We start from the raw sequence: 57,671 nt of genomic DNA on the forward strand, positions 1-57,671 counted from the left end.
AGGACGTCGCTAGGCAACAGAGAGGACCAGCCATGATGGCTGGTCTTTTTTCGTGTGGTCATGTGATGAAACAATACACTGTGTAGTGGAACAAAACAGGGAGAAATGGAACAATTATAACCATCAAATTCCCGGCATTGGAACAAAAAAGTCAAAAAGTGAGACAATTCCTGAGAGGAACCTGTCCAGCCCGCGCAATGTACCCTGTAAATAAGGAAAATATCCATAATAGACGGGCTTCCCGGAAACGGCATAAGCGATAAATCACCACTGAACATAAAAAGCAAAAGGAGTTGTCTGTTGTGACAACTCCTTTTGCGTAAGGTGCGATGCTTAGAAATCTTCTTCTGTCCCCTGGCATTGCATGTCTTGGGTGCCCTGAGACTGCATGCCTTGCGTACCTTGGGATTGCATGCCTTGCATGGCTTGCATACCTCCTTGTATGGCCTGCATACCTCCCTGTATAGCCTGCATACCTTGCATAGCCTGCATGCCTTGAGCCTGCTGGAGCTGCTGTTGCGTAGCCTGGATGATCTGCTGGGACTGCTGAATTTGCTGCAGCTTCGCTTCTGTTTGCACTCTTTCCTGCTCCAGCCGCATGCTTTCAGATTGCAGGTACTGTTGTGCCTGCTGAATGGTTTGCTGTGCTTGCTGCAGCATTTGATTCATTTGCGGATTTGTTTGCTGTACACTTTGCAGCTGCAACTCTGCTTGTTGAAGCTCTTGCGTAATTTTCGCGAGCTGTTGTTGTTCATTGGATTGTGTCATGAAATTAACCTCCAGCTTGTAATAATTTTTTTGGGTTCTGCCTTATCTTGCGCATAAAGCTTCTTTATATACCGGAATTTTACTTATATAAAGCCAAGTGAAGCCTGTTTTGTTCAGCGTCGCAAAGCATGAAATATAAAAGCGGGATCTTGCCGTTGGAAGTAGTAGAAAAAAGCGAATATGTAAACACTAATGACCGGGAGTGTAAATCCCGACATATTTCATATGGGAGGTTACCTTGATGATGCAACAGAATCAACAACAAAGCCAACACCAGCAGCTGCAGCAGGCGATTCAAAGTGTTCGCGCAGCGGAGCAGCAATTGCAAAGCATGAAGAATGCAACTTCTCAGCAAAGCCAACGGCTCCAGCAGGCACAAATGGCTGTGCAGCAAGCCCACCAGCAGCTGCAGCTGGAAAGCCAGGAGCTGCTGCAGGCTGAGCAGATGATGCAGGTGGAGACACACCAGCTGCTGCAGGCGCAGGAGAAGGTACGTAAAGAACAAGCAGATGTTCGGGCGGCCCAACAGAATGTACAGCAGGCGCAGATGGATGCTGCCGCCGCTATGAAGTCCATCGATGACCCGCTATCATAAATCTGCACAGAAAGTCTGTTACAATCTATGGGGTCTAACCTGCAAAGCATAAAGCATCATCGGCATGTCAAGGGGAGCAGCACGAGTGCTCCTGCAGCCAGGCGCAAGGTAAGCCGGATGGCTTCCTTTGCGCCCTATATCCTGGCTGCCCGGGGCATCATCTTCTCTGCTTGCATGACTGCATTTCCGTTCCTTCACTCTACACTACATATTGAATGCTCCTATATTTCCCCCTATAAAGATTTCGGCTAGGCCGTCAATTATTTCATATTATGAAGGATTTACTTACTTGATAAAGAATTAAGAAAATGCATATCAAAATATGCGGGGCTCAATCAGCAGCAAACCTTGCCGCGGGGTGTGTAAAAGGGGATTTGTATATTGTATCAGCTTTACGTATACATGATTTGCTGATTCCTGAACTACGAAAGATAGAATGGGAGAGATAGAATGGAAATGCAAGGGGAAGAGAAAACAAGAGGCAAGAAATCAGAGAAAGGATTAAATATCATCATCACGCTGGTTATTCTGGCTGTGCTGGCTGCATTTGGCTGGTTATTTTACCTGTTCACTTTCGCCCCAAAGTGACAAGGAGGGGAGAGGCCTCTGAAGCTAGCAGAGGCCTTTCGATTGCAAATACATGAATCCCTGATCTGCGGCCGTTTCTATATAGCCTATGATTTGCTCCAGCGTGAACACACGCAGCGGCTTCCTCAAGTCCTCCTCATCAAATTCCATATCCTTCTGTACATAAGGAAGCAAGCGTCCTACATCCTCAGCTGTCACTTCCTCCAGCTCCACCATTTCACCGGCACAGCGCAGGTCTTTCATCAATTCCTTCTTGCAGCCATAGTGCTGCAGCAGTTTTGCATTCAGCAGCCGGAAATCAGCATGGTAGCGTTCAAATATGCCGGGGTCGGCCTCCATCCGGTTTTTCAGCCAGGGCAAATAGAAGCCCTTCAGCCAAATGTCATCGGCAATGAGATGGGTGCAGTAGCCTAAAATAAACGGATGGTTCCGGTAATGGCTGTACTTGCGGGCAAATTGTCCATAGGCAATGCTTCGTGAATAGTCTGTTTCAGCACCGCTGTAGAAGTGGGACAGATTCTTCGGGGACACGGCATCCGGTGCAATTCCTCCCAGCAAGAATGCATTTCTGTCCGCTGTCGGGAAGCGGTTGGCAATGTGCCTGGCGATAATCAGATGCATGATTCGGGAGCCCATCTTGTTTCTCTCCTTTAGTATGTATGGCTGTTTTTGTGCGTAAAATCGGCGGAAAAGCCTGATTATTTCTCTTACTATTCAATCGGTAAGGAAGCTCAGTTATAAGATTCATAGTTATATATTAACTCTTATGTAATTGATTCGCTATACAGATTGCTTTGGAGCAATTCCCTCATTGGAATTCCCGAAATCACCCAAGCAGGCTTATTTTCAACAAATCTTCAGTTTTTCTTCAGCACGATTTAAGCAAAGTGGTGCATAATGAGACAGAGATGAAGGAATCGGAGGGATGGGCATGCAGCTGCATGGCTTTCGAATATTGGTGGTGGATGATGAGCCGCATATTGTGCAATTTTTGGAGTTTGGCCTGGAGAATGAAGGCTTTGAGGTGCGGACGGCAGCTGACGGCATGTCGGCGATGGCAGCCGCCAAGGAGTTTCAGCCGCATGTGGCCATTTTGGATGTGATGATGCCGGGAATGGACGGCTTTGAGGTATGCCGGATGCTGAAGAAAACAGAAAATGTTGCCGTCATTATGCTGACAGCGAAGGATGAGGTGGAGGACCGGGTGAAGGGGCTGACGCTGGGCGCTGATGATTACGTCATTAAGCCGTTCAGCTTCGAGGAGCTGCTGGCCCGCATCTATGCCCGCATCCGCAATCAGTTTCCCAATCTGTTCGGCGAAGTGGTTATGGGCCCATTCCAGGTGGATGACCGGCGGAAGGAAATTAAGTTTCAGGGCCGGATGCTGGAGCTGTCGCCGACGGAATACAGCCTGCTTCACTTCCTGCTGCTGAATCATGGCATGGTGCTGAGCAAGGCCGTCATTTTGGATAAGGTATGGGGCTATGATTTCGGCGGCGATGAAAATATTGTGGAGGTGTATATCCGGTCGCTGCGCGATAAAATCGGCGATAAAGAACGGCAATATATTAAAACAGTGCGCGGTGCCGGCTATCGGGTAGAGGCATGATGAAGCGCTGGAAAGAGCGGCTGGCCGACGGTTCGCTCCGGGTGAAGCTATTGTCGCGCACGCTGCTTGTACTCGCCGCATTGCTGTTGCTTGTCGGCGTCCTGCAGTATGTGCTCATGAAGGATGTTGTATATAAAAGCAAAGCCGCCAGCCTGCAAAGCCAGGCGATGGCGCTGCCGCCGGATATTTGGGAGCGGGGCGGCAGGGACAGGCCGCCGCTGTTTCTGGCACCGGATGACGGCTTTGCTTTCATTGATTGGGATGGAACGTTCACTGCGCTGTCCTCCGGTCAGGGAGCAAAGCCGCCGCAGCTTTCCAAGGAGCAGTACATGCAGGCGCTGCAGCAGCGGCCAAGCCTGCATTACCAGGTGGTCGAGGATAAAGATGGCACCTCGCAAATGGTTGTCCTGCAGCCGGTGATGGGAAGAGAGGGCAAGCTGCAGGGGCTCATACAAATCAGCACCCCTACAGCGCCGCTTCAGGATTTGCTGCTGGGCCAGCTGGCGATTTTTGTCGGGCTTGCTGTGCTGGCCATGCTGGTCGGCTTGCTGTGCTATTTGCCGGTGCTGCGCCGGACGCTGGTGCCGCTCTCGACAATGGTGGAAACGGCTGAGCAAATTGATGCCGGCAATTTGGATACCCGCTTCCCTGTGCGGCAGGGGCAGAAGGAGATCGACAGGCTGGCGGCTTCCTTTAACGGGATGCTGGAGCGCCTGGAGACTTCGTTTAGGATAGAACAGGAAACGAAGGAGCAGATGCGGCGATTTGTGGCAGATGCTTCGCATGAGCTGCGGACACCGCTCACATCCATCAATGGATTTCTGGACATTTTGCTGCGCGGCGCCGCCCGCAAGCCCGAGCAGCTCGAACGCGCGTTGACGAGTATGAAAAGCGAGTCCGCCCGCCTCAATAAGCTCGTGAATGATTTGCTGCTGCTGGCGAGACTGGAGCAAACGCCGGAAATCCAGCTGTCGGATGGAAAGCTGGATGAGCTGCTCCGCGCCATGGAGCCGCAGCTTCGGATATTGGCCGGGGACCGGCAGCTGGAGCCGCAGCTGCAGCCGGTCAGCTGCCGGTACGATGCAGATAAGCTGAAGCAGGTTGTGCTCAACCTGTTCTACAACGCGGTGCAGCATACAGATCCCGTGGAAGGACATATCCGGGTGCAGCTTCAGCAGAAGGCAGGGCAGGTGGAGCTCGCAGTGGAGGATAACGGAGCGGGCATCAGCAAGGAGCATGCCGGGCATATTTTTGACCGCTTTTACAGAAGCGATTCCTCCCGTACACGCACGTACGGGGGAGCGGGTCTTGGTTTGTCGATTACAAAAGCAATCGTTGCTGCACACGGCGGAACGATCCACGTGGAAAGTGAAGAAGGAAGAGGCAGCCGTTTTTTCATCCGGCTGCCGGCTGAAGGAGATGGCGCGGAGGCTCTATAGGGCATTCGCGCCATCTGTTTATTTTGGGCTGCTTCTGCTTTTTTTGGTGTCCAGCTGCTGCAGCCAGCCATCTGCCAGGGAAGAACCTGGCCCGACAAAGGCAGAGACCGCCTTTGCGTGCCAGAACTGTTCCCTTCGGATGGCTAATCGGGCTGCTTCCGCTTTTCTTTTCAGCAAACGTTCAGCAATCCCTCAAGAACTCCTCAGTTTCCCTTAAGGTTGGCCTCAGCTTTGCTGTGTATGATGCAGGTATGAATAAAAAATGAAACGAACTCATACAACGAGGGGGAGAACGAGATGGAGACGAAGCAAGGCAGACGGTTTGACGGTGTGCTGGCGGGCATTACGGTGCTGGCGGCATTCCTGAACCTATTTCATATCTGGAACAGCGGCAGCGCCAACTCTTATTACACAGCAGCAGTCACAAGCATGCTGCAGAATTTCCACAGCTTCTTTTATGCATCATTGGACCCGGTGGGCTTTATTACAGTGGATAAGCCGCCGGTGGCATTCTGGATTCAGACCGTATTTGCGACAGTCCTTGGGGTGCATGGCTGGAGTGTCATTCTGCCGCAGGCATTGGCCGGCGTTGGCTCAGTCCTGCTTGTATACGCGATGGTCAAACCAACCTTCGGACAAACGGCGGCCCGGCTTGCGAGCCTTGGGGTTGCACTGACGCCGATTGCGGTTGCGGTCAGCCGGACCAACAACATTGATGCGATGCTTGTGTTCACGCTGCTGCTTGGCGCGTGGATGCTGTTTCGTGGCGCAAAGCAGCAGAAGCTTGGCTGGGTGCTGGGCGCTTTTGCGATGATTGGGGTCGGCTTCAATATGAAAATGCTGCAGGCCTTCATGGTGGCGCCGGCATTTTACCTGTTCTATCTGCTTGCTTTCCAAACAGGCTTGAAAAAGAAAGTGATGGGTCTGGTTGCATCCACTGTGTTGATGTTTGGTGTGGCCTTATCCTGGGCGGTGGTTGTGGACAGCATCCCGGCCAGCGAGCGTCCGTATATCGGAAGCAGCTCAACCAACTCCGTGCTGGAGCTGGCATTTGGCTATAACGGCTTGTCCCGCCTGACCGGGCAAAACACAGTCGGCGGCCAAAGCAGCGCAACCAAGTCCCAAGCATCTCCGCCAAGCGGTGGCACACCTGATGGGCAACAGCCTGGGGGCAATCCGCCGAATGGAGCTCCAGGCGGCGGTCAAAGCGCAAGCGGTATGTTCGGCACAGGAACTCCCGGCCCGCTCCGCTTGTTCCAAACAGAATTATCCGGACAGGCAAGCTGGCTGCTTCCGTTCGTTGCTTTCGGAAGTGTCATCCTGTTGGCTGGTGTCCGCTTCCGTAAAACGTTGACAAGCAAAGAAGTGGAAACGGTGTTCTGGCTGGCCTGGCTGCTGCCGATCGCGGCATTCTTCAGCGTGGCGGGCTTCTTCCACCATTATTATCTAGTGATGCTTGCGCCGGCATTGGGAGCGCTGTTCGGCGCAGGCGCAACCGAGCTTTGGAATGCGCACCGGGCGCAAGAGGGCTGGAAGTCTTATCTGCTGCCGGCAGCAGTGCTGGTTACAACAGCATTTCAGCTGTACATCATACAGCCATACAACAGCACAATCGGCATGGGCTGGCTGGTTGCAGTCGGCGTTGCCGGAATCGGCACAGCACTGGCGCTGTTCTTTACCCGTGCCAAGTACAAGTGGCTGCCGCTTGCAGGCATACTCACTTTGTTGATTGGGCCCGCATACTGGTCCTTCACGCCAATTGTTTACGGGGACAATACATCCATTCCACAGGCAGGACCAGGCGGCTCGCATGGCATGGGCGGACCCGGCGGCAACATGCCGCAGGGCGGGCCTCCTTCCTTTGGTGAAAATGGACCGGGCGGCATGCCGAATATGCCGGAAAATACCCAAGGCAGCATGAAAATGGGCAATATGGATCAGGGTGTCAACCAAGCCTTGCTTTCCTATGTAACCAAAAATAATACAGGCGAGAAGTATTTGTTTGCGACAACAAGAGCAAATGATGCGGCCTCTTATATCATTGAAACAGGCAAAGCGGTCATGGCGATGGGCGGCTTCTCCGGCTCGGACCCTGCGCTGACAGTTGATAAGCTGCAGCAACTGGTGAAAAACAAGGAGATTAAGTACTTCCTCATTCCATCCAGCGGAAGCAGCGGCATGGGCGGCTCCGGCAATTCCGAGGTATATGAGTGGATCCGCAAGCACAGCAAGGAGATTCCGACGTCCGAATGGCAGGGAAGCTCCGCGGATACAAATGCCGGTAATCCGGGCATGGGCGGCTCTAGCGCATTGTACGAAATCAACCAATAAGCAGCATGCAAGGGGGACCCACAGAATCGGGTCCTCTTTTTTTGCGGCATGCAATTGCAGGAAGAAGGCGGCGGATTGCAGGAAACACAGAATGAATTGTAGGAAACACAAGATGAATTGTAGGAAGCACACTTTGATTTGTGGGAAAAGCAGCGTGACTGCCGGAGACTGCATGGAATTGCAAGAAAATAGGCCGGACTATGCCGGCCGGGCGAGTCCCCTCCGCTTTTCTTTTCAGCAAACGTTCAGCGATTCCTCAAGAACTCCTCAGTTTCCCTTAAGGTGCAGTTCAGCTTGATTGGATATGATGAGTTCATCAGAAACGGACAGGAAATCAAACCAGTCGGTCAGGAGGATAGAAACATGAGTCAATCCATTCAATATTCCATCATCATACCGGTTTACAACGAGGAGGCGGTTGTGAGGGAGACGTACCGCCGCCTTACCGAAGTCATGGAGCAGCTTGGAGAAGCATATGAACTGCTATTTGTGAACGATGGCAGCCGGGACCGCACCGGGGAGCTTGTAGAAGGAATGGCAAAGCGCGATCATCGTGTGAAGCTGCTGGACTTCTCCCGTAATTTCGGCCATCAAATTGCGATTACAGCAGGCATGGATTATGCGCGCGGTGATGCGGTCATTATCATTGATGCGGATTTGCAGGATCCGCCGGAGCTGATTCCGGACATGATTGCGAAGTGGCGGGAGGGCTATGAGGTTGTATACGCCAAGCGCGCCAAGCGCAAAGGGGAGACGCTGTTTAAGAAATGGAGCGCGGCCTTGTTCTATCGCACGCTGCACGCTATTACAGAAATTGATATTCCCATGGACACAGGAGATTTCCGCTTAATGGACCGCCGCGTTTGCGAGGCAATGCGCAGCATCCGCGAGAAGAACCGCTTTGTGCGCGGCCTTGTCAGCTGGGTGGGCTTCCGGCAGACAGCGATTGAGTATGTGCGCGATGAACGGTTTGCCGGAGAGACGAAGTATCCGCTGAAGAAAATGCTGCGCTTCTCCATGGACGGCATCACCTCGTTTTCCTATAAGCCATTGAAGCTGGCATCGTACTTGGGCTTTTTCATTTCCTTCTCCAGCTTCCTCTATTTGCTCGTATCGCTGTTTCAGCGCTTATTTACATCACACAGCGTTGTGGCAGGCTGGACGTCGCTCATTGCCTGCGTGCTGCTGTTGAACGGCGTCATTCTGATTCTGCTTGGCGTCATCGGCGAGTATATCGGCAGAATTTATGATGAGACAAAGGACCGGCCGCTGTATCTGCTTCGAAATGATCCGCAAGCGGTGCAGCAAGAGCTGAAAGTGGTTTCCCGGCAGGCGGAATGAGGATGTGACAATTGGCTCCCGAGAAGCTGGTGAAATCGTCTCCTAAATTCTGTAAAAAAGCTGTGTGCGGCAAAGTCTGCATGCTATACTCTCCTTACACCTGATTGACAGGTGAACCACAGGGAGAGAGAGACATGAGCATAACCATGAACGAGAAGCTGGAGCTGTTCAAGAGCCGTCTGGGCCGGGAGCATAAGGACATCGTGAAGTATGTGGAGCACGTGTTCACGGCCTTGGATGTGAAGCTGGAGCTGCATCAAAGAGAGAATGCGCAGCTGGCGCTGCATGGCGCCAAAATTGATGGGAAAGCCGAACGAGAATATGAAGCAAATATCCGCGAGACAAAGCGGCTGCTGCTGGCAGTGCTGGAGCAGACAGCGCAGGATTATGAGCATTTGGGCGATAAGCATTGGGCCAAGTATTTCCGTGACGGAATCGACGGATAAATGATACAGTGAAAAAAGGGGCGGATGCTCCTTTTTTCCATTTCAGGAGGTGTTGGCATGAGGGAGTTTGGCTGCGAAGCCACTGATGTGCCGCGGCGCAATCGGCAGGCGGCATACGGCATTATTGTGAATGACAAGGGAGAACTCGCCATTGTGCATGCAAAGCGCGGCTGGTTCCTGCCCGGCGGCGGGATTGAAGCGGGCGAGACGGCAGAGGAATGCTTGCACCGCGAGCTGCTGGAGGAGCTGGGCTGGGAAATCAGAATTCAAGGATACATAGGAGCGGCCCGGCAGTATTTCTATACGCAGGCCCGGGACGTCCATATCGCCAACGACGGACACTTTTTTACTGCGGATTTTATGCGTAAAGTGCAGGAGCCGGTGGAGGATGACCATGTCCTGCGCTGGGTGCCGATCCTGCAGGCCATCGAAATGCTGGCGCATGAGAATCAGGCATGGGCTGTGCGGCAGGCAGTGGAGCAGGGTTAATCCTGCTCTCTTTTTTTGAACCTGTTGCCCGTATTGGCATACACAATGGCAAACAGAACGAGTCCAAGGAGCAGCCCCACGCCTGCAAACAACAGGATCGGCTGCCCCAGCAGCTCGCTGGTCCCCATCAGCAGGATGCAGAAGCTGATGCCATACATGATTTTCCCCATGAATTTGCACAAGGCTGCTTCATCATACTGCGCCTTTTCCTTGTCAGACATCGTGTTATAGCCTGCCAGCAAGGCAGCGCCTTTTCCCTTTGACAGGACAATCGCCAAAATCAAGAACGGTACTGCGACAAGCAGACCGGCTGCTTCCATCCCCATCAATCCTTTCATAGACTACAGCTGCTTTTCATAGCACCCATACCAGTTATACGGCACCGGCTTGCTGTCGAAGTAGACAGCGCCCCGGTCCTCATAGCCATTTTTCTCGTATAGCCGGACGGCAGCCCGGTTTTGGGAAAATGCATCGAGGCGGATGGACTTGTATCCTTTTTCCCGCGCCCAATCCTCCAACGCGAGCAGCGCCGCCTGGCCATAGCCTTTGCCCTGATGCAGCGGATCAAGCGCCAGCATATGGATGCAGAGAACCGGCCCGTCCTCATGCTCCCATATAATTCCTTTATACTGCGGCGACTGCCATTCGTTCAGCACAACAGCCCCCAGCAAGATCTCCCCATCACACAGCGTATATAAATCCTTTTCTTCCAGATAAAAGGAGATGAACTCCCGGTTCGGGTACGAATCGTCCCATTGAAAAATGCCATTTGCCAATAAATGCGCCTTGCAGCGGTCATACATGTTCGTCAGTTCTTCAAGTACGGCTTCGTCTGCGGGCTGTAGTGTAAGCATCCTGTTTCCTCCATATGGAAAATATATACTTATCATACAACAAGCTCTCCTTTTCATAGAAGCAAAATATTACATGCATACTAGAAGTATCACACTGGAAATGAGGGGAACGCATGCAGGGGAGAACGAAATGGCTGATCTTGTCAGCCATGATCGCTTTTATCATAGCACTGCTTGTCAGCCAATTTGCGTTTCGGGCCGGGGCGAAGGAGCAGGCATTGCCGCTGCCGCCGCTGCTGAAGGATCAGAATACAAGTGAAGGCATAACAGCGTATACCATTACAGCCCGGACCGGGCATACAGAATTCATCCGCGGCAAGCAGGCGGAAACAGCCGGCTACAACGGGGCATTTCTTGGGCCTGTGCTTCGGATGAAAAAGGGAGACGAGGTGACAGTCAAGGTGAACAATCAGCTGGGCGAAGCGACGACTGTGCATTGGCATGGCCTGGAGGTGCCGGGTTCGGCGGACGGCGGCGTGTACGGCAAAATTGCCGACGGCACATCCTGGCAGGCGCAGTTCAAGGTGGACCAGCCGGCGGCCACCGCCTGGTTTCATCCGCATCTCATGCACGAAACCGGCAAGCAGGTGTACAAGGGATTGGCCGGACTGATCTATATTGAGGACGATGAATCAACGAAGCTGGCAATTCCGCGTACCTACGGCGAGGATGATTTTCCGCTCGTGCTGCAGGACCGGATGCTGACAGAGGACGGACAAATGCCGTACAAGCTGACAGATGCGGATATCATGTACGGCAAGATGGGCGGCACCCAGCTGGTGAACGGGGCAGTTGCACCGACGCTGACGATTCCAAAGGGGCTGGTGCGGCTTCGGGTATTAAACGGAGCGAACGCCCGTATCTATACGATCAAGCTCAGCAACGCGCAGTTCTTCTGGCAAATTGCTTCAGACGGCGGCTTTTTGCCAAAGCCGGTGCAGGTAAAGGAGCTGGAGCTGTCTCCGGCAGAACGGGCCGAATTGCTTGTGGATGCCGGAAGCCTGCACACCGGAGATATCTTTTTTCTGCAAAATGGCGGGGACAAGCTGATGACCTTTAAGGTGGGCAAGGACGCCAAGGAAACCTATGGAGTGCCGGAGTCTCTTGTGGAACCGGAGCGGCTGAAGCCGGAGAAAGCGGTGAAGCGGCGGCAGTTTGTTTTTGGGGGCATGGGCAAATATGTGAACATCAACGGCAAGCAGATGGACATGAACCGGATGGATGAGCGGGTTGGGCTCAACACGGTGGAGATTTGGGAAATCAGCAATCCATCCGCTGCCGGCATGAGCATGAGCCATCCGTTCCATGCCCACGGCGTGCAGTTCCAGCTGCTGTCGCGAAACGGCGGGCCGCCGCCGGCCAACGAAACCGGTTGGAAGGATACCATTCATCTGCGGCCGGACGAGAGAGTGGAGGCCATTGCCAGGTTCCGCAAGCCCGGTGTATTCATGTACCACTGCCATATACTCGAGCATGAGGATGCCGGCATGATGGGGCAGTTTGAGGTGAAGTAGAGGAGCCGGTTCCTCTGCTTTTTGCATTTATCCGGCTGAATGAGCCGGTTCCGCTTTTCGTTTTGTCCAGCTCCACCGGCTAGCCCACTGCCAGGGAGAACCCAACCGCATAAAAGGCAAAAAGCGCCTTGTAGAGGTCGGAACCTCCCTTCGGTGGGCTGAACGAGCCGGTTCCGCTTTTCGTTTTGTCGAAGGAAAAATGCGAATATCTGTTCGTTTTCTTGGAGTTTTTCTATGTCTTCATGATACAATAAAGCTACCATATATTTTTCGGGAGGAGAGAGTATGAGCGAACGGCTATTTGAAGTAGTATCGCCTTATTCGCCGCAGGGCGACCAGCCAGGAGCGATTCAGCAGCTGGTGCAGGGCATACAGGAAGGCAAGAAGCACCAGGTCTTGCTTGGGGCGACGGGGACAGGCAAAACGTTCACCATCTCGAACGTCATTAAAGAGGTGAACAAGCCCACGCTTGTCATCGCGCACAACAAGACGCTTGCCGGCCAGCTGTACAGTGAATTCAAGGACTTTTTCCCAAACAACGCTGTCGAGTACTTCGTCAGCTACTACGATTATTACCAGCCGGAGGCCTATGTGCCGCAGACGGATACGTATATTGAAAAGGATGCCAAGACGAACGATGAAATTGATAAGCTGCGCCACTCGGCCACGTCCGCTTTGTTTGAACGCCGTGATGTCATCGTGGTGGCCAGCGTCTCCTGCATCTACGGCTTAGGTTCGCCGGAGGAGTACCAGGAGCTCGTTGTATCGCTTCGCATCGGCATGGAAAAGGGTCGGGACGAGCTGCTGCGGCAGCTGGTGGATGTGCAGTATGCCCGGAACGACATCGACTTCCAGCGCGGTACCTTCCGTGTGCGCGGCGATGTTGTGGAGATTTTCCCGGCATCCCGTGATGAGCACTGCATCCGCGTGGAATTCTTCGGTGATGAAATTGACCGCATCCGCGAGGTGGATGCCCTGACAGGCGAAGTGCTGGCCGAGCGCGACCACGTGGCCATCTTCCCAGCCTCCCACTTCGTCACCCGCGAAGAGAAGATGACGATTGCAATCCAGAACATTGAACAGGAGCTGGAAGAGCGGCTGAAGGAGATGCGCGACAACGGCAAGCTCTTAGAGGCACAGCGATTGGAGCAGCGCACCCGCTATGATCTCGAAATGATGCGCGAGATGGGCTTTTGCTCCGGCATCGAGAACTACTCCCGCCATCTGACGCTGCGTCCGCCGGGCTCCACGCCGTACACACTGATCGATTATTTTCCGGAGGATTTCCTTATTGTCGCGGATGAGTCGCACGTGATGATGCCGCAAATCCGCGGAATGTTCAACGGTGACCAGGCACGAAAGCAGGTGCTGGTGGACCATGGCTTCCGCCTGCCGTCGGCCATGGACAACCGTCCGCTGACGTTCGGCGAGTTTGAGGATAAGGTGAACCAAATTGTCTACGTATCGGCCACCCCTGGACCATACGAAATGGAAAAGGCGCCGGATGTGGTGGAGCAAATCATCCGTCCGACCGGCCTTCTGGACCCAATTATAGAAGTGCGCCCGATTGAAGGGCAGATTGATGACCTCATTGCTGAGATTCACGACCGTGTGGCCCGCAACGAGCGGGTGCTGATTACGACGCTGACGAAAAAAATGTCCGAGGACCTGACTGATTATCTGAAGGACATCGGCATTAAAGTCAACTATCTGCACTCTGAGATCAAGACACTCGAGCGCATTGAGGTCATCCGCGACCTCCGTCTCGGCAAATATGACGTGCTGATCGGGATCAACCTGCTGCGGGAGGGGCTTGATATTCCGGAGGTGTCGCTGGTGGCGATTTTGGATGCCGACAAGGAAGGCTTCCTCCGCTCGGAGCGGTCCCTGATCCAGACCATCGGCCGCGCCGCGCGGAATGAAAACGGCCGCGTCATCATGTATGCGGACAGGATGACGAACTCCATGGAGATTGCGATTGCGGAAACAAAGCGCCGCCGTGAAACACAGGAGGCGTATAACGCCGAGCATGGGGTTGTGCCGAAGACAATCCGCAAGGAAATCCGCGATATCATCAGCGCAACGAAGGCAGCGGAGGAAACGGCTGCTTACGATGCCAAGCAGCCGAAGAAGAAGATGTCCAAGGAAGAGCGCGTGAACATGATTGCGCGCCTCGAAATCGAAATGAAGGAAGCCGCACGGGCGCTCGACTTCGAACGGGCCGCCGAGCTGCGCGACCTTCTCCTAGAGCTAAAAGCAGAAGGGTGACAGGAATGGCGAATGATAAAATTATTGTAAAGGGCGCGCGTGCCCATAACCTGAAAAATATTGACGTCACCATTCCGCGGGACCAGCTCGTGGTGGTGACGGGATTGTCCGGTTCCGGCAAGTCCTCATTGGCATTTGATACGATTTATGCGGAAGGGCAGCGCCGCTATGTGGAATCGCTGTCCGCATATGCCCGCCAGTTTCTCGGCCAGATGGATAAACCGGATGTGGATACGATTGAAGGATTGTCTCCGGCCATTTCCATCGACCAGAAGACGACGAGCCGCAACCCGCGTTCCACAGTTGGAACGGTGACGGAGATTTATGATTACCTCCGTCTATTATTTGCGCGCGTTGGCACGCCAATCTGCCCGATCCACGGTGTGGAGATTACATCACAGACAGTTGAGCAGATGGTGGACCGCATTTTGGAGTATCCGGAGCGCACGAAGCTGCAGGTGCTCGCCCCGATCATTTCCGGGCGCAAAGGCACGCACGTCAAGACGCTGGATGATATTAAAAAGCAGGGCTATGTCCGTGTCCGCATTGATGGCGAGATGCGCGAGCTGTCCGATGATATCCAGCTGGATAAGAATAAGAAGCACAATATTGAAGTTGTGGTGGACCGCATTGTAGTGAAGGAGGGCATTGCCTCCCGCCTGGCGGATTCTCTGGAGACAGCGCTCCGCCTTGGCGAAGGCCGCGTCCTCATCGATGTGATGGGGGAAGAAGAGCTGTTATTCAGCGAGCACCATTCCTGCCCGCATTGCGGCTTTTCCATCGGAGAGCTGGAGCCGCGCATGTTCTCCTTCAACAGCCCCTTTGGCGCTTGCCCGTCCTGTGACGGTCTTGGCTCCAAGCTGGAGGTGGACTATGAGCTGGTTGTGCCGAATCCGGATTTGACGCTCCGCAATCATGCGATGGCGCCGTGGGAGCCGACAAGTTCGCAATATTACCCGCAAATGCTGGAGGCGCTGTGCAACCATTACGGCATTGATATGGATGTGCCGGTGAAGGACCTGCCCAAGCACCAGCTGGATAAGGTGCTGTACGGAAGCGGCGATGAGCGCATCTACTTCCGCTATGTGAACGACTTCGGCCAGCTGAAGGAAGGCGACATTCTGTTTGAGGGCGTCATCCCGAATGTGGACCGCCGTTACCGGGAAACGAGCTCGGACTATATCCGCGAACAGATGGAAAAGTATATGGCGGAGCAGCCGTGCCCGAAATGCAAAGGGGCGCGCTTGAAGCCGGAATCGCTGGCTGTGTTTGTAGGGGACCAAACGATTGCTGATGTCACGAAACTGTCTGTCGTGGACGCACATGAGTTCTTCCATACCGTATCACTGACGGAGAAGCAGCGGACCATTGCGAATATGATTTTGCGGGAAATCCGCGAGCGCCTGACGTTCCTGATTAATGTCGGCCTCGATTATCTGACGCTGAACCGGGCGGCGGGAACTCTGTCCGGCGGCGAAGCGCAGCGCATCCGGCTGGCCACGCAGATCGGCTCCCGTCTGACCGGGGTGCTGTACATCCTGGACGAGCCGTCCATTGGCCTGCATCAGCGCGACAACGACCGCCTCATTCAAACGCTGCAGGACATGCGTGATCTTGGCAATACGCTTATTGTTGTTGAGCACGATGAGGACACCATGATGGCAGCGGACTATCTCATTGATATCGGTCCGGGCGCCGGCATCCACGGCGGCGAGGTGGTCTCAGCCGGCACGCCGGAGGAGGTCATGAACGATGAGAACTCGCTCACCGGGCAATATTTGTCCGGCAAGAAGTTCATTCCGGTCCCTGTGGAGCGCCGCAAGGGCGACGGCCGCAAAATTGAGGTCATCGGGGCGAAGGAGAACAACCTGAAGAATGTCAAAATGAGCTTTCCGCTCGGCACCTTTGTGGCGGTAACCGGTGTCTCCGGCTCCGGCAAGAGCACATTGGTGAACGAAGTGCTGTATAAAACAGTGGCCCAGAAGCTGTATAATGCGAAAAGCAAGCCGGGCGCGCACCGTGACATCAAGGGGCTGGAGCATCTGGATAAGGTCATTGACATCGACCAGTCGCCAATCGGCCGCACGCCGCGATCCAATCCGGCGACCTATACAGGCGTATTTGATGATATCCGCGATGTATTCGCGCAGACAAATGAAGCGAAGGTGCGCGGCTATCAGAAGGGCCGCTTCAGCTTCAATGTGAAGGGCGGCCGCTGTGAAGCCTGCCGCGGCGACGGCATCATCAAGATTGAGATGCATTTCCTGCCGGATGTATATGTGCCGTGTGAAGTATGCCATGGCAAGCGTTATAATCGCGAGACACTCGAAGTAAGATATAAGGACAAGAATATTTCGGAAGTATTGGATATGACGATTGAGGATGCACTGTCTTTCTTTGAAAATATCCCGAAAATCCGGCGCAAGCTGCAGACGCTGGCGGATGTCGGCCTCGATTACATGCAGCTCGGCCAGCCGGCCACAACGCTTTCGGGAGGGGAAGCGCAGCGTGTGAAGCTTGCTTCCGAATTGCACCGCCGCTCCAGCGGACGGACGCTGTATATCCTGGATGAGCCGACGACCGGCTTGCATGTGGACGACATTGCCCGCCTGCTGAAGGTGCTGCAGCGCCTCGTGGACAACGGAGATACCGTGCTGGTCATTGAGCATAACCTGGATGTCATCAAGGCGGCCGACTATATCATTGACCTTGGTCCGGAGGGCGGCTTTAAGGGCGGCCAAATCATTGCGTCCGGCACGCCGGAAGAGGTTGTGAAAGAAGAAAAATCGTATACCGCCAAGTATCTGAAAACCGTGCTTGAGCGCGACAAAGCGCGCATGCAGCAACGGGTGGCAGAGCTGGCAAAGTAGGAAGCCGGGCTCCAGGGCATACTGGGGCCGCTTGTACATCAGAGAGGGGAATGGCCTTGCATTCGACAAAACGCTTGGTGGCAGCCGGCTGTTATTTCAGCGTGCTGTTTGCGCCGTTTTTGTTTCCGGTTGTTGTCTGCTTCGCGCTGCCTGATGCGGAGGTCAAGTGGCACGCGAAGCGCGCGCTGATTTCACATCTCATCCCCTATGGGAGTCTGGCGGGGCTGATTGTCGTATGGATGTCTGCCCCGGAAGGCGCCGTCATGGCAGCGGGCACATTCGTTGTTCTGCTTATTATGTTCCTGTTATCACTTATTTCTTACATTTGGAATCTAGTTAAGGGTGTGCAGCTGCTGATGAAATTATAAGAAAGGATGTTTCGCCTATGAGATGGATTCTCTCCATCCTGCTGAACGGCCTTGTTCTCATTGTCGTGGCGGGCTTGATGAAGATTCTTGTGCCGGACTCGTTTTATATTGCCAACATCGGCACGGCCATTGTGGCCAGCGTCATTCTCTCGCTCTTGAATGTGTTTGTGAAGCCGCTGCTGATTCTGGTGACATTGCCCATCACGGTTGTGACATTTGGCTTTTTCCTGGTGGTCATCAATGCCATCACGCTGAAGATGGCCGATGCCATTCTTGGAAGCTCCTTTGACATTCAAGGCTTTGGCGCAGCCGTTGCCGCGGCCATCGGAATCTCTGTTTTCAACATGCTGATTGACCGGGCCATACTCCGCCCGCTGTCAGAGCGGAAGGAGTAGCCTTGCTGACCTTGCCCTGCTGCGGCAGGGTTTTTTTGTCCGCATCGGGGTGCCTGAAATCCTTAGGATACATTTCGACTTTTCTACAAAAAGTGTTAGAATAGGAAACGTATACTTACAACGGAGGTGCACCATGCCGAAAGTCCGCACGAAAGACTTGATTGAACAATTTCAGATGGAGCTGATCAGCGGTGAGGAAGGCATTCACCGCCCGATCCGGACGAGCGACCTGTCGCGGCCCGGGATTGAGATGGCCGGCTTCTTCACATATTACCCGGCAGAGCGGGTGCAGCTGCTTGGCAAAACAGAGCTTACCTTCTTCTCCACCCTGGAGGAGGACCAGCGCCGCGACCGGATGATGGCGCTTTGTACGCCGGACACGCCGTGCATTATTGTCACACGGGGCGAGGACGTGCCGCCTGAGCTGCTGGAGGCCTCCAGGCTGACGGGTGTGCCGCTGCTTTGCTCCAATCAGAAAACAACACGCCTGTCCAGCCGCCTGACCAACTATCTGGAAAGCAAGCTGGCGCCGACCACCGCCATCCATGGCGTATTGGTCGACATTTATGGTGTGGGTGTGCTGATTACAGGCTCCAGCGGCGTCGGGAAAAGTGAAACAGCGCTTGAGCTGGTGAAGCGCGGCCACCGTCTTGTTGCGGATGACAGTGTGGAAATCCGGCAGGAAGACGAGGATACGCTGGTTGGAAGCTCGCCTGAGCTGATTGAGCACCTTCTGGAGATCCGGGGCTTGGGCATCATCAATGTGATGACGCTGTTTGGCGCGGGAGCTGTGCGCAATCATAAGCGCCTGTCGCTCGTTATTCATCTGGAGCTGTGGGATCAGAAGAAAAACTATGACCGGCTTGGCCTTGATGAAGAAAAGATGCGCATCATTGATACCGATATTACAAAAATCACCTTGCCGGTGCGGCCTGGACGAAACCTGGCTGTCATCATCGAGGTGGCGGCGATGAACTTCCGCCTGAAGCGCATGGGCGTCAATGCGGCCCAGCAATTCTCCGAGCGGCTGATGAACGCCATTGAGGTTGGCAAAGAAGAGTAAGAGAGAGGGAGTAAAGGGATGCTGCTAGGATCTGTTCCGCATTTGGACCGCGTCTTCGTGCAGCTCGGGCCTTTCTCCATTTACTGGTATGGCGTCATCATCGGCACAGGCGTATTGCTTGCGCTGCTGCTGGCTGTACGAGAGGGAGAGAGACGGGGCGTTCCGAAAGACACATTTGTTGATGTTGTATTATTTGCTGTACCAATCGCCATTTTATGCGCGCGCACCTACTATGTCATTTTTGAATGGAGCTATTACAGCGCGCATCCAGACCAGATTATTAACATCCGCCAAGGCGGTTTGGCCATTCACGGCGGCTTGATCGGCGCCATTGCCACAGGGATTGTATTCGCCAGACGCCGCGGGCTGTCGTTTTGGAAGCTGGTGGATATCGCCGCGCCGAGCATTCTGCTTGGACAGGCCATCGGCCGCTGGGGGAATTTTATGAACCAGGAGGCATACGGCGGGGAAGTATCGCGTAGCTTCTTAGAGAGCTTGCACCTGCCTGGCTTCATTATTAACCAGATGTACATTGAAGGCGCGTACCATCATCCGACCTTCCTGTATGAGTCTCTTTGGAGCTTTACAGGAGTGGTCCTGCTGCTCCTGCTCCGGAGAGCGAACCTGCGCCGCGGGGAGCTGTTTTTCACGTATTTGATTTGGTATTCCATTGGCCGGTTCTTTGTAGAAGGCCTACGCACGGACAGCCTGATGCTCGGGCCGCTGCGGATTGCCCAGGTCATCTCCATTGTGCTGATTGTCGGCTCCATCATCGGCATCATCATCCGCCGGAAAATGGGATATGCGAACAAGCGGTATTTAGAAGGATAAGCGCCCGGACAGGCGCTTTCCGTATTTGGAGGGGGAGAAGCTTGTGGGGATGCTGAAAAGAGGCCTGTTGGCCGGTTTGAAAACAACATGGGTGCTCGGCAAAGTGATTTTCCCGATTACCCTGCTGGTCACGATTTTAAAGTACACGCCGGTGCTGCCGTGGCTGACAAAGGTCATTGCGCCGCTGATGGGCTGGCTCGGCTTGCCGGGTGATGCCGCCATTGCCCTGGTCTTCGGCTTTTTTGTCAATTTGTACGCGGCAATCGGGGTGATGCTGTCGCTGACCTTGACGGTAAAAGAAGTGTTCATTCTGGCAGTGATGCTGTCATTCGCCCATAACCTGTTGGTGGAATCCACCGTCGCAACACGGGTGGGCATCAAAACCTCTGTGGTGCTTGGCGTCCGGCTCGGGCTTGCGTTTGCTTCCGCCGTGGTCATCAGCCTGTTCTGGAAGGGCGGCGGTGACATTGCCAAGTACACCCTGCTTCCGGCAAAGGGCGTGCAGCCGCATGGCTGGCTGGAGATTGCGTGGCAGGGAATCCACACCGCCGTATTCGGCATCCTGCAGCTCGCCATGATCGTGCTGCCGCTGATGATTGTGATGCAGGTGTTGAAGGAAGTTGGCTTCCTGGATGTGTTCTCCCGCTGGCTGGCGCCGGTCACCCGCGTGCTCGGCATGAAGGAGAATACCGCCACCACGATGACGGCCGGGCTCATTATTGGTTTGGCCTACGGAGCAGGCGTGATGATTCAGGCTGTGAAGGATGACGGTGTTTCAAAAAAGGACCTGACACTTGCCTTCATTTTTCTGGTGGCCTGCCATGCTGTAATCGAGGATACGCTCATCTTTGCACCGCTTGGCATTCCGGTGCTGCCGCTTCTGCTGATCCGTTTGGTGACGGCATTCGTGCTCACCATGATCGTGGCGTTTGTTTGGAAACGACTAGAACGAAAGGAAGTCCATGATGAAGATCAATACCATACTGTTTGACCTGGATGGCACACTCATTAATACAAACGAACTGATTATTTCTTCATTTCTGCATACGCTGAACCACTATTATCCGAACCGCTATAAGCGCGAGGATGTGCTGCCGTTCATCGGCCCGTCGCTGCGGGAGACCTTTACCGAAATTGACAGCACCCGGGTGGACGAAATGATTCAGCGCTACCGCGACTTCAACCATTTGAACCACGACCTGCTGGTGGAGGAATACGAGTCCGTATACGATACGGTGAAGGAGCTGAAGCAGCGCGGCTATAAGCTCGGCATCGTAACGACGAAGGCGCGCCGCACGGTGGAGATGGGGCTGCAGCTGACAAAGCTGGATGGGTTTTTCGAAGTGATTGTCACAATTGACGACGTCGAGTTTGTCAAGCCGCATCCGGAGCCGCTGGAAAAAGCGCTGCAGCAGCTGGGCGCAAAGCCGGAGGAAGCACTGATGGTCGGCGACAACCATCATGATGTGATGGGCGGCAAAAATGCCGGCACCAAAACAGCGGGTGTGGCCTGGTCGATTAAAGGAAGAGCGTATCTGGAAAGCTATCAGCCGGATTACATGCTGGACCGCATGAGCGACCTGCTTGACATGCTGTAAGGAGAATCGGCATGAGACGGACGACACGCTATCCGGTTTCCGGACCGAACTCCCTTTGGCAGCTCTATCAGACTGTCTCCTTCTGGAAGGTCTTGAAAAATGTAATGGTCATTCAAGTGGCGCGCTACACCCCGTTTCTTGGGGTGAAGAACTGGATGTACCGCACCTTCCTGCGCATGGAGGTCGGGGAGCAGACCTCCTTCGCGCTGATGGTGATGCCGGACATTATGTTCCCGGAGAACATCAAGGTGGGCCGCAATACGGTTATCGGCTATAATACAACGATTCTGGCCCATGAGTATCTCATTCGGGAGTACCGTCTTGGCGAGGTGGAAATTGGCGATGAGGTCATGATAGGCGCGAACTCCACCATTCTGCCGGGAGTCACCATCGGCGACGGGGCCATTGTTTCCGCCGCCACGCTGGTGCATAAGGACGTGCCGGCCGGCGCCTTTGCCGGAGGCAACCCGATGCGCATCATCTATACGAAAGAAGAGATGGAGCAGCGCAAGAAAGAGGAACTCGCCTGAAACGGCGGGTTTCTTTTTCTATGTGCGCCGTTCTTCAGCCGCAAAACTAAAAAATTTTCTTCTTTTATACTGAAAAAACCAAAACTGACATATAATAAACTGTTTTGTTTTCATTCGTATCGTTTATACTTATAGTTGGACATATATAGACATTCGTTAAAGATTGTACAAATGGAGGATGTATGGGGAAAAATCAGAACATGCGAGAAGACAAAGGACAAGTCATCACCTTCCACCAGTCCGGCCGCTTCTTTTACGAAAAAGGAATGCGGGCGCTGCGCCGGCATGATGTAGACGAGGCCATCCGCTATCTGCAGCGTGCCGCTGAAATTGAACCGGAGCCGTTCATTCTGTGCGAACTCGCGGCGGCTCTGGCGGAAGCGGGCAGCTACCATGAATCCAACCAGGTGCTGCAGGATGTGCTGCGGGCGCACCCGAAAATGGAAGAGTGCTATTTCTATATGGCGGACAACTACGCAAACCTTGGTTTGTTTTATCAGGCGAAAAAATATGCGCGGCAGTACTTGGATGTAACGAAGCAAGAGGAGTATGTGGAAGACGCGCTGGAGCTGCTGGATATAATTGCCGAGGAGGAGAGCGGCGATGAAATTGAGGGCGAGGATGAGCTGATTCTGCTGCAGGAGCGCGCCAATGCGCACATCCGGAACGGACAGCTGGAGGAAGCGGTGTTCATCCTGCACTCCATCATCAAGCAATACCCGGAATTCTGGGCCGCCTACAACAACTTGGCCATCGTGCGCTTTCAGCTGGGTGACGTCAAGGACGCGCTGCGCATTGCCGAGGAGGTGCTGGAACGGAATCCCGGCAACCTGCACGCGCTGTGCAACAGCCTCATTTTCCTGTACTCCATCGGCGAAATCGAGCAGGTGAACAAGCTCGCCGCCGGCCTGGAGCATGTGTATCCGATGATGGTGGAGCAGCGCTTTAAGCTTGGCACCACGCTGGCAACCATCGGCCGCTACGAGGACGCCTACCGCTGGCTGAAGCTGCTGAAGCGGTACGGCTATGAAGGTGATTTCAGCTTCTACTATTGGCTTGCCTACACGGCATACAAGACGGGGGATCAGGCGACTGCCGACAAGGTATGGAAGCAGGTTGTGGAGATGTACCCGGACCGGGCAGGAAAGGAGCCGTGGCATCTGGCAGAGGAGCATCATGAGGATGCCCATCTGCTGCTGAAGCACTTGGAGGATGCCTTCGAAGGCGAACAGAGCTTGGAAGGAAAGCTGATGGGGCTGTATTTCATCAATAAAGTGGATCTGCCGGAACGGATCGGGCTGCTGTTTGCCTATATTCAGCAGGAGGAGCCGGTGCTGTCGCAAATGGCGCGCTATCTGTTCCTCGAAGCAAGCGGCAAGCAGGTGCCGAAGGAGCTGCAGGAATTCCGCAACTGCGTGGAGGCGGCTGAGGCGCTGTACAACCGCAATGAACCGGATCAATTTGTCGAGGATTGCCTCTGGCTGCTGTTTAAGGTCTTTGCAGACTCTTATCAGCATCAATCCTTTAAGAATGCCGCCGGCTGGGCTGCCGCGGTGGAATATATTACCCGCAGCACACAGAAGCGAAACATGACACAGGCAGAGATTGGACACATATATAATATATCGATTTCAACCTTGCGCAAGTATGTGCAGACGGTCAAGCAGCTAGGCAGATGATTGGGAAAACTGCGGGCCGGACAGTATAATGGACATAATGCGACAAGGGATAAGGAGTGATTTGTTGTGTCTGAAGAAAAAATTTATGATGTTGTGATTATTGGCGCCGGGCCGGCGGGAATGACGGCTGCGCTCTATACATCACGTGCGAATATGACTACGCTCATGATCGAGCGGGGCATTCCGGGCGGGCAGATGGCCAACACGGAAGAGGTGGAAAACTATCCGGGCTATGACCACATTCTCGGACCGGACCTTTCCAACAAAATGTTCGAGCATGCGAAGAAATTCGGCGCCGAGTATGCATACGGCGATGTGAAAGAAATTGTGGACGGCAAGGAATACAAAACGATTGTTGCCGGCAAGAAGCAATACAAGACACGCTCCATCATTATCGCGAGCGGTGCGGAATATAAGAAGGTCGGCGTTCCCGGCGAGAAGGAGCTTGGCGGCCGCGGCGTATCCTACTGTGCGGTTTGCGACGGCGCCTTCTTTAAAGGAAAAGAGCTCGTGGTTGTCGGCGGCGGCGACTCCGCGGTGGAGGAAGGCGTATATCTGACGCGCTTTGCGTCCAAGGTGACGATTGTCCATCGCCGCGACAAGCTGCGCGCGCAGAAGATTCTGCAGGACCGGGCGTTCCAGAATGAAAAAATTGAGTTCATCTGGAACAGCACAGTCAAGCAGATCAATGAAGAGGGCGGCAAGGTGGGCAGCGTAACGCTGACAGATGTCAACACAGGCGAAGACCGCGAATTCAAAACGGACGGCGTCTTCATCTATATCGGCATGCTGCCATTGTCCAAGCCGTTCGTGGCGCTTGGCATTACGAACGAGAATGGCTATATTGAAACAAATGACCGTATGGAAACACGGGTGGAAGGCATTTTCGCCGCCGGTGACGTGCGTGAGAAGACGCTGCGCCAAATCGTTACGGCAACCGGCGACGGCAGCATCGCAGCCCAGAACGCGCAGCACTATGTGGAAGAACTGAAGGAAGAGCTGAAGGCCCCACAACAGTAACATATTGGTAACTGTTTCTTTATCTCCCTGTAACCGGATTGCAATGGAAATCGGGTATGATAGAAGCAGTTGACCCCCTTATTTTATATAAGGACTGGAGAGAGCACAGGAACTGCGACCTGTGCTCTTTTTTTCTGTCAGGCTGCCCTTTGGCATTCCGGAAAACTTTTCAGATTATTCAATTTTATGCTATGCCCGCTTCGTTGTGGCAGCGATAAAATAATAGTATAATGAAGGGAAACTACAGAGCAAAAAATGCAACTGAGGCCCTGCACGGGGCCGCGGAGAAATAGCTGGGGTGAAAAGATGCAGCGGGTGACAAACTGCGTATTGCTGAAAGAGAATGAAGTGCTGTTGCTCCAAAAGCCGCGCCGCAACTGGTGGGTCGCGCCGGGCGGCAAGATGGAGCTCGGAGAAACCGTGCGTGAAGCGGTGGTGCGGGAATACCGCGAAGAAACAGGTATTTACTTGAAAAATCCTTCCTTAAAGGGTGTCTTCACATTTGTTATACAAGAAAACGAAAAAGTCGTTTCAGAATGGATGATGTTCTCCTTCCTGGCGACAGACTATACAGGAGAGAACCAAGAGGAGTGCGAAGAAGGCATCCTCCGGTGGCAGCGGGTGGGGGACATCGGCAATTTGGCGATGGCTCCCGGTGATTATCACATTATTGACTATCTCATAAAGGGAAGCGGCATCATCTATGGAACCTTTATTTATACACCTGATTTTGAGTTGATTTCCTATCGCTTAGACCCAAGCTGAACGGAGGAAGGGAGGAAGGCAAGATGCAAAAGAATGATATTAAAATGGTGATTGTGACAGGGATGTCCGGCGCGGGAAAAACGGTTGCCCTGCAAAGCTTTGAGGATCTGGGCTATTTCTGTGTGGATAATCTGCCGCCGGCGCTGCTGCCGAAGTTTGTGGAGCTTATGTCCGAATCCGCCAACAAGATGGATAAGGTGGCGCTCGGCATCGACCTGCGCGGCCGCGAGTTTTTCGACCATCTGTGGGAGGCGCTGGATGACCTGACAGAGCGCACATGGGTCATTCCCAACATTTTATTTTTGGATGCGAGGGACAGCGCCCTCGTCACCCGGTATAAGGAAACCCGCCGTTCCCATCCATTGGCGCCGACAGGGCTTCCGCTGAAGGGCATTGAACTGGAGCGGGAGCTGCTTGGCGACATGAAGGTGCGGGCGAATATGGTGATTGATACAACGGATCTGAAGCCGAAGGAGCTGCGGGAAAAGATTGCCAAGCTGTTTTCATCCCATGAACAGGAGACGTTCCGGGTGAACGTCATGTCCTTTGGCTTCAAATACGGCGTGCCGATTGACGCGGATTTGATGTTTGATGTGCGTTTCCTGCCGAATCCGTTCTATATCCCGTCCATGAAGCCGTTGACCGGATTGGATGAAGAAGTATCTTCCTATGTGCTGAAATTTAATGAAACACATAAGTTTTTGGAAAAGCTGACAGACTTGATCTCGTTCATGCTGCCGCACTACAAGCGGGAGGGGAAAAGCCAGCTCGTCATCGCAATCGGCTGTACCGGCGGACAGCACCGGTCCGTTACCATTGCAGAGTATTTGACGAAGCATTTCGCCAAAGAATTCCAGACACATGTGTCCCACCGTGATGTCGAGAAGAGAAAGGGTCATTGATACATGGATAAAGGCAAAAAAGCGAAGATTGTCATCATCGGCGGAGGGACCGGCTTGTCCGTGCTCCTCCGGGGATTAAAGAAGCACCCGGTTGACATCACCGCCATTGTCACAGTCGCAGACGACGGAGGCAGCTCCGGCCGTCTGCGCGATGAAATGGATATCCCGCCGCCAGGGGATGTGCGCAATGTGCTCGTGGCACTTTCGGATGTGGAGCCGCTTGTGGAAGCGCTGCTGCAGCACCGGTTTACGGCGGGTGACGGCCTGACCGGCCATGCGCTTGGCAACCTGCTGCTGGCGGGCATGACCTCCATAACGGGTGACTTTTTTCACGCCATTACAGAAATGAGCAAGGTATTGAATGTGCGCGGCCGTGTTCTCCCTGCCGCCAATCAAAGCGTTGTGCTCCATGCTGAATTCGAGGATGGCCAGGTGATTACCGGCGAATCAAAAATTCCGTATTCCGGCAAACGGATCAAGCGGGTGTTCCTGACACCGGAGCATGTGGAGCCCCTGCGTGAAGCCATCAATGAAATCCGGCGTGCCGACCTCATTGTCTGCGGGCCTGGCAGCCTGTACACCAGCATTCTGCCAAACCTGCTCGTGAAGAAGATCGGGGCCGCAGTGGTGAAGGCGAAAGCCAAGAAGGTGTATGTATGCAACGTGATGACGCAAGCGGGCGAAACCATGGGATATGCCGCGAGCGACCACATTCAGGCGCTGCACGACCACCTCGGATCCTCCTTTATTGATACAGTCATTGTGAATAACGGAGAAATTCCGGGGTATCTGCTCGAGCGCTATCAAGGTGAGATGTCCACTCCTGTCGTATGTGACAGGGAACGTTTACAGGAAATGGGCGTTGCCATCATCGAGGATGCTATTGCAAAATATAACGATGATGTAGTGCGCCATGACACAACAAAATTATCAGCCATTTTGGCATCGCTTTTATAGGATTTGAATGAGGAGGTGAGAGAGATGTCTTTCGCATCAGAAACAAAAAAGGAGTTAACGAACCTGGAAATTAAGGACTGCTGTGTGAAGGCAGAGCTGTCAGCGCTCATCCGCATGAACGGGTCCCTTTCATTCTCCAACCGTCACATGATTGTCGATATTCAAACGGAAAATGCGGCGATTGCCCGCCGTATTTATACATTGTTGAAGAAAAGCTATGAGGTTACGGTGGAGCTGCTGGTCCGAAAGAAAATGCGTTTGAAAAAGAACAATGTGTACATTGTGCGGCTTGTGGAGAAGGCCAAGGAGGTTCTGGAGGATCTGCGCATCATCGAAGAGGGATTTTCCCTGCTTCGAACGATTTCCCGTGATTTGATCAAGAAGAAATGCTGCAAGCGCTCCTATTTGCGCGGTGCATTCTTAGCCGGCGGTTCGGTGAACAATCCGGAGACATCTTCTTATCACCTGGAAGTGTTCTCGCTCTATCAAGAGCATAATGACTCCATCTGTGAGCTTATGAATGAGTTCGATTTAAACAGCAAAACATTGGAGCGCCGTAAAGGGTACATCACGTATTTGAAGGAAGCGGAGAAAATCACCGAATTCCTGAACATCATCGGGGCGCATAATGCGCTGCTGCGGTTTGAGGATATCCGCATTGTGCGCGACATGCGCAACTCCGTGAACCGTCTGGTCAACTGCGAGACCGCAAACCTCAACAAAACCATCGGTGCCGCGCTCCGGCAGATTGAGAACATCAAGTACATTGACCGTACAGTCGGATTGGATATTTTGCCGGCGAAGCTGCGGGAAATTGCCGAGCTGCGGATTAACTACGAGGATGTAACGCTGAAGGAGCTGGGCGAAATGGTGTCCGGCGGGGCCATCAGCAAATCCGGCATCAACCATCGTCTGCGAAAAATTGATGAGATTGCAGAGAAATTGCGGGCAGGCGAGATGAGCATACAGAAATAGTGGAAAAAAGGGAAGGGAGAGATGTGCAGTGGTGCAAAAGGAAGTGGAGGTTGGCTTGAAATACGGGCTGCAGGCACGCCCGGCCGCATTGTTTGTGCAGGAAGCAAATCGCTTCCAGTCAGATGTTTTCATTGAGAAGGATGGCCGCAAGGTGAATGCGAAAAGCATCATGGGCCTCATGAGTCTGGCTGTCGGCGCCAACGCTGTGATCACAATTATTGCGGAAGGGCATGACGAGCAGGAGGCGCTTGAAGTGCTGACGAATTATGTGCAGAAGGAACAATAACAAATAAGCTTGAGAATAGAACCGGCTGTATGCACAGCCGGTTCTATTCGTGCTGCTCTTTATCTCTCTGTACGAATTCCCTTGAATATCCGTATGGTTTGCTCCAATTCACGCTGCTTGCGTTCAATATCAGCTTGGAGCACATGGGCTACAGCCTGCTCCAGACGCTTCTGTACTTGCTCTTCCTGAAAAATCTTCTGCGCCTCCTGCAACAGGGCCGACACAACCAATCGGTTCAGTTCCTCATCCGGCAGGGGCTGCGGTATGCTCAGCAGCTGCAGGGGCAGCTGGAATTGCAAGGCCTCGATCTGGAGCACATCATTTGCCCCTTGGTCTGCTTTCTCCTCGGTATAGACCGGTGTTGTCTGATTCATGGTCAGCAGCTGTGCAAAGTCATATTGGAGCACTTGTGAAAGCCGGGTTATGGTCTGCAGCGTGGGCTGGCGCAGGCCATTCTCAATCATGGATATTGCGCTCTGTGATAAATTTGTTTCATTGGCAACCTCAGTCATAGTGAGCCCGAGTTCTTTTCGGCGTTCCTTTATCCTCTGTCCCAGAGCTATATATTTCTCAGTAATATCACTCACGATAGAACCTCCTTCAGTTCGTTATTACATCTATTATAACCCAACTTTTTGTGAAATTAATATAGTTTTATACCTTTTAAAATAAAATTGGTGAAAATATCACAAGAGCTATTTACAAGTTATTTACAAACTGCTATATTTAATAAAGTAAGGTAATTTCCGTTACAGGAGGTGCTCCGATGACACAAGCAAGGGAGATTCAGGAGCTGTACCCGCATCATTATGCAGAAGTAGGTATTTCCTTTTTGGGTTTTGTATTGGGCGGCCGTGTTGTAGAAGCGTTTGTGGAAGCGGCGGCCAGCAGTGATAGAAGCAAAGGAATTGTAGAAGCATTAAATGGCTCGCAGGCGGGATTTTTGCAGGCGCTGCGTTCCACGATCCGCAGGGAAGAAATGGAACAGCTGCAATGCGGAGTGTATTCCAAGCAGCATGACGCTTCGGCCAATCCTGTTTTTTATGTATCGTTGCAGTTCAAGGATGAGAAGGAAACGGTTCTTCTTGGAGAATCCTTTTTCCGTCCTTGTGCAGCAATGACAGAAGAGGAATTGTTGGGAAATGCGCAGATTGTAGAAGCCCTTCTCCATGCCTTGGCAAAGTTCAAAACTGCCATGGTATGCGCCGCAACGGTGGAGGAGGTGGTTCAAGTCCTGGAGGAGCAGACAGAATGGGATACAAATGAGGATGCTGTGGACGGGGCCTTTGAGGACGAGGAGCTGCAAGCGGAGGAGGAAGACAAGATGAGTGAGTTGTTTTGGAAGGAAACGGTAAGGGAAGCGGAAGCGGCGCCTGAACAGGCAGTGCAGGCGGCGGAAGCAGAGTCAGATACATACGGAGAACAGGACATTCCGGAGGCCGAAACGGCCGATGCGCTGGAGCAGCTGAACGATTTGGTGCTGGAATTATATAAGAAGTCCAGTGGGGAAGACCGGCAGCTGATTAAGCGATTGCGCGCGGACTTGTTTGAAATTGAGGCGGCAATTGATTTGGGAGAAGATGCTCCGCTTAAAGCATTCCAGTTTCATCAGCAGGCGCTTTCCCTCCAATTCCATACAGTAGAGGAGCTGCAGCTGCAGATCAGGATTGCGCAGCAGTCATTGGCATTGCTGACCAATGAAAATATGTAACTACGAAAAGAGGTAAGCGCATGATTATTGATGGCATTGATTTATCACATCACTACATCATTTTGGACGCAAGTGCATTGATGGATAAAAAGTTTCAGCGCTTCTTACGAACAAAGCTGGTGGAAAGCTATAATGAGACGCTGCGGAGCAAGCAGGAGAAGGACTTTCGGATTTTCATTCCGGAAGCGGTCCTGATGGAAATGGAACGGATCAGCAAGCGCCCGGGATCTGTGAATCTGCAAAGGCGCACAGATGCGCTGGACGGCATTGAAATGGCAAAAAGCCTGGCGAAGGCCAACTATGCCGAGATGATGCGCTCTGATTATACCGGCACCATCCGCGGCTTCAACGATGTTTCACTGTTAAGTATTTTCGTAGAACTGCGCCGGCATACCCACGTCGCGCTTTTGACAAATGACCGCGGCTTGGCAACGGATGTAATGAACCTCAATCTCTTGAAATCTGTTGAGTCCAAGTTTGCGGTGAAAGCATTGCAGGTAAATTGGACGACTGGCCAATTAAAAGAATGGATTTTGGATCCTGAGCGCAGGGAGGCCAAACGCTTCCCGTCCGAAGTCTTGAGATGATAGGAGATGCCTATGAAAACCACATTTTCAATTGAAGCGAATGGGCAGGAGCTGCTGCTCGTTGACCACTATTTCTTCTATGATTTGCTCAATCCGGCATACACGGAAGCACAGCGCAAGCAAGTCATGCGTGCCATCAAGGACTTCGTGCCGCAGCATATCGCAGACGCCCGCAAAGTGAACAGCCAGTACCGGCTGTTTATCGGCAAGTATGCCATTAACACCTTGAAGCTGACGCCCGATGATTCCTTAAAGCGGATTGTGAATGCTTATCTGGATTATTTTATGGATTACGTGGAAACGGCATCCTTCTTCGATGAGGGAAGAGACCCTGAGCCCGATGACATTGTCAAGCATGAGCTGGAGTTCTACCGCAATCTTCTCAAGTCCGCCAATGAAAATCAGCGCGCAGTGCTGCTGACAAGTGAACAAAATGCGGCACAATGGGCGGACCGCCTCATAGATATTGGCTTGGCCAAGGTGATCAGCTTCTCTCCTGAGCACGGCTTTGTCGAATACAAGAAGGTCGAGCCGAAGGAAGGCGACGTTGTATACTGTGACGGAGTGGCGCTGACGCTGCAGCAGCGTATTGGCGACGGTGGAGAAGCGGATGTATTTGAGCTTGTTCCCGGCAAGCTGGCCAAGGTGTACAAAACCGGCAACAAGCAAGGAACACCCCTGCCGAACTGCTTTAAGTTCCAAGAGGAAATGCGCCAGCGCAATGAACGGTTAAGTGTGCTTTTACATGATCCGGGCTATCAGTTGAACGACCGCTACATCATCCTGCCGCAGCATAAGCTGACAGACCAGCACGGCAACCTGGTGGGCATCGTGATGGAGAAGGCAGAAGGAATTGTCCTGTCAGATATCATCACCAAAAATCAGTATCCATTTGAAAGCTTCAAACGTTCCGATCTTTTGACAATTGCCAAAAAAATCATTATTAAGTTTAAGAAATTGCATACCCATGGCATTATCATGGGCGATATTAACTTGAAAAATATCCTGGTTGACGCGAAGAGCCCGGACAATATCAAGATTTATATCATTGACCTGGACAGCTGCCAGATCGAGGGCTTCCCCTCTACCTTTGAACAGCCGGAATTTACGGATCCGGTTTGGCTGGAGCAGCGTGAGAAGCATGGATTTGTCCCGCGGACCATTGAGAATGAGTATTTCACTCTCATGCTGCTGCTGTTCATGATTCTCTTTAAAAACGCGCATCCGTATACGCATCCGACAGGCCAAAGCTTGGAGGACAGTACGCGCAAGCGTCTGTATCCGTACAAAATTAAAGAAAAAGACATTGAATTCATCCAGCGGGAGTTTGGTGTCCAGGTTGCCGTGGACCGGAACCGCAATGAGAAGAAGGCGCCGTCCTTGTCCAACTATACACACTCACACTTGCCGCGGTATATCAAGTGTCTGTTCTATGTAACGTTTGCCAAGCAGGGGCATGACTTCAGGCCGTCCACCACACATATGATGAAGGCGATTGAGCATTATCTTTCCTATCTGGAGAAAAATCCGGAAAGCGATAAGATTATTTATGATAATTTTGCAATTGCCAAGGAGGAGCGCGTTCATTTCAAATGCTCCTGCAAGAGCTGCCAGAAGCCGTACTATTATCATTACGGCAAGGTGCTGACCCATTTTCAGACAAGTGATCCATACCTGTATTGCAATGAGTGCATCAGCTTGTACGATACACATGTCAAAAAGATGCTTACGGACGAGAGCCTGCCTGAGAAAGAACGCTTGGCGATGAAGGCGGAGTGGGAATCAACATTGAACAAGCAGAATGTAGAGGCGCTGCTCCGTGCGTTTTTCTCCAGTTCTCCCAAGCATCAGGAGGCTAAGGCAAAGTTTGACGCGATGGCAGCAGCGCGCGGGGGCGGCCCGTCCCAACCGCCGAAGCCACAGCCACAGCCGCAGCCAAGGCCGCAACGGGCGCAGCAACCGCAGCAGCAGGGCGGCTTCATCAGCCAATTGCTAAAAAAAGTTTTGGGCAACTGACAAGCCCAGTATAAAAGGAGTGGTATTCTATGTCGTTGATGCAAAAATTGGAGCGTATTCAGAAGAAGAAAACAAACCTGCGTGACCGCTTGGGGGCAAAGCTCCCCATCTGCATTTTGGTGGACACGAGCAGTTCCATGAACGCGCACGATAACATTACTCGTTTAAATGAAGGCTTGGGCATCTATCGCCAGCAGCTGTTGGATGATCCGAAGACATGTGACCACATTGAGATCGCCATCGTAGAATTTGGCAACGGAGACACCCGTTTGGCTGTGGACTTTGCAGATTTGCGCGAGCAGCACTTCCCTGTGTTCTACGCGGATGGCATTACGCCTCTTTGTGAAGCCATTGAAAAAGGAATTGAAGCGCTGGATGAGCAACTGAGCATCTACTCCAGTGAAGGGATCATCTGCCACCCGCCGCATATGATCATCATGACAGACGGCGATCCAACGCTTAGCGACCGCGTGGATGAAGAGGGATACGGTATTCCGCTGCAAAACACAGACCAAGAGTTCCTGGATACGTTTAAGAAATTCAATCGCTTTAAAGAGGATAAGGGACTTGTGTCCATTACGATCAGCATTGGGGACAACATTGAAAATTCCTTCTTCCTTGAGCAATTCGCTTCTTCACCGGAGAATGTCCTGAAAATGGCTGACAAGGAAAACATCGTGGAGTTCTTTAAGCTGCTGAGCCGCAGCACCTCTGTGCTGACACGCGGTGTGCCGAATCCTGGAAATAAGCTGGACTTGGTGAGCGACGACAGCAAAGGTGTTGTGTCGCCTTGGAACCAAATCCGCCGAAGCTGACTAGGGGGGTGCCCGGCATTGGTCGGGCATCCTTGTTTGCTCTGGAATTCCCGTATATATTTTAATAGTCTGGAGGAGAATGTATGTCCACATTTCTGGAGAGAATTGACCGCCAAAAAATGAAAATTGCAAGCTTGGTAGACCGCCGCAGCAAGAAAATTCCGTTTGTGATTTTAGTTGATGTCAGTGGTTCCATGAGTGCAAACGATAATATATCCAAGGTGAACCGCGGCCTGCGGGCATTTTATGATGTCCTGCTCGAGGATTCCAAGGTTTGCGAAAGTCTGGATCTCTCCATCATCGCATTCGGCGGGGAAGAGCGCGTGCAGCTTGCTGTTGATTTCAATGATATCCGCAAACAGGAGCTCCCTGTGTTTGAAGCATACGGAAATACCCCGCTGTGTACAGCTATTGTAACAGCTCTGGACAATATTGAAGACCAAATTGATGCCTATCAGGCAGTCGGGATTGTCAACACGAAGCCGATTATGCTGATTATGACAGATGGCGAACCTTCCCGTTATGAATATGTTGAATTGTATGAAAATGGGGAAGAATACTTAGAGGCAGATCCGCTGCGAAAAACGGACAAAGAGTTTTTGGAGGCGAAAGCAAAGTTTGACCGTTTCCATAAGATGACCGGCATGGATGTGCATATTGTTGCATTGGGAGATCAAGTGAAGGATCTGTATTTCCTGCAGCAATTTGCTACAGGCCCAAACAGCATCAAGCGTTTGGAGGATACAGACATTCTCGCATTCTTCAAGCACTTGACGGTAACGGTCGGCTCTCTTCCGGCAGCCTACGATGCCAATCCCAATCATAAGAACCCATTCGAGGTCTTGGATGTATTTGAGGGGTTCAAGAAGCCGGGAAAGAAGCAGCTGTAAGCTGGAACTATATCTAGGAGTTGATAGCAATGTTGCATTGGAGGTCTTCAAGTGCCTATGCACAAGGAGCAGGCCATAAGGAAGCGGGCACCCCTTGTCAGGACCGTGCCGTTCATTTTGCGGCAAACGGTGTGCAAACCATCGTTTTGGCGGATGGTGCCGGTTCCTATGACTTCTCTCATTTTGGGGCCGAAACCGTCGTGACTGGTGTTGCGCAATATCTGTGCGAGGAGTTCAACCTTTTGCAGATATTGGAGCCGGAAGAGCTTGCCGGGCAGCTTCACAGGTATATTCATAGTCATCTGAACATGCTTGTCTTCGAGCATGATAGAGATAAGGAAGAGTTCTCTTCTACTTTATTATTTGTGGCGGTCAAGGGAGAACAGTATATAGCAGGGCATGTCGGTGATGGCATAATTGTCAAATGCCAGGGCATGGATGCGGAGGTGCTGTCAGCTCCGGAGAATGGAAGATATGAAAACGAGACATTCTTCGTAAGCATGAAGGAGCTGGGGGCGCATTTCCGCATCTACCACGGTGAAATTACACCTGATACAGCCTTTATCATCATGTCTGACGGTTCATCTGTATCCTTCTATAATCCCTCACAAGGGCTTGATATCGAAAATCTGAGCGTTATCGCAGACCACTTCCGGACAGCAGGAGAGGATACCTTTGCGGCGGATTTGGGAGAGCTGTTGACGGTGCTTGTCGATAATACGCATGATGATTGCTCCATTGCTGTATTGGCAGCTGCGGAGCAACAGCCAATCTCAATTGCGCCTTCCGATTTGATGCTGGCAGCACTGGAGAAGGCAAAGGAGAAGGAATCCCAAATGGCAGCTGTTCCGGCGGCGGATAAGACCATTGAGGAGCTATTTGCGCCGCGCCACTATGATGACGATGAGGAAGAGGAAAAGGCAGAAGATTTTCTTCTTGATTACGAAGAGGAAATCGACTTTGAGGATGAGACTGATTTCAGTGAAGATGCCGAGGACGAACCGGCTTCTGAAGCAGCTGCAGAGGATGCATCGGCTGATACAGAAAATCCTGTAGAGGATGCCTTGGAGGATTATAACGAAATTGATTTTGAAGAGTATGAGGAAGAGGACGGGGACGCTGTCGCTGAAGCGGAGGACGAACCGGCTGCTGACATGGAATGCGATGAGGAAGCACACTTGCATTCGGAGGAAGAAATGACAGTGCCAGAGGAACGGGATTCAGAAGGTGTTCCGTTGGAGCAGCCTGCTGAAGAAGCCATAAAGGCTGAGGCAGTAGAGGATGTTCCTCTGGAGGAAGCTGTAGAGGAACCATCTGCTGTGTGTGAGGAGCCGAAAGATACGAAGGCTGCTGAACGGACGGAGGAACAGGCACAAAGCAGTTCAGCATGAAAGCTTTGTCCTCATATTTTGCCGGCATAGGAGCTGTTTCTTTTTACTGATGTCACTGCAGTATACAAAGAAACAGTTCTTTCTTGCTGTTGGCTGCATAGTCAAGGATTGGTTACAGGGGGGAATTGCCATATGAAGCTTTGCCAAGCATGCGGGCGGGAAATGCCGGCCGCAACAAATTCTTGTGCCCATTGCGGGCACTCTCATTCCGCTCTTCGGGAAAGACCGGCAGGAAAACTGAACAATCGGAAGAGCGAAGGCGTAGACTATACGAGGGAGAAAGCGAGTCTTCCGCCTAAAGAGAAAGGAACACCAAGCCTCCAGCATACGGAGAAGGAAAAAAAGAGCTTCCCGCGGGAGACGAAGGGACAAGCTCAGCAGCGTGAGGAAGAAGAGAAAGAGAAGACGAAGCAAGGAAGGGCAAACGGGCCTAAGCAGGTGCGGCCGGGACAGACAAAGGCAGGCGGAAGCAAGCAGCCAAAGCCCGCGAACGCAGGAAAAACGCAGGCAGTTTCCGCACAAGTGACTCCCAGCAGGGCACAAGTACGGAAAAAGCCCATCCGGCGGAGACTTGGCGTCCTCTTGTTGGTGGTTTTGGCTGGTGCCGGCATCGGCGGATATTATTATGCAAAGGATGAGCCTGTCTCTTCTCAAGGAAACGCCCGGCAAACAGCCGCGGAGCAACACGCCAGCCCGACAGGCGAAACGGCCGCAAGCAGTACAGGCGTAACGGTGGAACAGATGCAGCGCTATATGGACAAATATCTGCAAGCCGGGTTGCTTGCTTACAACAACCGTGATATGGGGCCGGTGAAGCAATATATTGAGCCGAACAGCAAGCTGATGAAGGATACTGTTGATTATCTTGTAGTTCTGAATAAAAGAGGGATTTATGAGGAATTGTTAAACTGTGAGGTTATGCATGTGGAAGATCTTGGCGGCCAAGTATACAATGTCACTGTCTCCTCCCAATACAATATCTCCTTTAACCATGGCGAGACACGCCGTTTCCAAAGCTACAGAGTGGTGTACCAGGTTGTGAAGAAGGGCGATTCCTTTGTAACAAGAGCCATTCTGAAGGAAGATATGATAGAAAAGCGCGAGCTGTAAGGCGCTGTATATACAGCGGAGCAAAGAAAAGCAAACAGCCATCGTCCGGGGACGATGGCTGCCGAGCATTATTTGCTTGTAATAATCTTGTCGATCAAACCGTACTCCAGCGCCTTCTCAGCAGTCATGAAGTTGTCGCGCTCTGTGTCGCGTTCAATGATTTCGAGCGGCTGGCCTGTGCGCTCGGACAGGATGCGGTTCAGCTTGTCGCGCAGGAACAGGATGCGCTTTGCAGCGATCTCAATCTCTGTCGCCTGGCCTTGTGCGCCGCCGAGCGGCTGGTGGATCATGACTTCGCTGTTAGGCAACGCGAAGCGTTTGCCTTTCGCGCCTGCTGTCAGCAGGAAGGCTCCCATGGAAGCCGCCATACCGATGCAGATTGTGGATACGTCAGCTTTGATGAACTGCATCGTATCGTAAATCGCCATGCCGGATGTGATGGATCCGCCAGGGCTGTTGATGTACAGGTGGATGTCCTTCTCAGGGTCCTGTGCTTCCAGGAACAGCAGCTGTGCCACAATGGAGTTTGCCACATGGTCGTCAATCGCGCTGCCCAGGATGATGATGCGGTCTTTTAGTAAGCGGGAGTAGATATCATATGCACGCTCGCCGCGGTTTGTTTGCTCAATGACTGTAGGGATTAAATTCATCGAGAATTCCTCCTTTGTAAGTGGTACTCTAATGATACATTTTTGGTCAAGAAAGGTCAAATGAAAGTGCTTGTGAGTATGTACTTCTGATCAAAAAGTAATGCTTGCTTTATGTAATTCGCTGCGTTATGTAGATTCCCTTCTCCATTCTTGCCGAGTTTCGGGAATTTCAAACGACAGCAAAGGTCAAAATAAAAGAAGCCGCCTGCAAGCAGGCGGCTTCGTGCGTATTGCGGCGAAGAACCGGGTGGCCACATCCACGCGTTGCCCCAAGAGGCGTGTCCTTCGACTTATGCAATTCAGCTCATCGCTATTTAAAGATAACATAAAGGGAGAGATTATACAAGGGTTTTATGGCAAGGGAATATCTGCCGGTAGGTGATGCTGCACAAGAAATAGTCCCTCCTTCACAGACAGCTCTTGTACTGTTTCCTGGTACGTGTAATTTTTCTTGCGCAGGGACTTGCAAAAAACGTGCGGGCACGATATAATAACACATGTATCATTCATATGCGCTCGTAGCTCAGTCGGATAGAGCGGTGGTTTCCGGTACCACGTCTTGCGGGGGTTCGAGTCCCTCCGAGCGCGTCCTGAAAAGCCCCTTGCCTTCATAAAGGCAAGGGGCTTTTGTTGTCTTCAAGTATAATTTCCGGATTGCTTTCATGAGGAAGCCCTTGGATGATCCAAGGGCTTCTTATAGGGACTGCATCAGTTGCTCTCCTGCGCTTTCTCCCTTTGCCTCAAATAAACAATCAGCCAGCCGTGTTTGATAGCAGACCCGGCAGATGTTCAGGGAATTCTGTCATGTAAGCTGACTTATAGGTGCAGCTTCCTTGTGCAGGAATGCCGCCAGGAAAAAGATGAAGGTTGTCAGGATATTGGCATACAGGTACCGCACATCTTGGGCAGGCAAAGCAACTGCAACAGCCGCTGTGTTCAAAAAAAGCGGCAGTGCCGCCAGCACAACCCGGAGGTTTCCGCGCACCACGGCAATAAAGAGTGCCAGGATTGTGATGGAAGTATACAAGGCTGGCCGCCATATGATGCTGGATGTGCCAGTATTCAGCCGGACCCAAACCTGCCGGAGCTTCTCATGCAGCGGTGTGCTCAACGGCGTAGCTTTTAAATGGTAATGCGCCGCCATGGACTTATGTGTGATGGCAGCAGGCGTGGTATACATTTGCGAATCCGGATAGGGAGTAATCTTATATACAAGAGAAGCCTGTTTCAGGTAGCTTGTTGCGGCGATGGCCGGGTTTTGCAGACAAAGCGCCAGCCAGGTCCGGAAATACTCCTGTTTGTGTGCGTACAGGAATGTTCGGTTGTAGCGCGGATCGAATTTAATTGGATTTACTGAGTATGGATTGTATTTCTGGCGCCATACCTCAAGCGGGAGCACCTGGTTTATAAACTCCTTCTGTGATGCCGACACTGTTCCGCCCTGCTGGAGCACCGCTGCCACCTGCTGGGCCGGAACGCCCCATGCTTCATTGGCATCAGCCGGAACGACATGAAGGGCCTGATAGACAGGGCCGGTAACAATAACACGCAGAGCAATCAGAATCGCCACAGCCGCATACATCCGGACCAGACGAAGCCGGTATACGAGCGCCAAAACAACGGTCATGCCGATCAGCACCGGGAAGCCATTATGGCGGAAGAACATGATGCCGGCCCCGGAGAGCAGAAAGCAAAGGAAGTGTCCGGGATGCTTGAGCCAATCTCCTTTGGAAAAGATGATATGCAGGAGCTGGATTGTAAACCAAAACAGCATGGTGCTGTACATAATATCCTTCCAAAGCGTGATGCCAAAGAAGCCTTGAACCGGATTGGCCCAAAGAATCAGAAGCGACAGGATAATCAGCCACAATGGCGCCCCCCAGCGCTCAAAGGAGTATGCCCCGTAGCCGAACACAAGTGACATAATGAGAATCTGGGTTATCGCCACTATGGCCGGTGAATTCCATACAAATGTCAGGGCTGCCATGAACCAGGTATGGACGGCTGGATGACTATCATCGAACATGCCGCTTTGAATCTGCCCCCATTGAATTAAGGAGTCGTAGCTCATAATGGCCGGGTAAAAGGCTGCCAAATATACAGCACCGACAATCATGCCCGGAATGGCGTAGAGCAGAATTCTTCCCGCAGGGGCACCTGACCGCACGCCCGGTGCAACCCGCGTAATCATGCTGACGAGACAAAGGCATATGGTTATGCATGCGGCGAACATACTGGTGTATACAAACAGACGGACGAGCACATGATTGTCCGCCAGATACGGCTGCGGTCCTCTCAAGCTCCAAACGAGATAGAGGGAAAACAGGATGTAGAATAGGGCGGCCCCAAGCTTATGGCTTGCTGTGAAATGGCGGTACGGCTGCAGGGCAAAGCCGGTAACCACGAGATGAAACAGGGGAGTCCATATGGCATAATTCAGCAGGAAGACCGGCAACGGCAGGGTGCGGATCGGATGGAAATACGATAGAAAGCCTGTGCCGATCGTAAGTGCAAGCAGCAGGGCAACGGCCCCGTTTTTATATACGGCTTCTTTGCCCATCCTGTTCACCAGCCATTCTTTTAATGTCATGCAGGGTATGCCGGAAATCACAAACGGTCCCGGCAGTTCCTTTCTCATTGTAGCGGGGTATGAAGACGATATTCATATGTTTCCTCCTTGTGCAGTGAGTCAGCTTCCTTGGGTAGAAAGAGAACACGCTTTACCATACCATACATAGACATAGTTTGGCGAACTCATACATAGCGGTCCTGAAACGAGTGTGTTTTTTTTTGCAGGGCTTCTATATAAATGGATGTCTTTCCCCTGTGCCTGCGTTTCAAGCGCCCGTTATCCTGATGAGCCAAAACCGGCGCAAAGTAAGCGGCCCCGCTTATTTCAGGGGATTGAAAATAAGGTTCAGAATCCCGCGTGTTTCTGCTTGACTTTGTCGTATTCCCCCCGCCTCTGTCATACATATGAAATACATGACAATGGATGATTTTGCGCTGTCTACAATTGGCGCAACATGTTGTACAATAGGGACAAGGGGGAGATGGAAGTGAAAGCAAGTTTGGTACAGGAGCAAACACTGCGGCTGGCAATGACGCAGGAGCTTCGGCAAGCAATTACAATGCTGCAATACAATGCACAGGAATTGACCGAGTTTTTGTACGAGCAGTCGCTCGCGAATCCCCTGATTGAACTGCGGAGCTTCGATCGGGAAAAGCGGGGGGGAGCGTATGGCCGGAGCGGGACAGCGGGGATGGAGATTTATAAGAGCCGCCCGGTCACGCTGCAGGATCATATCCTGGATCAGCTGCAATATCAGCGGCTGGATGAACAGGAAAAAAGGGCCGTTGTGTTTTTGGCGCGGAATATAGATGAAAATGGATACTTACAGGAATCAGATGAGGAATTGGCAGGTATGCTCGGGGGCACAACGGACTTTGCCGGGCATTGCCGGAAGCTGCTGCAGGGGCTGGAGCCGGCCGGCATCGGCGCACGCAATTTGCAGGAATGTCTGATTTTGCAGTTAAAGCGCTTACATAATTCGTTGGCGCAGCAGATTATTGAGGAGCACTTTGACAGCTTTGCGAAGAAGGATTGGAAGCAGCTGCTGCAGCACTATAAGTGCAGCATGGAAGAGCTCCAGCAGGCCGTGGATGTCATCACCTCACTGCAGCCGAGGCCGGGGCAGGCATTCGCGAGCGATGAGCCGATGTATGTAACGCCGGATTTGCTGGTGGCAAAGGAGCGCGGCGAGTTTATAGTTTCATTGAATGAGAAGTATATGCCGAAAATTCAGATGCACGCAGAATACAGCGCCATGCTCGGCAGCGGTGAGCGGGAGGTTGCTTCCTACCTGTCGGAGAAATATCAGCAGGTGCAATGGATTCAGCGCAGCCTGGAGCAGCGCCGCCGCACATTGCTGCGGGTGATGGAGGTCATCCTGGAGCGGCAACAGGACTTCTTCCATCAAGGGCCGATGTTCGTGAAGCCGCTGGCGCTCAAGGAGGTGGCTGAGGAACTGGAGCTGCATGAGTCCACCATCAGCCGGGCGACGCGGAACAAGTATGTGCAGACGCCGCACGGCATGTTTGAAATGAAGTACTTCTTCAGCCAGTCGCTGGCCTCCGGTGATGAAGAGGGCGTGGCGACGAAGCGGGTGAAGGAGCTGATCAAGCAGCTCGTGGAAGGGGAGAGCAAGAAAAAGCCGCTCTCAGACCAGAAAATTGCGGACCTGCTTGGGCAAACGTATAATATTGCTGTGTCGAGACGGACGGTGACAAAATATCGGGAGCAGCTGCATATCCCCTCCTCCTCTCTCAGAAAAACGATTGGATAGGTGCTGATGATGAAGGTAGTGATGTATTCCAAGGAAAACTGCTGCTTGTGCGACAATGCGAAGGCAGTTCTGCATGAGCTACAGCAGGAATTTTCTTTTACAATTGAAGAAATTGATATCTATAAGGACGATGCCCTGCTGGAGAAGTATCAGATTATGATTCCTGTGGTGGAAATGGACGGCGAAGAGGTACAATTTGGCATCATTCAAAAAGATGTCATAAGAAAGCGCTTAACAAAAGTTTTCGCTGTTGAATAAATAAAACTGTCCTGTTACAATAATAAACGTAGCAGGACTTCTTTTTTTAGCCCTTAGCGGGACACATTTTGTCACCACGGGACATATAATGACCAAGAGGGCAATGAACGATGATAGTGAGGCGAAAATAATGCGTTCATGGATTAATTACGCACAGAAATTGTTGCCCGATCTGCTACCTGTTATGCAAACCCGCTGGCACATCCTGCAATACATACGGCTTACTCAGCCCATTGGACGCCGAAACCTGGCAGCGAGTCTTGGCATGACAGAACGGGTGCTGCGCAGTGAGGTCCAGCTCTTGAAGGAGCAGAACCTGATTGATGTTGCGCCCGCGGGGATGACTCTCACGGAGGACGGTTTGACTCTCATTATCGAAATGGAAGAATTTATGAGGGAAATTTCCGGCTTGAAGGTTTTAGAACAAAAGCTTAAGGAAACATTAAATCTGGAAGATGTGTTTATCGTCTCCGGCGACAGCGATGAGTCACCATGGGTGAAGCACGAGATGGGGCGGGCCTGCGTGTCCTGCATAAGAGACCGTCTCGCGGCCAATACTATCGTTGCTGTAACGGGCGGCACAACCATTGCGGCTGTAGCAGATATGATGCAGCTAGATTGCAAGAACCTGCATATTACCTTCGTGCCGGCAAGAGGCGGCATCGGAGAGAATGTGGAGAATGAAGCAAACACCATTTGTGCCAAGATGGCAAACCACACAAACAGCGATTACCGTCTGTTGTATGTGCCGGATCAGGTGAGCAGCGAGGTGCGCGATTCCATTGTCACAGAGCCGTCCGTAAAGACGGTGCTGGAAATGATCCGCTCCGCCAATCTTGTCATTCACGGGATTGGGGATGCGCTTACGATGGCACAAAGACGAAACACACCTGAGACATCCTGGAACACCATTGTCGAAGGGCATGCAGTCGGAGAAGCCTTCGGGTATTATTTCGATGAGCATGGCCATGTTGTGCACAAGGTGCTGACAGTCGGCATGCAGCTGGAAGACCTGCAGAAGATTCCACATGTGATCGCGGTGGCCGGCGGCTCTTCCAAAGCGAAAGCCATTCAAGCGGTCATCAAGCAGGGACATACTTCACTGCTGGTAACGGATGAAGGTGCGGCAAGAGAGTTACTTAAGGGCATCCGCTCTTAACACTATATATTTAACCCCATATTGAGGAGGACATTTCCATGGCAACTAAAGTTGGTATTAATGGTTTTGGCCGTATTGGCCGTAATGTATTCCGTGCAGCTCTGAACAACCCAAATGTACAGATCGTAGCAATCAACGATCTGACAGATGCAGCAACTCTGGCTCACCTGCTGAAGTATGACACTGTACACGGCACGCTGAACGCAGAAGTATCTGTAAACGGCGACAGCATCGTGGTGAACGGCCAAGAAATCAAAATCCTTGCTGAGCGCGACCCTGCTCAATTGGCTTGGAGCGACTACGGCACAGAAGTAGTAGTAGAATCTACTGGCCGTTTCACAAACAAAGCTGATGCTGAGAAGCATATTGGCGGTTCCGTGAAGAAGGTTGTTATCTCCGCTCCGGCAACGAACGAAGATATCACAATCGTTATGGGTGTTAACGAAGACAAGTACGATGCGGCTAACCACCATGTACTGTCCAACGCATCTTGCACAACAAACTGCTTGGCTCCATTCGCGAAGGTTCTGCATGAAGAGTTCGGTATCCGCCGCGGTATGATGACAACAGTTCACTCTTACACAAATGACCAGCAAATCCTTGACCTGCCGCACAAAGACCTTCGTCGTGCGCGTGCAGCAGCAGAAAACATGATCCCATCTTCCACAGGTGCAGCAAAGGCAATCGGCCTTGTTCTGCCTGAGCTGAAGGGCAAGCTGAACGGCGGCGCAGTTCGCGTTCCAACTCCAAACGTATCTCTTGTTGACCTTGTTGCTGAGCTTGACAAGGAAGTAACAAAAGAAGAAGTAAACGCAGCTCTGCAAGCAGCAGCTGAAGGTCCATTGAAGGGCATCCTGGTATACAGCGAAGAGCCGCTTGTATCCAGCGACTACAATGGTTCCACTCAATCTTCCACAATCGATGCATTGTCTACAATGGTAATCGAAGGAAACATGGTGAAGGTACTGTCTTGGTACGACAACGAGACTGGCTACTCCAACCGTGTAGTTGACCTGGTAGAGTACATCGCTGCTAAAGGTCTATAATTTTACAGGCAACCAGTAAGGGGAGAGGGAATGTTCCCTCTCTCTCTTACGTTCATAAGCAAATTATGGTAAGCTGATGAATGGGTTTGATGAATCCATTTCAAACGGAGGGAATCCAGATGAACAAGAAATCAATCCGCGATGTAGATGTAAAAGGCAAGCGCGTATTTTGCCGCGTAGACTTCAACGTGCCAATGAAGGACGGCGTGATCACTGACGAAACTCGTATCGTTGCCGCTCTTCCTACAATTCAATATTTGATTGAAAATGGCGCGAAGGTGATTCTTGCCAGCCACCTTGGCCGTCCAAAAGGACAAGCTGTGGAGGAAATGCGTTTGACTCCTGTTGCAAAGCGTCTTGGCGAGCTTCTCGGCAAAGATGTGAAGAAAACAGACGAGGCGTACGGCCCGGCTGTTGAAGCAGAAGTGAACAGCCTGCAGGAAGGCGATGTTCTTCTTCTTGAGAACGTGCGCTTCTATGCAGGGGAAGAGAAGAATGATGCAGAGCTGGCGAAGGAATTCGCAAAGCTGGCTGACCTGTTTGTCAACGATGCATTCGGTGCGGCTCACCGCGCACATGCATCCACTGCAGGCATTGCTGATTACATTCCGGCTGTTTCCGGCTTCCTGATGGAAAAAGAGCTTGAAGTACTTGGCAAGGCACTGTCCAACCCTGACCGTCCGTTCACTGCGATTATCGGCGGCGCGAAGGTAAAGGACAAAATCGGCGTCATCCGCCACCTGCTTGATAAAGTGGACAACCTGATCATCGGCGGCGGCCTGGCTTACACATTCGTGAAGGCACAAGGCCACGAAGTCGGCAAGTCTCTGCTGGAAGCAGACAAGATTGACCTGGCTAACGAATTCATGGCGCTGGCGAAAGAAAAAGGTGTAAACTTCTACATGCCGGTTGATGTTGTTGTGGCAGATGATTTCTCCGAAACAGCAAACAAGAAGGTTGTATCCATTGAAGAAATTCCAAGCGATTGGGAAGCACTGGATATCGGACCGAAGACACGCGAGATCTACGCTGACGTGATCCGCAACTCCAAGCTGGTTGTTTGGAACGGACCAATGGGCGTATTTGAACTGAACGCATTCGCAGAAGGAACAAAGGCAGTGGCACAAGCGCTTGCTGATTCTCCTGATACATACTCTGTGATCGGCGGCGGCGACTCTGCGGCAGCGGTTGAGAAATTTGGCCTTGCTGACAAGATGAGCCACATCTCCACAGGCGGCGGCGCTTCCTTGGAGTTCATGGAAGGCAAAGAGCTTCCAGGCGTAACGAGACTAAACGATAAGTAAGAAAAGCGGAGGAGGCTCGTTCGGCTCACCGAAGGGAGGTTCCTGACCCTAAAAGGCGCTTTTTGCCTTTTATGGGGCAGGGTTCTTCCTGGCAGTGAGCCAGCCTCCGCAGCTGGACAGTAAAAAAGCCGGCGACGGCAGTTCATTTCGTGCAGAGAATGGGTTGCCGGAGCCTGTAAACCAGGAAGACTGTCGGCTTCCGAAGCCTTTGCAGCTGCAGGAGCGGTTCACTCCTGCAACAGGCGGAGATGTACAAAGGCCCATTTTGCGCATAGAATGGGCAATTGCAATGCGATTACCACCCGGGAAGGTCTGTCGGCTTTCTCAAACCACAGTTTGATATCGCTTTGTGCAGATAGTGATATCAAAACAAATGCACGCACAAGGAGCGGTTCACTCCTTAGGCAAGAAACATATGCAAATCAGGACGCTTTGTGCAGAGAGCGGACTGATTTGCGCACATAGGCAAAGGACGGTGTACCCATGCGTAAACCTATTATCGCAGGAAACTGGAAAATGCATAAAACCCTATCAGAAGCAGTCAGCTTCGTGGAAGAAGTAAAGGGACAAATCCCTGCAGCTTCTGCAGTTGACTCTGTTGTTTGCTCCCCGGCCCTATTCTTGGAGCGCCTTGTGGCAGCGACAGCAGGCACTGACCTGAAGGTCGGCGCACAAAACATGCACTTCGCAAGCAGCGGTGCGTTCACCGGCGAAATCAGCCCGGTTGCGTTGGCTGACTTGAAGGTAAGCTATGTGGTACTGGGCCACTCTGAGCGCCGCGAAATGTTCGCGGAAACAGATGAGACAGTCAACCAAAAGACACTTGCGGCATTTGCGAACGGCTTAACGCCAATCGTGTGCTGCGGCGAAACGCTGGAAGAGCGTGAAGCTGGCAAGACATTTGATCTTGTGGCGGACCAGGTTGGCAAAGCGCTGGCTGGTCTGACAGAAGAGCAAGTGAAGCAAACAGTGATTGCTTACGAGCCAATCTGGGCAATCGGCACCGGCAAATCTTCTTCCGCACAGGATGCGAACGAAGTATGTGCGCATATCCGCAAAACGGTGGCTAACATCTTCTCCGCAGATGCAGCAGAAGCAGTGCGTATCCAATACGGCGGCAGCGTAAAGCCGGAAAACATCGCAGAATACATGGCGCAGCCTGACATCGACGGCGCATTGGTCGGCGGTGCAAGCCTGGAGCCGAAGTCCTTCTTGGGTCTTCTGGAGGCTGTGAAGTAATGGCAAAGAAACCAACAGCGTTAATCATCCTAGACGGCTTTGCGTTACGTGAGGAAACCTACGGCAACGCGATCGCGCAGGCAAAGAAGCCGAACTTCGACCGCTACTGGGCGCAGTATCCGCATACGACGCTGACAGCAAGCGGTGAAGCAGTCGGTTTGCCTGAGGGGCAAATGGGCAACTCTGAGGTTGGCCACTTGAACATCGGCGCCGGCCGCATCGTGTACCAAAGCTTGACGCGTGTGAACGTGGCCATCCGCGAAGGTGAGTTTGACCGCAATGAAACGTTCGTCAAGGCAATTGAAAGCGCAAAAGAAAAAGGCACTGCGCTGCATCTGTTCGGCCTTCTGTCCGACGGCGGCGTACACAGCCATATTGAGCATATGTTTGCCCTGCTTCGCCTGGCAGCAAAGGAAGGCCTGAAGGACGTGTATGTGCACGCATTCCTCGATGGCCGCGATGTCGGCCCGCAAACGGCGAAAGGCTACATCGAATCTGCCTACAAGGTGATGCAGGAAACAGGAACAGGCCAGTTCGCCACCATTTCCGGCCGCTACTATTCCATGGACCGCGACAAGCGCTGGGACCGTGTGGAGAAGTGCTACCGCGCAATGGTATACGGCGAAGGCCCGGCCTATAAGGATGCGTACGAGTGCGTGGAGGATTCCTATGCAAACGGAATCTACGACGAGTTCGTATTGCCATCCGTCATGACAAAGGAAGACGGCACGCCGGTTGCAACCATCAATGACGACGATGCCATCATCTTCTTCAACTTCCGTCCGGACCGCGCGATTCAGATTTCCCGCGTCTTCACAAACGAAGACTTCCGTGAATTTGACCGCGGCAGCAAGGTTCCGCGCGTTCCTGAGTTCGTCTGCATGACGCAATTCAGCGAAACAGTGGGCGGCTATGTGGCATTCAAGCCGACAAACTTGGATAACACATTGGGCGAAGTAATTTCACAAGCAGGATTAACTCAGCTGCGGATTGCCGAAACTGAGAAATATCCGCACGTTACCTTCTTCTTCAGCGGCGGCCGCGAAGCGCAGTTCCCTGGCGAAGAGCGTATCCTCATCAACTCGCCGAAGGTTGCAACGTACGACCTGAAGCCGGAGATGAGCATCTACGAGGTAACAGAAGCACTTGTCAATGAAATCAACGCAGACAAGCACGACGCAATCATCCTGAACTTCGCCAACTGCGACATGGTCGGCCACTCCGGTAAACTGGAGCCGACGATTCAAGCGGTGGAAGCGACTGATGAGTGCCTGGGCAAGGTTGTAGAAGCGATTCTGGCGAAAGGCGGCACGGCAATTATTACGGCTGACCATGGCAACGCCGATGAGGAGCTGACACCGGAGGGCCAACCGATGACAGCACATACAACGAACCCGGTACCATGTATCGTAACGAAGGAAGGCGTGGCGCTTCGTGAAGGCGGCATTCTGGGCGATCTCGCTCCGACGATGCTGACCCTGCTCGGCTTACAGCAGCCAAAAGAAATGACAGGAAAAACTTTAATCACTGAATAAAAGGAGAGACTCACATGCCAATCATTACTGATGTTTATGCACGCGAAGTCCTGGACTCCCGCGGCAACCCAACAGTTGAAGTAGAAGTGTACACTGAATCCGGCGCATTCGGCCGTGCCATCGTGCCAAGCGGCGCGTCCACCGGCGAATACGAAGCAGTAGAGCTGCGCGACGGCGACAAGTCCCGTTACCTGGGCAAAGGCGTTCTGAAGGCAGTTGACAACGTAAACGAAATCATCGCTCCTGAGCTGATCGGCCTGGATGTAACAGACCAAATCGGCATCGACCGTCTGATGATCGACCTCGACGGCACAGAAAACAAAGGCAAGCTGGGTGCGAACGCAATCCTTGGCGTATCCATGGCAGTAGCTCACGCTGCAGCTGACTATGTTGGCCTTCCACTGTACCGTTACCTTGGTGGATTCAACTCCAAGCAGCTGCCAACTCCAATGATGAACATCATCAACGGCGGTTCCCACGCTGACAACAACGTGGACTTCCAGGAGTTCATGATCTTGCCTGTAGGCGCGCCTACATTCCGTGAAGCAATCCGCATGGGTGCGGAAGTATTCCACGCGCTGAAGTCCGTTCTTCACGGCAAAGGCTTGAACACAGCAGTAGGCGACGAAGGCGGCTTCGCGCCAAACCTTGGTTCCAACCGTGAAGCTCTGGAAGTGATCATCGAAGCAATCCGCAAAGCCGGCTATGAGCCAGGCCAGGATATCTTCCTTGGTATGGATGTTGCTTCCTCTGAGTTCTTCAACAAAGAAACAAAGAAATATGACCTGGCTGGCGAAGGCCGCACTGGCTTGTCTTCCGCGGACATGGTTGATTTCTACGAAGAGCTTGTTAACGAGTTCCCAATCATCTCTATCGAAGATGGTCTGGACGAGAACGACTGGGAAGGCCACAAGCTGCTGACTGAGCGCATCGGCGGCCGCGTACAGCTCGTTGGCGACGACCTGTTCGTAACAAACACGAAGAAGCTTGCTGAAGGCATCGAGCGCGGCATCGCGAACTCCATCCTGATCAAGGTAAACCAAATCGGTACATTGACTGAAACATTTGAAGCAATCGAAATGGCGAAGCGCGCTGGCTACACAGCTGTTGTTTCCCACCGTTCCGGCGAAACAGAAGATGCGACAATCGCTGACATCGCCGTTGCGACAAATGCAGGCCAAATCAAGACAGGTTCCATGAGCCGTACAGACCGTATCGCCAAGTACAACCAGCTGCTTCGCATCGAAGACGAGCTGGGCGAGCTGGCAGTATATGACGGCCTGAAGTCCTTCTACAACCTGAAGAAGTAATTTCGCCATACGGATGGCATCTCTCAACACTTTATAATGACGCAGACAAGACCGCGAGTGCAGACGCGGTCTTGTTTTTTGTGTCGAAAAAGTAGGTATTATGTAACATTTTTTCCGCCCACGGTTCTTCCTTTTGTTATAATGAAGTAAGCTTTGCCGATTTGAGACACACTAGTCACATACAGATATTTTAACATTAGGGAGAAGCTATATATGACAAAAAAGAAAATTGCCTGGGTTACAGACAGTACTGCAACCCTGTCTAAGGACTATATAGACAAATACAACATTCACGTTGTACCGATGGAAATTATTTTTGGCGATCAGTCGTACAGGGAAGACATTGATATTACTGCGGAAGATTTCTATAAGAAGCTATCCGAATCCAAGGTGCTGCCGAAAACCTCGCAGCCGGCTTTGGGCAGCTTTGTGAACCTGTATGAACAGCTGAAGGAAGAATATGAATACGCAATCGCCATCCATGCCTCCAGTGCACTGACGGGCACGTACCAATCCTCTGTGAGCGCTTCCCAAATGGCAGAGTTTCACAGTGTCGAGGTGATTGACTCCAAGATTGGTTCCTACCCGCTGGGCAAAATGATTCAGCAGGGCGTCGAAATGGAAGAGCAGGGCAAGTCCTATGAGGAGATTGTGGCGTATCTGCGCACGCTGCCTGATAAAGCACAGCTGTTAATGGCTCCGGGCAGTCTTGAGCAGCTGCATAAGGGCGGGCGGCTGTCTTCGGCACAGGCGATTATCGGCAACCTCATTCAGCTGAAGCTCATCATTAAGTTCGACAACGGCAAGGTCATCATGCATGACCGCATCCGTACGGAGAAAAAAGTGAAGCTCCGCTTGTTTGAGATGTTTGCGGAGGTGGCGCCGCAGCTGAAGGAAGCCAGCGTCATTCACGCAAATGAAGCGGAGAAAGCACTGCAGTGGAAGGCAGAGCTGGAGCAGCTGTATCCGCATATTTCCTTTACAACCACGATGTTCAGCCCGGTTCCGGGGGTGCATACTGGACAAGGGACGATGGGGTTGAGCTGGATTACAGAGTAAGACGGGTGAAGGGCACCCGTCTTTTTTTAGTGCTGAAACGGTACGCTTCTTCCTGCAACAAAAAAGCGGGGGCCTGGAACAAACTCTTCAAAAAATGAAACCATTCGCCCCGGTTTGCAGCCGCCGGGAAGGATGCCGGGTGAAAATCTGACGTTTCTTCACACTCTTGCCGCACTTCCTCCATGATTTCGTCATAGTTCTGCCGTGCACAAGGACACGGCAGGGCTATAATAAAGGTGTAGCAAGGAGATACAGACAATTGCTCAGTATTTCACAAATTGTAGAGGGGGAACAACACTATGTTCGTTGAATTTCTTCGCCATAACAAGTATGCATCTGCAATCTTAACTTTCTTACGTTTATATGTTGGTTATGAATGGCTCACAGCGGGATATGGCAAGCTGACAGCCGGCTTTGAAGCTGGCGGCTTCCTGAAGGGCGCCGCGGCAAAAGCTGTTGGCGATCATCCGGCTGTGCAGGCATGGTGGGCGGACTTCCTGAACAGCTTTGCCATTCCAAACGTGCACCTGTTCGAGGCTCTCATTCCTTGGGGCGAAACGCTCGTTGGCCTTGGCTTATTGCTCGGCTGCCTCACTAAATCCGCTGCCTTCTTCGGAATGATGATGAACTTCGCGTTCATGCTCAGCGGCACTACCAGCACAAACCCGCAGCTCGTGCTGCTGTCCATCTTCATCATCATTGCCGGCCACAACGCTGGCAGAATCGGTGTGGACGGTCTGCTGCACAAGTACGGCAAGGGCTTGAAATTCCCACACCTGCCTAAGCGGCATGCACCGCAGCACTGAATGAAACCATTCCCACGGGGCTGACAAGCTGGTCAGCCCTTTTTGCTGTCATGATTTTGCGATTATTTCTCCATGATTCTGCCATACCTGCAGAGAGAGTCTCCCAAGGTGCGCCATATAATGAGCAATGTAAGAAGAAACACCAAGGGGGGCATCTTATGTTTATCAAATTTCTTCGTACAAATCAGTATGCGGCGGCTGTCTTAACGATTTTGCGCTTATATGTCGGGTACGAATGGCTCACCGCCGGTTATGAGAAGCTGACGGGCGGCTTTGATGCCGGCGGCTTTTTGAAGGGAGCCGTTGCAAAAGCGGCAGGCGATCATCCGGCTGTGCAAGCCTGGTGGGCACATTTTCTCGAAGGCTTTGCCATTCCGAATGTGGACCTGTTCAACTTCCTTGTGCCTTGGGGGGAAACGCTTGTCGGTCTTGGGCTGCTGCTTGGCTGCTTCACGAGAACCGCCGCCTTCTTCGCCATGCTGATGAACTTCGCGTTCATGTTCAGCGGAACAACGAGCACAAATCCGCAGCTTGTGCTGCTGTCTATCTTTATCATTCTTGCAGGCCATAACGCTGGAAAAATCGGTGTCGACGGCTTGCTGCACAAATACGGCAAGGGCTTGAAACGGACGAAGCAGACAGGACAGCAATAGCATCAGGGGGGACTGGTCATAAAGGCCGGTCCCTTTACATTCCCTTCCGCTTCCTCTTGTGGCAGTCCTGCCTTTATGTTACAGTTAGGATAAGCTTTAGTGTGTATTTAGGAGGTTTCGGCAAGTGAGTACTTTTCTATCCGTTTTACTAATTATCGTTTCCGTTGTATTGATTGTGCTTGTTCTGCTGCAATCCAGCAAGAGCGCAGGCTTGTCCGGCGCGATCTCCGGCGGTGCGGAGCAGCTGTTCGGCAAGCAGAAGGCGCGCGGCTTTGAAGCGGTTTTGAATAACCTGACGATCGTATTTGCCGTTCTGTTCTTCATCCTGGCTGTTCTGGTTGCTTACGTAAAGCTGTAACATGCAGAAAGATTCAACACTCTGTTGAGTCTTTTTTGTTTTCCTGCAAAAGCTAATCAGTGATACACTAGGCTATGTACCAAAAAGGAAAGAGGAAGAGACATGAAGCTAGCATCTCCACAACCATTTACATTCACCGGCGGCGACCGGGCAGTCCTGCTGCTGCACGGCTTTACCGGTAACTCCGCCGATGTGCGCATGCTGGGCCGTTTTTTAGAGAAAAAGGGCTATACATGCCATGCGCCGATTTATAAAGGCCACGGTGTGCCGCCGGAGCAGCTCGTCCATACAGGACCGGAGGACTGGTGGCAGGACGTGATGGATGCCTACAACCATCTGCGTGATATGGGTCATGAAAAAATTGCTGCGGTCGGCCTGTCGCTTGGCGGCGTATTTTCCTTGAAGCTCGCCTATACGCAGCCGATTCTCGGCGTTGTGCCGATGTGCGCCCCGATGTATATCAAGAGCGAAGAAATCATGTATCAAGGAGTTTTGGCCTACGCCAGAGAATATAAGAAGAGAGAGCGCAAATCGCCGGAGCAAATTGAAGAAGAAATGTTCGCCTTCAAGCAGGCGCCGATGAACACGCTGCGGGCGCTGCAGAGCCTGATCCGCGATGTGCGCAACAACATTGACATGATTTATGCGCCGACGTTTGTCGTACAGGCGCGCCACGATGAGATGATCAACACGGACAGCGCCAACATCATCTATAACGGTGTGGAATCCAATGTGAAGCAAATCAAGTGGTATGAGGAATCCTCCCATGTCATTACGCTTGACAAGCAACGCGATGAACTGCATGAGGATATATACAGCTTCTTAGAGCAACTAGATTGGTAAGTCTAGTTGCGTCTTTTTTTGAATTATACATATTGCGAAAACAGGAAACACTATACCATATGATTGTCTATAAAAGGAGGGAATTCATTGGAAGCCCATATTCAAGAACATATAAACCGGCTTCTCGCTTTCATGCGGGAGGAAGCATATAAGCCGTTGACCGTGCAGGAGCTTGAGGAAGCATTCGGCATTAAGGAAGCGGTGGATTTCAAGGATTTTGTCAAAGCGCTCGTCCTGATGGAGGAGCAAGGCTCGGTGGTCCGCACACGCACAAACCGCTACGGCCTGCCGGAAAAGATGAATCTTATCCGCGGCAAGGTGACCGGCCATTCCCGCGGCTTTGCGTTCGTGGTGCCGGAGGATAAGCAGTCTGTCATCGGCGAGGACATCTTTATTCCGCCAAACGAGCTGAATGGAGCCATGCATGGTGACATCGTGCTGGTGCGCGTCAGCGCAGAATCCAGCGGCACGCGCAAGGAAGGCACCGTGATCCGGATTGTGGAACGCGGCACGAAGGAGATTGTCGGGACATACACAGAATCCCGCAATTTCGGCTTTGTCATCCCGGATGACAAGCGCATCATCGGCGATGTCTTTATCCCGAAAACAGCCACCATGGGAGCGGTTGAGGGGCATAAGGTTGTAGTGAAAATTATTGCTTACCCGCAGGACCGGATGAGTGCTGAGGGCGAGGTCGTACAAATCCTCGGCCATAAAAACGACCCGGGCGTGGACATTCTCTCTGTCATCCATAAGCACCATCTGCCGCAGGCGTTTCCACAGGAAGCCTTGGATCATGCGAACAGTGTGCCCGATACGATTGATGAGCGTGACCTTAACGGACGCCGCGATTTGCGTGATCAGGTCATTGTCACCATTGACGGTGCGGACGCAAAGGACCTGGATGATGCGGTAACGGTAACGAAGCTGCCAAACGGCAACTACCGCCTAGGTGTCCATATTGCGGATGTCAGCCACTATGTGACGGAGGATTCCGCGATTGATAAGGAAGCGGCGGAGCGCGGGACAAGTATCTATCTCGTAGACCGTGTGATTCCGATGATTCCGCACCGCCTGTCCAACGGCATTTGCTCCCTGAATCCGAAGGTGGACCGCCTGACGCTGTCCTGCGATATGGAGATCAACAGCAAGGGCGAAGTGGTGAAGCATGAGATTTTCCAGAGCGTCATCAAGACGACTGAGCGGATGACATACTACGATGTGAACCGCATTCTTGAGGACGAGGATGAGGAGCTGCTTGGGCGCTATGAGCCGCTCATTCCGATGTTCCGCGACATGAGAGACCTGGCAGCCATCCTGCGCAAGAAGCGGATGGAGCGCGGCGCCATCGACTTTGATTTTAAGGAAGCAAAGGTGCTTGTCGACGAAGAGGGCCATCCAAAGGATGTTGTGCTGCGTGAGCGTTCCACAGCGGAAAAGCTGATTGAGGAATTCATGCTGGCGGCAAACGAAACAGTGGCGGAGCACTTCCATTGGATGAATGTGCCATTCATGTATCGTGTCCACGAGGATCCGAAGGAAGACAAGCTGGAGCGCTTCTTCGAGTTCATCACCAACTTCGGCTACACGGTAAAAGGAAAGGCGAACGACATCCATCCGCGTGCCCTCCAGCAAATTCTGGAGATGGTGCAGGGGCAGCCGGAGGAAATGGTCATTTCGACTGTCATGCTCCGCTCCATGAAGCAGGCACGCTATGATGCGGAAAGCCTGGGCCACTTCGGCTTGTCAACCGAGTACTACACGCACTTTACATCGCCGATCCGCCGGTATCCGGACTTAATCGTGCACCGCCTCATCCGCACGTACTTGATTCATGGTGACATCAGTGCGGAAACACAGGCGATCTGGCGCGAGAAGGTATCGGCCATTGCGGAGCACTCCTCCAACATGGAGCGCCGCGCGGTCGAGGCGGAACGCGAAGTCGATGAGATGAAGAAGGCCGAATTCATGGTGGACAAAATCGGCGAAGAGTTCGAGGGCATCATTTCTTCCGTTACGAACTTCGGCATGTTCGTCGAGCTGCCAAACACCATTGAAGGCATGATCCACGTCTCGAATCTGACGGACGACTATTACCGCTATGACGAGCGCAGCTATGCCATGATCGGCGAGCGCACCGGCACCGTGTTCCGCATCGGGGATCAGATTACGATCCGCGTGGTGAACGTGAACAAGGACGAGCGCGCGATTGACTTTGAAGTCGTCGGCATGAAGACCAACCGCCGTCCGGAGCGGAAGGACCGTCCAACGGTCATTGCTGAACCGAGCCGGAGCGGGCGCAAGCGCCGGGAAGGTGAGAGAAGTGAGCGTGGCGGCGGACGCGGAGAGAGCCGCCGGGGCGGAGGAGAAGGCCGCCGCAGCAGCAGCGGCGGAAGCAGCAGTGCTCCTGCTGGCGGGCGCAAGAAGAAAAGCTTCTTCGAGAATGCGCCGGCAGCGAAGCGGAAAAAGAAGAAACGCCGTTAACTGAAAGGGGGGCTGACTTATGTCAGCCCCTTTGCTGTTGAAAAAGGTTGCAATCAACTATGCCAACTCTAGCTTTCGCAGTATCCATCAAATCTGAAAGAATAACCCTCAAATCCGCAAAATTAACCATCAAATCTAAAGAAATAACCCTCAAATCCGAAAGAATATCCGACAAAAGAAAGGCTGGCTGTTCTAAGCAGCTTATTTTTGCAGCTTCACATGCTCCCGCTTTTCCTCATTCACAACCAGTTGGAATACATCCGGACGCCCATAGTGGCCGACAGCATCAAAATCAAACTGGCTGGCTACGATATCCCTCAGGTCTAAATCAGCATATAAAATCTCTTCCTTGCCGAAAACAGGCCCTGCGATATAGTCCCCCAACGGACCGACAATGGCGCTGCCGCCCGGGCACATTTCATCAGACGAAGCCGCCAAATCGTCATAGCAGGCCAAATCATCCGGGTACATATCCTTTGTCACATACTGGTTGCAGGAGAGGACGAAGCAGCGTCCCTCCGCGGCGATATGCCGGATAGTGGACTGCCAGAGCTCACGGGAATCGGCCGTCGGGGCGATGTAGAGTTGGACACCCTTTGCATACATGGCGGCCCGGGCGAGCGGCATATAATTTTCCCAACAAATCAACGCGCCAATTTTCCCGTATGGTGTTTCAAACACCGACAGCGTGCTGCCGTCGCCTTCACCCCAAATGAGGCGCTCTGAGCCGGTCGGCTTCAGCTTGCGGTGCTTGCCGAGCAGCGACCCGTCCGGCCCGAAGAACAGAACCGAGCAGTACAATGTGCCGCCACTCGTATCCATATCGCGCTCAATCACGCCAATCACCATATACACACCGGCCTTGCGGGCTGCCTCGCCGAGCCGTTCGGTTGTGGCGCTCGGCACGGGCACCGAGTTCTCCCAATAGCGCAGCCAATCCTTCCGCCCCTCCGGCGAACGGCTGCCGACCAATGCCCCGAAGCTGAGGCCGCGCGGGTATGCCGGAATAAAAGCCTCCGGAAACACCACAATCTTCGCTCCCTGTTCCCCTGCCTGCAGCGTCAGGGACACCGCTTTTTCTGTGCTTGCTTCCCGGTCCATAATCACGGAAGCGGCCTGTACAACAGCTACCTTTGTCATCGTAGTTCCCCCTAGATTTGCTTTTCAAACAACAGATTACGATCATTATACCGTGTGATGAGCTTCAGCAGCAGCACATTTCCGACAAGCAGCACAAGACCAATCGCAAACAGCAGCATTGGGCTCAACAGCAGCATGCCTGTTGCCTGTCCGATCACTAACGCGATAACCGGCAGAACGATTGTTGCGCCCATTTGCTGGGCTGCTTGAAAGCTCTGCACCCGGGCGGAAATCAACACGTTGAGCAGCACGCTGAACAAGGAAAGAATCGGCGAGAGCCAGAACACCAGCAGCAGCCAGTTTGCGTTCATCGCGAGCAGCTCTGGAAACATGCCGATGGTCAGCCCGTTCACCACGAGGCAAAACAAGACGAAGCTGATGAAGGACAGCACTATAGCCGGCAACAGCGCGGACAGCACCTTGCCGACAAACAGCTCGGTCATGGTGATGGGCGCAAACAGCAGGCTTTCCAGTGTCCGC

The 57,671-nt window shown here is 52.4% G+C and carries 55 protein-coding genes and 1 tRNA gene (1 of these 56 running past the window's edge); 47 read left to right on the forward strand and 9 right to left on the reverse strand.

The window, feature by feature from the left end:
- Positions 1-333: 333 nt before the first annotated feature.
- Complete coding sequence (locus NK662_RS18935) at positions 334-768, reverse strand: hypothetical protein (protein ID WP_254760517.1); 435 nt, start codon at positions 766-768, stop codon at positions 334-336.
- Between the two features lie 241 nt (positions 769-1,009).
- Between NK662_RS18935 and NK662_RS18940 the strand changes: the two genes are divergently transcribed.
- Together NK662_RS18940 and NK662_RS18945 are read left to right on the forward strand one after the other, a co-directional pair.
- Complete coding sequence (locus NK662_RS18940; protein ID WP_254760518.1) at positions 1,010-1,363, forward strand: hypothetical protein; 354 nt, start codon at positions 1,010-1,012, stop codon at positions 1,361-1,363.
- Between the two features lie 450 nt (positions 1,364-1,813).
- Positions 1,814-1,951, forward strand: a complete 138-nt coding sequence (locus NK662_RS18945) for a hypothetical protein (RefSeq protein ID WP_254760519.1) — start codon at positions 1,814-1,816, stop codon at positions 1,949-1,951.
- A 24-nt stretch (positions 1,952-1,975) separates the two neighbouring features.
- Here the strand turns inward: NK662_RS18945 and NK662_RS18950 are convergent, their stop codons facing one another.
- A complete protein-coding gene (locus NK662_RS18950) occupies positions 1,976-2,587 on the reverse strand; it encodes a zinc dependent phospholipase C family protein (protein ID WP_254760520.1) in 612 nt (203 codons plus the stop codon).
- A 295-nt stretch (positions 2,588-2,882) separates the two neighbouring features.
- On the opposite strand from NK662_RS18950, the gene NK662_RS18955 reads away from it, so the two are divergent.
- The 6 genes from NK662_RS18955 to NK662_RS18980 all read left to right on the forward strand — a co-directional run bounded on the left by NK662_RS18955 (position 2,883) and on the right by NK662_RS18980 (position 9,606).
- Positions 2,883-3,560 (forward strand): response regulator transcription factor, encoded by a 678-nt coding sequence (locus tag NK662_RS18955; RefSeq protein ID WP_438503642.1) that lies wholly within the window; start codon positions 2,883-2,885, stop codon positions 3,558-3,560.
- Entirely contained in the window at positions 3,560-4,999 is a 1,440-nt protein-coding gene (locus tag NK662_RS18960; protein ID WP_254760522.1) for a sensor histidine kinase, read from the forward strand. Before NK662_RS18955 ends, NK662_RS18960 begins: the two co-directional genes overlap by 1 nt.
- A 297-nt stretch (positions 5,000-5,296) precedes the next feature.
- Positions 5,297-7,330, forward strand: coding sequence for a glycosyltransferase family 39 protein (locus NK662_RS18965; protein WP_254760523.1), 2,034 nt, complete (start codon positions 5,297-5,299; stop codon positions 7,328-7,330).
- A 363-nt stretch (positions 7,331-7,693) separates the two neighbouring features.
- Entirely contained in the window at positions 7,694-8,671 is a 978-nt protein-coding gene (locus NK662_RS18970; RefSeq protein ID WP_254760524.1) for a glycosyltransferase family 2 protein, read from the forward strand.
- A gap of 134 nt (positions 8,672-8,805) precedes the next feature.
- Entirely contained in the window at positions 8,806-9,117 is a 312-nt protein-coding gene (locus tag NK662_RS18975) for a hypothetical protein (protein WP_254760525.1), read from the forward strand.
- Positions 9,118-9,174: 57 nt separating this feature from the next.
- Complete coding sequence (locus tag NK662_RS18980) at positions 9,175-9,606, forward strand: NUDIX domain-containing protein (RefSeq protein ID WP_254760526.1); 432 nt, start codon at positions 9,175-9,177, stop codon at positions 9,604-9,606.
- Here the strand turns inward: NK662_RS18980 and NK662_RS18985 are convergent.
- Together NK662_RS18985 and NK662_RS18990 are read right to left on the reverse strand one after the other, a co-directional pair.
- On the reverse strand, positions 9,603-9,944 hold the full coding sequence (locus tag NK662_RS18985; protein WP_254760527.1) for a DUF3784 domain-containing protein: 342 nt from the start codon (positions 9,942-9,944) through the stop codon (positions 9,603-9,605). The two genes, NK662_RS18980 and NK662_RS18985, sit on opposite strands and share 4 nt — an antisense overlap.
- A 3-nt stretch (positions 9,945-9,947) precedes the next feature.
- A complete protein-coding gene (locus tag NK662_RS18990) occupies positions 9,948-10,460 on the reverse strand; it encodes a GNAT family N-acetyltransferase (RefSeq protein ID WP_254760528.1) in 513 nt (170 codons plus the stop codon).
- A 113-nt stretch (positions 10,461-10,573) separates the two neighbouring features.
- Here NK662_RS18990 and NK662_RS18995 point away from each other — a divergent pair, with 113 nt between their 5' ends.
- The 17 genes from NK662_RS18995 to NK662_RS19075 all read left to right on the forward strand — a co-directional run bounded on the left by NK662_RS18995 (position 10,574) and on the right by NK662_RS19075 (position 28,481).
- On the forward strand, positions 10,574-11,974 hold the full coding sequence (locus NK662_RS18995) for a multicopper oxidase family protein (RefSeq protein WP_254760529.1): 1,401 nt from the start codon (positions 10,574-10,576) through the stop codon (positions 11,972-11,974).
- A gap of 285 nt (positions 11,975-12,259) precedes the next feature.
- Entirely contained in the window at positions 12,260-14,242 is a 1,983-nt protein-coding gene (gene uvrB, locus NK662_RS19000) for an excinuclease ABC subunit UvrB (protein ID WP_254760530.1), read from the forward strand.
- Positions 14,243-14,247: 5 nt separating this feature from the next.
- Entirely contained in the window at positions 14,248-17,112 is a 2,865-nt protein-coding gene (gene uvrA / locus NK662_RS19005; RefSeq protein ID WP_254760531.1) for an excinuclease ABC subunit UvrA, read from the forward strand.
- Positions 17,113-17,168: 56 nt separating this feature from the next.
- Positions 17,169-17,480, forward strand: a complete 312-nt coding sequence (locus tag NK662_RS19010) for a hypothetical protein (RefSeq protein WP_254760532.1) — start codon at positions 17,169-17,171, stop codon at positions 17,478-17,480.
- A gap of 17 nt (positions 17,481-17,497) precedes the next feature.
- On the forward strand, positions 17,498-17,875 hold the full coding sequence (locus NK662_RS19015; RefSeq protein WP_254760533.1) for a phage holin family protein: 378 nt from the start codon (positions 17,498-17,500) through the stop codon (positions 17,873-17,875).
- A gap of 133 nt (positions 17,876-18,008) precedes the next feature.
- Complete coding sequence (gene hprK, locus NK662_RS19020; protein ID WP_254760534.1) at positions 18,009-18,938, forward strand: HPr(Ser) kinase/phosphatase; 930 nt, start codon at positions 18,009-18,011, stop codon at positions 18,936-18,938.
- 18 nt (positions 18,939-18,956) lie between these two features.
- Positions 18,957-19,769 (forward strand): prolipoprotein diacylglyceryl transferase, encoded by an 813-nt coding sequence (lgt, locus tag NK662_RS19025; RefSeq protein ID WP_254760535.1) that lies wholly within the window; start codon positions 18,957-18,959, stop codon positions 19,767-19,769.
- 49 nt (positions 19,770-19,818) lie between these two features.
- Positions 19,819-20,760 carry a nucleoside recognition domain-containing protein gene (locus tag NK662_RS19030; protein WP_254760620.1) on the forward strand — a complete coding sequence of 314 codons (942 nt, stop codon included), beginning with the start codon at positions 19,819-19,821 and terminating at the stop codon, positions 20,758-20,760.
- The gene (ppaX, locus tag NK662_RS19035; RefSeq protein ID WP_254760536.1) at positions 20,735-21,367 is read left to right on the forward strand and encodes a pyrophosphatase PpaX; all 633 of its coding nucleotides are present in this window, start codon (positions 20,735-20,737) and stop codon (positions 21,365-21,367) included. The genes NK662_RS19030 and ppaX overlap by 26 nt, the downstream gene beginning before the upstream one ends.
- A gap of 11 nt (positions 21,368-21,378) precedes the next feature.
- Positions 21,379-21,897, forward strand: a complete 519-nt coding sequence (locus NK662_RS19040) for an acyltransferase (protein ID WP_254760537.1) — start codon at positions 21,379-21,381, stop codon at positions 21,895-21,897.
- A 182-nt stretch (positions 21,898-22,079) separates the two neighbouring features.
- Positions 22,080-23,576, forward strand: coding sequence for a tetratricopeptide repeat protein (locus tag NK662_RS19045; protein WP_254760538.1), 1,497 nt, complete (start codon positions 22,080-22,082; stop codon positions 23,574-23,576).
- 66 nt (positions 23,577-23,642) lie between these two features.
- A complete protein-coding gene (trxB, locus tag NK662_RS19050; RefSeq protein WP_254760539.1) occupies positions 23,643-24,596 on the forward strand; it encodes a thioredoxin-disulfide reductase in 954 nt (317 codons plus the stop codon).
- A gap of 306 nt (positions 24,597-24,902) precedes the next feature.
- Entirely contained in the window at positions 24,903-25,361 is a 459-nt protein-coding gene (locus NK662_RS19055; protein ID WP_254760540.1) for an NUDIX hydrolase, read from the forward strand.
- 23 nt (positions 25,362-25,384) lie between these two features.
- A complete protein-coding gene (gene rapZ / locus NK662_RS19060; RefSeq protein WP_254760541.1) occupies positions 25,385-26,263 on the forward strand; it encodes an RNase adapter RapZ in 879 nt (292 codons plus the stop codon).
- Between the two features lie 3 nt (positions 26,264-26,266).
- Positions 26,267-27,220 carry a gluconeogenesis factor YvcK family protein gene (locus NK662_RS19065; protein WP_254760542.1) on the forward strand — a complete coding sequence of 318 codons (954 nt, stop codon included), beginning with the start codon at positions 26,267-26,269 and terminating at the stop codon, positions 27,218-27,220.
- A 24-nt stretch (positions 27,221-27,244) separates the two neighbouring features.
- Entirely contained in the window at positions 27,245-28,195 is a 951-nt protein-coding gene (gene whiA / locus NK662_RS19070; RefSeq protein WP_254760543.1) for a DNA-binding protein WhiA, read from the forward strand.
- A gap of 28 nt (positions 28,196-28,223) precedes the next feature.
- Complete coding sequence (locus NK662_RS19075; RefSeq protein WP_254760545.1) at positions 28,224-28,481, forward strand: HPr family phosphocarrier protein; 258 nt, start codon at positions 28,224-28,226, stop codon at positions 28,479-28,481.
- 59 nt (positions 28,482-28,540) lie between these two features.
- Here NK662_RS19075 and NK662_RS19080 read toward each other — a convergent pair whose 3' ends face one another.
- Positions 28,541-29,068 (reverse strand): helix-turn-helix domain-containing protein, encoded by a 528-nt coding sequence (locus NK662_RS19080; protein ID WP_254760547.1) that lies wholly within the window; start codon positions 29,066-29,068, stop codon positions 28,541-28,543.
- A gap of 179 nt (positions 29,069-29,247) precedes the next feature.
- Here NK662_RS19080 and NK662_RS19085 point away from each other — a divergent pair, with 179 nt between their 5' ends.
- From NK662_RS19085 to NK662_RS19115, 7 genes are all read left to right on the forward strand, one after another.
- Positions 29,248-30,192, forward strand: a complete 945-nt coding sequence (locus tag NK662_RS19085; RefSeq protein WP_254760548.1) for a hypothetical protein — start codon at positions 29,248-29,250, stop codon at positions 30,190-30,192.
- 20 nt (positions 30,193-30,212) lie between these two features.
- Positions 30,213-30,779 carry a PIN domain-containing protein gene (locus tag NK662_RS19090; RefSeq protein ID WP_254760550.1) on the forward strand — a complete coding sequence of 189 codons (567 nt, stop codon included), beginning with the start codon at positions 30,213-30,215 and terminating at the stop codon, positions 30,777-30,779.
- Between the two features lie 12 nt (positions 30,780-30,791).
- Entirely contained in the window at positions 30,792-32,795 is a 2,004-nt protein-coding gene (locus NK662_RS19095; protein WP_254760551.1) for a lipopolysaccharide kinase InaA family protein, read from the forward strand.
- A 29-nt stretch (positions 32,796-32,824) separates the two neighbouring features.
- Positions 32,825-33,610, forward strand: a complete 786-nt coding sequence (locus NK662_RS19100) for a vWA domain-containing protein (protein ID WP_254760553.1) — start codon at positions 32,825-32,827, stop codon at positions 33,608-33,610.
- 83 nt (positions 33,611-33,693) lie between these two features.
- Complete coding sequence (locus NK662_RS19105) at positions 33,694-34,500, forward strand: vWA domain-containing protein (RefSeq protein ID WP_254760554.1); 807 nt, start codon at positions 33,694-33,696, stop codon at positions 34,498-34,500.
- 29 nt (positions 34,501-34,529) lie between these two features.
- A complete protein-coding gene (locus tag NK662_RS19110) occupies positions 34,530-35,891 on the forward strand; it encodes a PP2C family serine/threonine-protein phosphatase (RefSeq protein ID WP_254760555.1) in 1,362 nt (453 codons plus the stop codon).
- Between the two features lie 132 nt (positions 35,892-36,023).
- A complete protein-coding gene (locus NK662_RS19115) occupies positions 36,024-37,001 on the forward strand; it encodes a TcaA NTF2-like domain-containing protein (RefSeq protein WP_254760556.1) in 978 nt (325 codons plus the stop codon).
- Positions 37,002-37,069: 68 nt separating this feature from the next.
- On the opposite strand, the gene clpP is transcribed toward NK662_RS19115, so the two are convergent.
- Complete coding sequence (gene clpP, locus NK662_RS19120) at positions 37,070-37,651, reverse strand: ATP-dependent Clp endopeptidase proteolytic subunit ClpP (protein WP_254760557.1); 582 nt, start codon at positions 37,649-37,651, stop codon at positions 37,070-37,072.
- Positions 37,652-38,163: 512 nt separating this feature from the next.
- Between clpP and NK662_RS19125 the strand changes: the two genes are divergently transcribed.
- Positions 38,164-38,239: transfer RNA gene (locus NK662_RS19125), tRNA-Arg, on the forward strand.
- A 214-nt stretch (positions 38,240-38,453) separates the two neighbouring features.
- Here the strand turns inward: NK662_RS19125 and NK662_RS19130 are convergent.
- Positions 38,454-40,241, reverse strand: coding sequence for a DUF6020 family protein (locus NK662_RS19130; RefSeq protein WP_254760558.1), 1,788 nt, complete (start codon positions 40,239-40,241; stop codon positions 38,454-38,456).
- A 469-nt stretch (positions 40,242-40,710) separates the two neighbouring features.
- On the opposite strand from NK662_RS19130, the gene rpoN reads away from it, so the two are divergent.
- From rpoN to rnr, 14 genes are all read left to right on the forward strand, one after another.
- The gene (gene rpoN / locus NK662_RS19135) at positions 40,711-41,997 is read left to right on the forward strand and encodes an RNA polymerase factor sigma-54 (RefSeq protein WP_254760559.1); all 1,287 of its coding nucleotides are present in this window, start codon (positions 40,711-40,713) and stop codon (positions 41,995-41,997) included.
- Positions 41,998-42,006: 9 nt separating this feature from the next.
- Complete coding sequence (locus tag NK662_RS19140) at positions 42,007-42,255, forward strand: glutaredoxin family protein (protein ID WP_254760621.1); 249 nt, start codon at positions 42,007-42,009, stop codon at positions 42,253-42,255.
- A gap of 130 nt (positions 42,256-42,385) precedes the next feature.
- On the forward strand, positions 42,386-43,414 hold the full coding sequence (locus NK662_RS19145; protein WP_254760560.1) for a sugar-binding transcriptional regulator: 1,029 nt from the start codon (positions 42,386-42,388) through the stop codon (positions 43,412-43,414).
- 38 nt (positions 43,415-43,452) lie between these two features.
- Positions 43,453-44,460 carry a type I glyceraldehyde-3-phosphate dehydrogenase gene (gene gap / locus NK662_RS19150; protein ID WP_254760561.1) on the forward strand — a complete coding sequence of 336 codons (1,008 nt, stop codon included), beginning with the start codon at positions 43,453-43,455 and terminating at the stop codon, positions 44,458-44,460.
- A 119-nt stretch (positions 44,461-44,579) separates the two neighbouring features.
- Positions 44,580-45,764 carry a phosphoglycerate kinase gene (locus tag NK662_RS19155; protein WP_254760562.1) on the forward strand — a complete coding sequence of 395 codons (1,185 nt, stop codon included), beginning with the start codon at positions 44,580-44,582 and terminating at the stop codon, positions 45,762-45,764.
- Between the two features lie 483 nt (positions 45,765-46,247).
- Positions 46,248-47,003 (forward strand): triose-phosphate isomerase, encoded by a 756-nt coding sequence (tpiA, locus tag NK662_RS19160; RefSeq protein ID WP_254760563.1) that lies wholly within the window; start codon positions 46,248-46,250, stop codon positions 47,001-47,003.
- On the forward strand, positions 47,003-48,538 hold the full coding sequence (gpmI, locus tag NK662_RS19165; RefSeq protein WP_254760564.1) for a 2,3-bisphosphoglycerate-independent phosphoglycerate mutase: 1,536 nt from the start codon (positions 47,003-47,005) through the stop codon (positions 48,536-48,538). Before tpiA ends, gpmI begins: the two co-directional genes overlap by 1 nt.
- 14 nt (positions 48,539-48,552) lie before the next feature.
- Positions 48,553-49,848, forward strand: a complete 1,296-nt coding sequence (gene eno, locus NK662_RS19170) for a phosphopyruvate hydratase (RefSeq protein ID WP_254760565.1) — start codon at positions 48,553-48,555, stop codon at positions 49,846-49,848.
- Between the two features lie 213 nt (positions 49,849-50,061).
- Positions 50,062-50,907, forward strand: a complete 846-nt coding sequence (locus tag NK662_RS19175) for a DegV family protein (RefSeq protein ID WP_254760566.1) — start codon at positions 50,062-50,064, stop codon at positions 50,905-50,907.
- A gap of 299 nt (positions 50,908-51,206) precedes the next feature.
- Positions 51,207-51,713: a DoxX family membrane protein gene (locus NK662_RS19180; protein WP_254760567.1), complete on the forward strand. Its 507-nt coding sequence runs from the start codon at positions 51,207-51,209 to the stop codon at positions 51,711-51,713.
- 158 nt (positions 51,714-51,871) lie between these two features.
- The gene (locus NK662_RS19185; RefSeq protein ID WP_254760569.1) at positions 51,872-52,366 is read left to right on the forward strand and encodes a DoxX family membrane protein; all 495 of its coding nucleotides are present in this window, start codon (positions 51,872-51,874) and stop codon (positions 52,364-52,366) included.
- 124 nt (positions 52,367-52,490) lie between these two features.
- Positions 52,491-52,724, forward strand: a complete 234-nt coding sequence (gene secG / locus NK662_RS19190) for a preprotein translocase subunit SecG (protein WP_254760570.1) — start codon at positions 52,491-52,493, stop codon at positions 52,722-52,724.
- A 102-nt stretch (positions 52,725-52,826) separates the two neighbouring features.
- Entirely contained in the window at positions 52,827-53,567 is a 741-nt protein-coding gene (locus NK662_RS19195; RefSeq protein ID WP_254760571.1) for an alpha/beta hydrolase, read from the forward strand.
- A gap of 87 nt (positions 53,568-53,654) precedes the next feature.
- Entirely contained in the window at positions 53,655-56,051 is a 2,397-nt protein-coding gene (rnr, locus tag NK662_RS19200; protein ID WP_254760572.1) for a ribonuclease R, read from the forward strand.
- 201 nt (positions 56,052-56,252) lie between these two features.
- On the opposite strand, the gene NK662_RS19205 is transcribed toward rnr, so the two are convergent.
- Positions 56,253-57,191, reverse strand: coding sequence for a carbon-nitrogen hydrolase family protein (locus NK662_RS19205; protein ID WP_254760573.1), 939 nt, complete (start codon positions 57,189-57,191; stop codon positions 56,253-56,255).
- An 11-nt stretch (positions 57,192-57,202) separates the two neighbouring features.
- Positions 57,203-57,671: the 3' portion of an ABC transporter permease subunit gene (locus tag NK662_RS19210; RefSeq protein ID WP_254760574.1), read on the reverse strand. The gene runs 356 nt beyond the window's last position; the window shows 469 of its 825 coding nt (coding positions 357-825); its start codon lies beyond the right edge, outside the window — the gene reads right to left on this strand; the stop codon is at positions 57,203-57,205.

This window comes from Ectobacillus ponti (assembly GCF_024294785.1).
GTDB classification, from domain to species: Bacteria; Bacillota; Bacilli; order Bacillales; family Bacillaceae_G; genus Ectobacillus; species Ectobacillus ponti.

Coding starts and splice junctions, on each gene's coding strand:
- NK662_RS18940 (WP_254760518.1), top strand. CDS start 1,010: ATGATGCAACAGAATCAACAACAAAGCCAACACCAGCAGCTGCAGCAG.
- NK662_RS19205 (WP_254760573.1), bottom strand. CDS start 57,191: ATGACAAAGGTAGCTGTTGTACAGGCCGCTTCCGTGATTATGGACCGG.
- uvrA (WP_254760531.1), top strand. CDS start 14,248: ATGGCGAATGATAAAATTATTGTAAAGGGCGCGCGTGCCCATAACCTG.
- NK662_RS19110 (WP_254760555.1), top strand. CDS start 34,530: ATGTTGCATTGGAGGTCTTCAAGTGCCTATGCACAAGGAGCAGGCCAT.
- NK662_RS18965 (WP_254760523.1), top strand. CDS start 5,297: ATGGAGACGAAGCAAGGCAGACGGTTTGACGGTGTGCTGGCGGGCATT.
- lgt (WP_254760535.1), top strand. CDS start 18,957: ATGCTGCTAGGATCTGTTCCGCATTTGGACCGCGTCTTCGTGCAGCTC.
- NK662_RS19105 (WP_254760554.1), top strand. CDS start 33,694: ATGTCCACATTTCTGGAGAGAATTGACCGCCAAAAAATGAAAATTGCA.
- NK662_RS19100 (WP_254760553.1), top strand. CDS start 32,825: ATGTCGTTGATGCAAAAATTGGAGCGTATTCAGAAGAAGAAAACAAAC.
- NK662_RS18975 (WP_254760525.1), top strand. CDS start 8,806: ATGAGCATAACCATGAACGAGAAGCTGGAGCTGTTCAAGAGCCGTCTG.
- NK662_RS18995 (WP_254760529.1), top strand. CDS start 10,574: ATGCAGGGGAGAACGAAATGGCTGATCTTGTCAGCCATGATCGCTTTT.
- NK662_RS18955 (WP_438503642.1), top strand. CDS start 2,883: ATGCAGCTGCATGGCTTTCGAATATTGGTGGTGGATGATGAGCCGCAT.
- ppaX (WP_254760536.1), top strand. CDS start 20,735: ATGAAGATCAATACCATACTGTTTGACCTGGATGGCACACTCATTAAT.
- NK662_RS19130 (WP_254760558.1), bottom strand. CDS start 40,241: ATGACATTAAAAGAATGGCTGGTGAACAGGATGGGCAAAGAAGCCGTA.
- NK662_RS19085 (WP_254760548.1), top strand. CDS start 29,248: ATGACACAAGCAAGGGAGATTCAGGAGCTGTACCCGCATCATTATGCA.
- NK662_RS19065 (WP_254760542.1), top strand. CDS start 26,267: ATGGATAAAGGCAAAAAAGCGAAGATTGTCATCATCGGCGGAGGGACC.
- NK662_RS19095 (WP_254760551.1), top strand. CDS start 30,792: ATGAAAACCACATTTTCAATTGAAGCGAATGGGCAGGAGCTGCTGCTC.
- NK662_RS18950 (WP_254760520.1), bottom strand. CDS start 2,587: ATGGGCTCCCGAATCATGCATCTGATTATCGCCAGGCACATTGCCAAC.
- uvrB (WP_254760530.1), top strand. CDS start 12,260: ATGAGCGAACGGCTATTTGAAGTAGTATCGCCTTATTCGCCGCAGGGC.
- NK662_RS19155 (WP_254760562.1), top strand. CDS start 44,580: ATGAACAAGAAATCAATCCGCGATGTAGATGTAAAAGGCAAGCGCGTA.
- tpiA (WP_254760563.1), top strand. CDS start 46,248: ATGCGTAAACCTATTATCGCAGGAAACTGGAAAATGCATAAAACCCTA.
- rapZ (WP_254760541.1), top strand. CDS start 25,385: ATGCAAAAGAATGATATTAAAATGGTGATTGTGACAGGGATGTCCGGC.
- NK662_RS18985 (WP_254760527.1), bottom strand. CDS start 9,944: ATGAAAGGATTGATGGGGATGGAAGCAGCCGGTCTGCTTGTCGCAGTA.
- NK662_RS19185 (WP_254760569.1), top strand. CDS start 51,872: ATGTTTATCAAATTTCTTCGTACAAATCAGTATGCGGCGGCTGTCTTA.
- NK662_RS19055 (WP_254760540.1), top strand. CDS start 24,903: ATGCAGCGGGTGACAAACTGCGTATTGCTGAAAGAGAATGAAGTGCTG.
- NK662_RS18980 (WP_254760526.1), top strand. CDS start 9,175: ATGAGGGAGTTTGGCTGCGAAGCCACTGATGTGCCGCGGCGCAATCGG.
- clpP (WP_254760557.1), bottom strand. CDS start 37,651: ATGAATTTAATCCCTACAGTCATTGAGCAAACAAACCGCGGCGAGCGT.
- NK662_RS18960 (WP_254760522.1), top strand. CDS start 3,560: ATGAAGCGCTGGAAAGAGCGGCTGGCCGACGGTTCGCTCCGGGTGAAG.
- NK662_RS19045 (WP_254760538.1), top strand. CDS start 22,080: ATGGGGAAAAATCAGAACATGCGAGAAGACAAAGGACAAGTCATCACC.
- NK662_RS18970 (WP_254760524.1), top strand. CDS start 7,694: ATGAGTCAATCCATTCAATATTCCATCATCATACCGGTTTACAACGAG.
- NK662_RS19195 (WP_254760571.1), top strand. CDS start 52,827: ATGAAGCTAGCATCTCCACAACCATTTACATTCACCGGCGGCGACCGG.
- NK662_RS19140 (WP_254760621.1), top strand. CDS start 42,007: ATGAAGGTAGTGATGTATTCCAAGGAAAACTGCTGCTTGTGCGACAAT.
- NK662_RS19030 (WP_254760620.1), top strand. CDS start 19,819: ATGCTGAAAAGAGGCCTGTTGGCCGGTTTGAAAACAACATGGGTGCTC.
- NK662_RS19175 (WP_254760566.1), top strand. CDS start 50,062: ATGACAAAAAAGAAAATTGCCTGGGTTACAGACAGTACTGCAACCCTG.
- NK662_RS19180 (WP_254760567.1), top strand. CDS start 51,207: ATGTTCGTTGAATTTCTTCGCCATAACAAGTATGCATCTGCAATCTTA.
- NK662_RS19145 (WP_254760560.1), top strand. CDS start 42,386: ATGCGTTCATGGATTAATTACGCACAGAAATTGTTGCCCGATCTGCTA.
- NK662_RS19040 (WP_254760537.1), top strand. CDS start 21,379: ATGAGACGGACGACACGCTATCCGGTTTCCGGACCGAACTCCCTTTGG.
- gap (WP_254760561.1), top strand. CDS start 43,453: ATGGCAACTAAAGTTGGTATTAATGGTTTTGGCCGTATTGGCCGTAAT.
- NK662_RS19015 (WP_254760533.1), top strand. CDS start 17,498: ATGAGATGGATTCTCTCCATCCTGCTGAACGGCCTTGTTCTCATTGTC.
- NK662_RS18945 (WP_254760519.1), top strand. CDS start 1,814: ATGGAAATGCAAGGGGAAGAGAAAACAAGAGGCAAGAAATCAGAGAAA.
- gpmI (WP_254760564.1), top strand. CDS start 47,003: ATGGCAAAGAAACCAACAGCGTTAATCATCCTAGACGGCTTTGCGTTA.
- hprK (WP_254760534.1), top strand. CDS start 18,009: ATGCCGAAAGTCCGCACGAAAGACTTGATTGAACAATTTCAGATGGAG.
- NK662_RS19090 (WP_254760550.1), top strand. CDS start 30,213: ATGATTATTGATGGCATTGATTTATCACATCACTACATCATTTTGGAC.
- whiA (WP_254760543.1), top strand. CDS start 27,245: ATGTCTTTCGCATCAGAAACAAAAAAGGAGTTAACGAACCTGGAAATT.
- NK662_RS18935 (WP_254760517.1), bottom strand. CDS start 768: ATGACACAATCCAATGAACAACAACAGCTCGCGAAAATTACGCAAGAG.
- NK662_RS19115 (WP_254760556.1), top strand. CDS start 36,024: ATGAAGCTTTGCCAAGCATGCGGGCGGGAAATGCCGGCCGCAACAAAT.
- eno (WP_254760565.1), top strand. CDS start 48,553: ATGCCAATCATTACTGATGTTTATGCACGCGAAGTCCTGGACTCCCGC.
- NK662_RS18990 (WP_254760528.1), bottom strand. CDS start 10,460: ATGCTTACACTACAGCCCGCAGACGAAGCCGTACTTGAAGAACTGACG.